Here is a 54906-nt window from a genome sequence, read left to right on the forward strand (position 1 = left end):
AGCTTCTTCGGCCCCTGCGGCCGGCGATCCCCACGGATCTCGAACACTGCAACCCCTGATCAGGTCAGGCGTTGCAACGATCCCTAGAACCCAAGCTAACGCCTGGTGTCTAGTAAGGGGCCCTTCCTTTCGCAATCGGGGGTGGCGGCGGCGGCACGGCCGCACGGGCGTCAGCCGCCGGGGCAGCCCCGGCCGCCGCTGATGGGTATGCACTGGGTGATCCGCGGGGCCGGTTCCTGGTCGGCGGGGACGTGTCCGATCAGTGCGGCACTCGCCAGGCCTCCCACCACCGCGACCGCCACGTAGATCAGCACCACCCCGGCGAACGCCCCGGCGAAGTGCCGACGCCACATCGCCTCGCCGGCCAGTCCGGCCAGGAGCAGACCGATCACCGGCAGCACCCCGTTGAGCAGGAGCCCGGTCGTCAGCAGGTCATCGGTGGTCGCGCCGAACGCCTTGGCTTCGGCGTACGTCGGCGTGTAGGGCGCGGAGACGCGTCGAATCAGGCCCACCAGCAGCAGGAACGGCACCCCGTAGAGCCAGGCGAAGAAGAGCCCTCCGAGGCCGAGCCGCTTCACACCAGCCCCGCGAGGACGGCGCCGCAGAGCGTGAGGCTGACCACCGCGGCCAGTGTCCCGGCGACCACGGCCGACGGGACGAGCCGGACGGCCAGCGCGGCCACCAGCGCCGTCACGAACATCACCCCGACGAATATCGGTGCTCCCCACACCAGCGCGACGAACGCCAGCGACTCCCCCGGCGACAGGCAACTGAACCAGGCCGCGCAGTCGTCGTCCACCGGTGTGCTCGGCACGCTCGTGGTGCCCACCGCCACGGCTGCGATGGCGGTGACGTACCAGCCGGCCGCCACCCCCATGCTCCTGCCGTAGCGCCCCCCTGCCCCGTGTCCATCCATGCGCCCGATCCTGGTGGAGGAGGGCCGACCGAGACATCCGTCGGGATACTCAATCTCGCCGTACCAGCCGGCGACGATCGCCGCAGGGGTTGCCGAACTTCTGGCATCTTCTGTGAATCGGGCCACCCGACCGAGGCGGAAATGCCGGGGCGATCCGTACGGCGTAGCCTGGGACTCGTCTGTCCGTTCTCCTTGATCGGCGTGACGGACACCGCGTGACACACAAACCCGCGTGAAAGAGGCGATTACCGGCCGTGTCGACCCAGCAGACTTCGCAGGAGAACCCACTGGCGGGTTTCGGCCCGAACGAGTGGATCGTCGAGGAGATGTACCAGCGGTACCTCGCCGACCCCACGAGCGTCGATTCAGCCTGGCACGACTTCTTCGCCGACTATCGACCAGCGCCCGGCGCCGCCACACCGCGCCCGGAGAGCGCCGGCAAGCCGGCCGCCGCCCCAGAGCCGGACGGCCAGCCGGAGGCCGCGGCCAAGGTGACCCAGCCCTCCGCCACGAAGCCGGCCACTGCCGCGCCGGCCAAGCCCGCCGCGGCCGCGCCCGCCCCGGCCAAGAGCGCCCCGGCGCCGGCCACCCAGGCCCCGGCCAAGCCGGCCGCGAAGGCGCCCGCGCCGACCGCCGACGGCCCGCAGACCACGCCGCTACGGGGTGTCGCCGCCAAGATCGTCCAGAACATGGACGCCTCGCTGAGCGTGCCGACCGCGACAAGCGTCCGCGCGGTCCCGGCGAAGCTGCTGGTCGACAACCGCATCGTGATCAACAACCACCTCGCCCGTGGGCGGGGCGGCAAGGTCAGCTTCACCCACCTCGTCGGCTACGCGATGGTCCGCGCGCTGGTCGAGCACCCCGAGATGAACAACTCGTTCGCCGAGGCCAACGGCAAGCCGGCCGTGGTCCGCCCGGCGCACGTCAACCTCGGCATCGCCATCGACCTGGCCAAGCCGGACGGCAGCCGCAACCTGGTGGTCCCCTCCATCAAGGGCTGCGAGCAGATGGACTTCCGGCAGTTCTGGCAGGCGTACGAGGACGTCGTCCGGCGAGCGCGGCGCAACGAACTGACCATGGAGGACTACGCCGGCACCACGATCTCGCTGACCAACCCGGGCGGCATCGGCACCGTGCACTCGATGCCGCGGCTCATGCAGGGGCAGAGCGCGATCATCGGCGTCGGCGCGATGGAGTACCCGGCCCCCTACCAGGGCATGTCCGAGGCCACCCTCGCCGAGCTGGCGGTCAGCAAGGTCATCACGCTGACCAGCACGTACGACCACCGGATCATCCAGGGCGCGCAGTCCGGCGAGTTCCTCAAGGTGATGCACGAGCTGATCCTCGGTGAGCGCGGCTTCTACGACCAGATCTTCACCTCGCTGCGCATCCCGTACGAGCCGGTGCGCTGGATGCGGGACGTGGCCGTCAACTCCGAGGGTCAGATCAACAAGACCGCCCGGGTGCACGAGCTGATCCACGCGTACCGCGTACGCGGCCACCTGATGGCCGACACCGACCCGCTCGAGTTCAAGATCCGCAAGCACCCCGACCTGGACGTCCTCCAGCACGGACTGACCCTGTGGGACCTGGACCGCGAGTTCCCGGTCAACGGCTTCGCCGGCCGGCAGCGGATGAAGCTGCGCGAGATCCTCGGCGTGCTGCGCGACTCGTACTGCCGCCGGGTCGGCATCGAGTACATGCACATCCAGGACCCGGAGGAGCGGCGCTGGATCCAGGAGCGGATCGAGCGCAAGTACGAGAAGCCGTCCGCCGACGAGCAGAAGCACGTGCTCAACCGGCTCAACGCGGCCGAGGCGTTCGAGACCTTCCTGCAGACCAAGTACGTGGGCCAGAAGCGCTTCTCGCTGGAGGGCGGCGAGTCGCTGATCCCGCTGCTCGGCGAGGTGCTGGAGTCCTCCGCCGAGAACGGCCTGGACGAGGTCGTCATCGGCATGGCCCACCGTGGCCGCCTCAACGTGCTGGCCAACATCGTCGGCAAGCCGTACGAGAAGATCTTCTCGGAGTTCGAGGGTCACCTGGACCCGCGCTCCACGCAGGGCTCCGGCGACGTGAAGTACCACCTGGGCCAGAACGGCAAGTTCACCACCCCGGACGGCGAGCACGCGGTCAAGGTGTCGGTGGTGGCGAACCCGTCGCACCTGGAGGCCGTCGACCCGGTGCTGGAGGGCATCGTCCGGGCCAAGCAGGACCGGATCGACCTCAAGCTGGAGGGCTACACCGTGCTGCCGCTGGCGGTGCACGGTGACGCCGCGTTCGCCGGGCAGGGCGTGGTCGCCGAGACGCTCAACCTGTCGCAGCTGCGCGGCTACCGCACGGGCGGCACCGTGCACGTGGTGGTCAACAACCAGGTCGGCTTCACCACCGCGCCGGAGTACAGCCGGTCCAGCCTCTACAGCACCGATGTGGCCCGGATGATCCAGGCGCCGATCTTCCACGTCAACGGCGACGACCCGGAGGCCGTGGTCCGGGTGGCCCGGCTGGCCTTCGAGTACCGGCAGACGTTCAACAAGGACGTCGTGATCGACATGGTCTGCTACCGCCGGCGCGGCCACAACGAGGGCGACGACCCGTCGATGTCCAACCCTCAGATGTACAAGATCATCGACTCGAAGCGCTCGGTGCGCAAGCTCTACACCGAGGAGCTGATCGGTCGCGGCGACATCACCGTGGAGGACGCGGAGGAGCTGCTGCGCGACTACCAGGCGCAACTGGAGAAGGTCTTCAAGGCCACCCGGGACGCCGCCGCCGCGCCGCGCCAGCTCAACCGGCCGCGCCGCGAGGAGGAGCCGGAGCCGGCTGTCGACACCGCCACCGACGCCGCCGTCGTCAAGGCGATCGGCGAGGCGCACGTCAACCTGCCGGAGGGCTTCACCCCGCACAAGCGCATCCAGCAGCTGCTCGACCGGCGGGCCAAGATGTCCGTCGAGGGCAACATCGACTGGGGGTACGGCGAGATCATCGCGTTCGGGGCGCTGCTGCACGACGGGGTGACCGTCCGCCTCGCCGGTCAGGACTCGCGTCGCGGCACCTTCGTCCAGCGGCACGCGTCGGTCGTCGACTCCCGCACCGGGGACGACTACCTGCCGCTCAAGTCGCTCACCGGCGACGGCGAGCGCTCCCGGTTCTTCGTGCACGACTCGCTGCTCAGCGAGTACGCGGCGATGGGCTTCGAGTACGGCTACTCGGTGGAGAACATCAACGCGCTGGTCGCCTGGGAGGCCCAGTTCGGTGACTTCGTCAACGGCGCCCAGTCGGTGATCGACGAGTTCATCTCGTCCGGCGAGGTGAAGTGGGGTCAGCGCTCCGCGGTGACCCTGCTGCTGCCGCACGGCCACGAGGGCCAGGGCCCGGACCACACCTCCGGTCGCCCGGAGCGGTTCCTGCAGATGTGCGCCGAGGACAACATGCGGGTCGCCATCCCGACGACCCCGGCGAACTACTTCCACCTGCTGCGCCGCCAGGCCCTGTCGCCCAAGCGCAAGCCGCTGGTGGTGTTCACGCCCAAGTCGCTGCTGCGGCACAAGCTCTGCGTCTCCTCCGTGGAGGACTTCACCACCGGCACCTTCCAGCCGGTGCTGCGCGACACGGCCGCCCCGGCGCCGGAGGCGGTGAAGCGGGTGCTGCTCTGCTCCGGCAAGGTCTACTACGACCTGTTCCAGGCCCGGCAGGAGCGCGGCGTCACCGACACCGCGATCATCCGGATCGAGCAGCTCTACCCGCTGCCGGTCGAGGAGATCCGCGCCGCCCTGGCGCAGTACCCGAACGCGGAGGACTTCGCCTGGGTGCAGGAGGAGCCGGCCAACCAGGGCGCCTGGTCGTTCGTGGCGCTCAACCTGCTGGAGCACCTCACCGACGTCCGGCTGCGGCGGATCTCCCGCCCGGCCGCGGCGGCCCCGGCGGTCGGCTCGGCCAAGACCCACGAGGTCGAGCAGACCGCGCTCATCGAGGCGGCACTCCCCCGCCCGTGATCTGACCGTATCCGCGAGCCGGGGCAGGGCCGTTTCTCGACGGTCCCTGCCCCGGCTCGTGTCGGCCCAGCCCGGCCCGCGCCGGGTCGAGCGGCCGGAACAACCCGATCCAGCCGCCCGGCCCGCGCCGGGCTGGGCCGAGCAGAGGACGTACGCCGTGTACTTCACCGACCGTGGCATCGAGGAACTGGTCGAACGCCGGGGCGACGAGCAGGTGACCCTGGAGTGGCTGGGCGAGCGCCTGCGCGACTTCGTCGACCTCAACCCGGAGTTCGAAACCCCCATTGAGCGCCTGGCAACCTACCTGGCCCGCCTGGACGACCCCGACGACGAAGACGCCTGACAGTACGAAGACCCCGCGGCCCTCGGCGGGCGGGGACGGGCTCGACGCCGCCGGAGGGGGGAACCTGCGACTTTCCTCCTTTGCTCTGCTTCAGCGGAGGCAACAGCGAGCGTCCGATATCCGGACACCGGGTGTTGCGCGGGTTGAAGCAGAGCAAAGGGCGACCTCAACACCCTCACCGCCCGGCCGACCAAACGCGCGATCCCGGGTTCCCTTCTCGGCCCACGAGGCTCGACCCGCTCGCGATCTTCTAGGGTGGGGCTGTGGCTCGCAGCGTGTACCTGACCAGCGTGGGTTCGGGCGGGGGTAAGTCGACCATCGCTCTCGGGCTGGCCGAACTGCTGTCGCGGCAGGTGGGGCGGATCGGCGTGTTCCGGCCGCTGGTCGCCGACACCGGCCCCGATTCGATCCTCGCCCTGCTCAGCGAGCGGTACCGGGTCGAGGTGCCGGTCGCCGAGCTGGCCGGGGCAACCTACGCCGAGGCGGCCGCGCTGGTGGCCGACGGCCGGCGTGAAGAGCTGATCTCCGCGATCGTGGAGCGCTACCGGGCGGTCGAGCGGCAGTGCCCGGCGGTGGTCGTGGTGGGCAGTGACTTCGACGAGCCGGGTGACCCGGCGCACCCCCGCGAGCTGGCCTTCAACGCCCGGCTGGCCACCGAGTTCGGCAGCGTGGTGGTGCCGGTGGTGGACGGCTACGAGCAGGAGCCGGCGGCCGTCGCGGCGGCCATGCGCGGGGCGTACCACGACTTGGCCGACCTCGGCGCGACAGTGCTCGCGGTGATCGCCAACCGGGTGCCCGGGCCGATGACGCTGCCCGAGCTGCCGGTGCCCGCGTACGCCATCCCGGAGGTGCCGAGCGTGTCGGCGCCGACGGTGGCCGAGGTGGCGGCGGCGCTCGGCGCCACCCTGCTGGCCGGAGACGACGCCGCGCTCGGGCGGGACGTGCTGGACTTCGTGGTCGGCGCGGCGCACGTGCCGACCCTGTTGGGCCACCTCACCGAGGGGGCTCTGGTGATCACCCCCGGCGACCGGGCCGATCTGCTCGTCGCCGCCAGCGCGGCCCACGTGGCCGGGCAGGTTTCGGTGGCCGGGTTGGTGCTCACCCTGGGCGAGCAGCCCGATCCCCGGGTCATGCGGCTGGTGGAGGGGTTGAACACCGGCCTGGCGGTGCTGTCCGTGAGCAGCGACAGCTACGACACCGTCGAGGCGTCCAGCCGGATCGAGGGGCGGCCCAGCGTGGCCAACCCGCGCAAGGTGGAGGCCGCGCTGGGCGCGTTCGAGCGCTGCGTGGACACCGACGACCTGGCCCGCCGGCTCCGGGTGAGCCGCTCGACGCGGGTCACCCCGCTGATGTTCGAGAACGAACTGATCGACCGGGCCCGCTCGCAGCGCCGCCACCTGGTGCTTCCCGAGGGCACCGACGACCGGATCCTGCGGGCGGCGGAGATCCTGCTGCGCCGGGGCGTGGCCGACCTGACACTGCTCGGCCGTCCCGACGACATCGCCCGGCGCACCCGCGAGCTGGGCATCGACCTCGGCGACGCGCGGCTCGTCGACCCGACGAGCAGTGGTTGGCACGACGAGTTCGCCGCCGAGTACGCGCGCCTGCGCGCCCACCGGGGCGTCACCGCCGAGCTGGCGTACGACATCGTGGCCCAGCCCAACTACTTCGGCACGCTCATGGTGGCCACCGGGCACGCCGACGGCATGGTCTCCGGCGCCACGCACACGACCGCCGCCACCATCCGACCCGCGTTCGAGATCATCCGTACCGTGCCGGACGTCTCGGTGGCCTCCAGCGTCTTCTTCATGCTGCTGCGGGACCGGGTGCTGGTCTACGGCGACTGCGCGGTGAACCGCGACCCGGACGCCGCCCAACTCGCCGACATCGCGATCTCGTCGGCCGACACCGCCGCCCGGTTCGGCATCGAGCCCCGGGTGGCCATGCTGTCGTACTCCACCGGCAGCTCCGGCGCGGGCGCCGACGTGGAGAAGGTCGCCGCGGCCACCGCGCTCGTCCGGGAACGCCGGCCCGACCTGCTGGTCGAGGGGCCGATCCAGTACGACGCGGCGATCGACCCGGCGGTGGCGGCGACCAAACTGCCGGAGAGCAAGGTCGCCGGCCACGCCACGGTCTTCATCTTCCCGGACCTCAACACGGGCAACAACACGTACAAGGCGGTGCAGCGCTCGGCCGGGGCGGTCGCCGTCGGGCCGGTGATGCAGGGCCTGCGCCGGCCGGTGAACGACCTGTCCCGGGGCGCGCTGGTACCGGACATCGTGAACACGGTGGCGATCACCGCCATCCAGGCGGCCGCCGGGGAGGCGTCATGAGTCGGGTCCTGGTGCTCAACTGCGGGTCGTCGTCGGTGAAGTGGCGGCTCTACGACGGGGACCGCACGCTCGGGCAGGGCACCGTCGAGCGGGTCGGCGAGGCCGGCGGCGGCCCGGCGGACCACGCCAGCGCGGTCCGGCAGATCCTGGACGGGCTGGACCTGAACGGGCTGACGGCCGTCGGGCACCGCGTGGTGCACGGCGGCCGGACGTTCAGCGCCCCGACGGTCGTCGACGACGCGGTGCTGGCCGCGATCCGCGACCTGGTCCCGCTCGCCCCGCTGCACAATCCGGCCAACCTGGCCGGCATCGAGATGGCCCGGACGGCCCTGCCGGACGTGCCGCAGGTCGCCGTCTTCGACACGGCGTTCCACCACACCCTGCCCGAGGCCGCCGCGACCTACGCGATCGACCGGGACACCGCCGAGCGGTACGACATCCGCCGGTACGGCTTCCACGGCACCTCACACGCGTACGTCTCCCGGCGTACCGCCGAGCTGCTGGACCGCCCGTACGAGCAGCTCAACACGATCACCCTGCACCTGGGCAACGGGGCCAGCGCCTGCGCGGTGGCCGGTGGCCGCAGCGTCGCCACCTCGATGGGGATGTCGCCCCTTCAGGGGCTGGTGATGGGCACCCGCAGCGGCGACCTCGACCCGACGGTGATCTTCCACCTGCGGCGCGAGGGCGGACTGTCGGTCGACGAGATCGACGACCTGCTCAACCACCGCAGCGGCCTGCTCGGCCTGACCGGCGCGAACGACATGCGCGAGGTGCTGCACCGCCGGGCCGACGGCGACCCGGCCGCCGTCCTGGCGTTCGACGTCTACTGCCGGCGGATCACCGGGTACGTCGGGGCGTACTACGCGCTGCTCGGCCGCGTCGACGCGATCGCGTTCACGGCAGGGGTGGGCGAGCACGCCGCCGACGTTCGGGCTGCCGCGCTGGCCGGCCTGGACCGGCTCGGCATCAGCGTGGACGACACCCGCAACCACGGCCAGGGTGACCGGGTGATCTCACCCGACGGCGCCGAGGTAAGCGTCTGCGTCATCCGCACCGACGAGGAACGGGAGATCGCCCGGCAGACCCGGGACGTGGTGGGGAAGGCCTAGGCGAGCCAGACGACCAGGGCCACCAGCAGCACCACGACCACCGCCGCGCCGACGATGAGGGGGAGCCGGGACGGCGCGTCGGCCGGGCCGGTGGCCTCCGGCGTCTGGGTGAAGGCACGGAACGCCTCGGTGTTGCCGCTGGGGTCGGTGTAGTTCTCAGCCATGCCGGTGACCCTAGCGAAGCGCCGGCCGACGCACCGCCCCCACCTCCCGTGGTCGCGTCGGGTCGGGCCGGGCGGCGGAGGCGACCCGGCCGGGTGGCGGGCAGAGGCAGGCCGGACGGCGGGGTCGTCGCGCGGGTCCCGACGCCTACGGTGAGACAGTGGGGGCGGGACGGCTGGTCGCCGTACTGGTGACAGCGCTGCTGGCGGGGTGCGCGCCGGCCTCCGCCGTGGCTGGCGGGTCGACCGGGCCACCGGCCGCGCGCCGAGCGCCCGAGGGGTCGTACACCGTCGGCGTGCGTACGCTCACCCTCGATCCGCGCTCGGCGCGCCCCCTGCCGGTGACCGTCTGGTATCCGGCGGGCACCGACGGTGTGGCCGCCGGGCGATTCCCGGTTGTCATCTACAGCCATGGGCTGCACAGCCGGCCCGAACTGCACGCCGGGTTGACCACCCGCTGGGCGGCGGCCGGGTTCGTGGTGGCCGCGCCGGCGTACCCGCACACCCGCTCGGACGCCGCGCGCTTCACCCGGGCGGACGTCCGTAACCAGCCCGCCGACGGTTGGCGGCTGATCCGGCACCTGGGACGCCTCGACCGCGACCCGGGTGATCCGCTCGCCGGCCACCTGGATCTCGCGTCGATCGCCGCCGCCGGTCACTCGGCGGGCGGCTTCACCACCGCCGGCATGTTCACCGAGGGCCACCCGACCCGGCTGCGCGCCGGCATCGTGATCGCCGGCGGCGGACTGCCCGGTAGCTTCGCCGGACCGAACGCCCCGGTGCTGTTCGTGCACGGCACGGCCGATCCGGTGGTGCCGGTGACGGTCGGGCGGGCGGCGTACGGGCGCACCCGGGGTCCGGCTGCCTTCCTCGGCGTCGTCGGGCAGGGGCACGGCGAGTACCTCACGCCGGACCGTCCCGGGTTCGCACCGGTGCTGGCCACGACGACCGACTTCCTGCGCTGGACCCTCTACGGCGACAGCGCGGCCGGCGCGCGCCTCCCCCTCGACGCCCGCACGGCGCTGACCCGCTACGAGTCACGCCCGGCCCGCTAGCAACTTCCCACCCGGCACCCGGCCGAGCCGTCCGGTCACACCTTGAGGACGTCCACGTCGTACAGGGCTATCGACGCGTCGCGCGAAGCGAGGGTCAACCCCTCGGTGATCGCCTGCGCCACCAGCATGCGGTCGAAGGGGTCGCGGTGATGTGGTGGCAGGCGGCCAGCGGCGATGGCGTGGGCAGGGGTCACCGGAAGGTCCCGGAAGCCCATGTCTCGTACCCGCTCCGCAAGGTCAGGCGGTCCGGCGAGTTTCCCGGTGCTCTGCTTGATGGTGATCTCCCACAGGGTGACCGGGGAGAGGAAGATGTCTGGCTCGTGGCGTAGTTGGTCGAGCAACTCGGGGCCGAGGGCCGGGTCGCCGGCGATGGCCCAGAGGGCGACGTGAGTGTCCAGCAGCAGGTTCATGCGCCGATGCCGAAGTCCTCGGCGATCTCGGCGTTGGTCCGTGGTGAGTCCCAGTCACCCGAGAGGTCCAGTTCGCCGGCGAGCGAGCCGATCGCGGTGCGGTTGGCCCGCCGGACCAGGGGTACGACCTTCGCCACCGGGGTACCCGCCCGGTCGATGATGATCTCCTCGCCGCGTTCCACCCGTTCGATGATGCGCGACAGATGGGTCTTGGCATCATGCATGTTGTAGTGCACGGCGTCAGCCGACATGGCGCAGCCCTCTCGCTTAGCTAGGGGGTTAGTCTAGCCTGCTTGAACGCCGACGTCAGCGGCCTTGTCGGCTCGGGGCGGGGGTCGGACGCGCACGCCTCCCGCCGGTACCGTGGCCCGATGGACGACCTCGCGCGTCGCCAGTTGGCGAGCATCGCCGAGCTGGTCGAGGTGAGCACGTCGGCTGGTCTCGCGGTGTGGCTGCGCGGCGGCTGGGCGATGGACTTCCACCTCGGCGCGGTGACCCGCCCGCACGTCGACGTCGACTGGTACTGCTGGCACGAGGACGAGCCGCGACTCGCCGCACTGCTGCTGGCCCGGGGCTGGCGTCCCGACCCGAGGATCCCGGCGGAGCTACAGCTCGAACTGTTCACCGGTGACGTCGAGGTCAGCGTCGCGTACCTGGGCCGGGACGACAGCGGTCGGCCGACCGTGGGCGCCGGCCCCTGGGCGGGCACCCCACTGCCGGCCGGGATGCTGGACGCGCCGCCCGGCCGGATCGGCGCGTTGGTCGTACCGGCGATCTCGGTGGCGGCCCAGATCGAGTTCAAGCAGATGTACCCGGTGTGGATGCCGGAGCGTCCCCGCCGTCCGAAGGACGCGGCCGACCTGGCTCGATTGCGCGCTGGGCCTCGTCGAGCAGATCCTCGTACAACCCGACCTTGAAGCCGATCAGGTCCAGGCACTGCGTGAGCCTGCCGATCTGGCTGGTGACGTGCTCGCGGTGCTCGCGCAGAAGCGCGAGCCGTTCCTCCTCGTTGCCGACGCCCGCCCGGACGAGGTCGGCGTACCGGCGGAGCGCGGGCAACGGCATGCCCGAGGCACGGAGAATGATGCAGACGGTCAGCCAGTCGACGTCGTTCTCGCTGTACACGCGACGCCCACCGGGCCCTCGGCGTACCGGATCGACGAAGACGCCCTCCTGCTCGTAGAAGCGGAGGGCGTGCACGCTCAGGCCGGTGCGTTCGGCGACCTGCCCGATGCTCAGACTCGCGATGTCCTCGGCCATGTCGAGCAGGGTAGCGAGGCTTGACCTAGAGCCGACTCGAGCTCCTAGGGTCCCCCTGATCGTTACGACACCGCCAGGGGAGCATCGGCATGCGCTACCGCACGCTCGGCGGCACCGGCATCGAGGTGAGCACCCACTGCCTCGGAACCATGATGTTCGGTGCCGTCGGAAACCCGGACCACGACGAGTGCGTCCGCATCATCCACACCGCGATCGACAGCGGCGTCAACGCCGTCGACACCGCCGACATGTACGGCCGGGGTGAGTCCGAGCAGATCGTGGGGAAGGCACTGCGGGGGCGTCGCGACGACGTCGTCCTCGCCACCAAGGTCCACTTTCCGATGGGTGAGGGGCCCAACCAGGGCGGCAACTCGCGGCGGTGGATCCTCAAGGCGGTCGAGGGGAGCCTCCGGCGTCTGGGTACCGACTGGATCGATCTCTACCAGGTGCACCGCCCCGACCCCTCGACGGACATCGAGGAGACACTTTCGGTGCTCACCGACCTGGTGGGCCAGGGAAAGATTCGCGCCTTCGGGTGTTCGACGTTTCCCGCCGAGGAGATCGTCGAGGCACATCAGGTGTCCGAGCGTCGCGGCCTCGGCCGGCTGCGCACCGAGCAGCCGCCGTACTCGATCCTCGCCCGTGGGGTGGAGACGTCGGTCCTTCCGGTCTGCCAGCGCTACGGCATGGGGGTGCTGGTCTGGAGTCCGCTCGCCTTCGGTTTCCTCAGCGGCAGGTACCGCAAGGGCCGGGACGTCGACCTGTCGACCGGGCGGGCGGTTCTCCGGCCCGCGCAGTTCGATCCCACGATCGCGGAGAACGCGGCCAAGCTCGACATCGTCGAGCAACTCGTCGACCTCGCGGCGGACATCGGGTGCACACTGCCACAACTCGCCATCGCCTTCACCGTGGCCCATCCGGCGGTCACCTCGGCGATCATCGGACCACGGACCATGCAGCACCTGGACGACCTGCTCAAGGGCGCGAGCCTCGCCCTGGACGACGCGACCCTCGACCGGATCGACGAGATCGTGCCGCCCGGGACCAACCGGTACGAGCCCAACGCCGCCTTCCGCCCGCGCTCCCTGACCGACCCGGCGCGACGGCGGCGTCCGCTCTCCGAACGCGCGGCGGCCTGAGACGACCGGTGACAGCGTGGGCCGGACCGCCCCGAGCCACCGGCGCGGCACGGCACAATTGAGGCCATGTCGCGTCGTGTCACCCCCACGCTGCTGGCCAGCGCCCTGCTCCTGGCCGGTCTGGTCGGCTGCTCCACGGACGCCCCGAAGAAGGAGACCGCGCCGGTCGCCGTCGAACCGCCGCCGGCCGCCACGCCGACACCGCGGGTACCCGCCGGGTCCGCGCCCGAGAAGGCCTTCGGTGTCGGCGTACGGCAGCTCAAGCTGAACCGGGACGGCCGCGCGCTGCCGGTGACCCTCTGGTATCCGGCGGCCGGGAAGGCCGGCGGCGCGGCCAGGCGGTCCGTGGCGGCGGCGGACGGCCGGTTTCCGGTGGTGATGTTCAGCCACGGCCTCGGCGGGCGGCCGGAGGACTACGGCGCGCTGCTGACCCGCTGGGCGGCGGCGGGCTTCGTGGTGGCCGCGCCGGCCTTTCCGCACACCTCCAAGGGCGGCGACGGCAACGTCCTCGATGTGCTCAACCAACCGGCCGACGTGTCGTACGCGCTGACCCAGGTGCTGGCGCTCGACGGCAAGGCCGGCGACGGGCTGCGCGGCCGGTTGGCGACCGACCGGGTGGCCGCGGCGGGGCACTCGGCCGGCGGGGTGACCACCATCGGCCTGTTCACCGCGAGCCGGGACGAACGGCTGGACGCCGGCGTGGTGTTCGCCGGTACCGCCGTCGGCGTGGGTACGGCGTTCGCGGGCGCGACCGCGCCGCAGTTGTTCGTGCACGGCGAGTTGGACGAGGTGGTCGACTACGCGGCGGGCAAGGCGGCGTACGACAAGGTGCCGTGGCCGAAGGCGCTGCTGAGCCTGCCCAAGGGCGACCACGGCCGGGCGCTGCTCGGCGACGCCGCGTCACTGCGGGTCGTCTCGGACACGACGGTGGAGTTCCTCCGCTGGTCGCTCTACGGCGACCCGAAGGCCAAGAAGCGCATCGCCACGGACGCGACCCGCAACGACATCGCCACCTTCGACGACCACCTCTGAGCGTCGCCCCCTCCCCTGCGCGATCTTGCACTTACTGTCGCGGCATAGCGGGACATTTTTCGCGAGACGACAACAGAAAGTGCAAGATCGCGGGGCGGCGGGCGCGGGGCGCGGGGCAGGGTCAGGCCGTGTGGTCGATGACGACCTTGCCGAAGGCCTCGCCGGAGTGGAGGCGAGTGAAGGCTTCCTCGACGCGGCTGAACGGGACCACGCTGTCCACCACCGGGCGGACCTCGTTCTCGGCGCAGAACGCCAACAGCTCGTACAGCTCCCCGGGGGCGCCCATCGACGTGCCCAGGATCTCCAACTGCATGGCGAAGACCCGGCGGAGGTTGACCGTCGGCTGGTGGCCGGCGGTGGCGCCGGAGACCACGATCCGGGCCATCGGGGCGGCCGACTTCATCGAGTGCTCGAAGGTCGCCGCGCCGACCGTCTCGATCACCACGTCGACCCGCTCCGGCAGCCGGGCGCCGGGCTCCACGGCGGTGGCCCCGAGAGCCGCTATCCGCTCGCGCTTGGCGGCGTCGCGGCTGGTCGCGTACACCCGCTTGCCCATCGCGACGGCGAGCGCGACGGCCGCCGTCGCGACGCCGCCGCCCGCGCCCTGCACCAGCACGCTGTCGGCGTCCGCGACGCGGCCCTTGGTGGTCAGCATCCGCCACGCGGTCAGCCAGGCCGTGGGCAGGCACGCGGCGTCGGTCGCCGCCATGCCGTCGGGCAGCGGGACCAGGTTCGACCGGGGTACGGCGACCCGCTCGGCGAGGGTTCCGGCGAAGTGTTCGGAGAGGATGGAGACACCGCGCGGGTCACCGGGAGTGACGACGACCGGGTAGACGACCACGTCGTTGCCCTCGGGGTCCACACCCACCGCGTCGCAGCCGAGGATCATCGGCAGCTGCGCCTCGGTGAGCCCCACCCCGCGCAGCGACCACAGGTCGTGGTGGTTGAGCGAGGTGGCGCGCACCCGCACGGTCACCCAGTCGTCCTCCGGGTGGGTCGGCTCGGGTCGCTCACCGACGGTGAGGGCGGCGAGCGGATCGGCGTCGTCGAAGCGGGAGACGAAGGCAGCACGCATGATCGGCACCGTAACAAGCTGAGCGCTCGTTAAGAAGGGCCCCTTCCACACCCAGCGTTAGGAAGGGGCCCCTCCTATGCACCAGGCGTTAATAAGGGGCCCTTCCTTACCGCCGGGCCACCCCGTCACGGCGGGCGGCCTCGGCCACCGCCTCGGCGACGGCCGGAGCGACACGCGGGTCCAGCGGCGACGGGACGATCGCCTCGGGAGTCAACGACTCGGCCACCACCCCGGCGATGGCGTCCGCCGCGGCGACCTTCATCGCCTCGGTGATCCGGGTGGCGCCGGCGTCCAGCGCGCCCCGGAACACCCCGGGGAACGCCAGCACGTTGTTGATCTGGTTGGGGTAGTCGCTGCGGCCCGTGGCGACCACTGCCACGTGCCGGGCGGCCACCTCCGGGTGCACCTCCGGGGTGGGATTGGCCAGCGCGAACACGATCCCACCGGGCGCCATACCGGCGATGGCGGCCTCCGGGATCTCGCCTCCGGAGACGCCGATCAGCACGTCCGCGTCGCGCAGCGCCTCGGTGATGTCGCCGTGGCGGCCGTCCGCGTTGGTGCTCGCCGCCAGCTCGGCCTTGCCACCGGTCAGCTCGGTGCGGTGCGCGCCGATGATCCCCTTCGAGTCGCAGACGACGACCTGGTCGGGGTTGACGCCACCGGCGATGAGCATCTTCGTCACGGCCACGCCCGCCGCGCCCGCGCCGCTCACCGCGACCCGCAAGTCGCCGAGCTTGCGGTTGAGCAGGGTGGCGGCGTTACGCAGCGCCGCGAGCACCACGATGGCGGTGCCGTGCTGGTCGTCGTGGAAGACCGGGATGTCCAGCGCCTCGTCGAGTCGCCGCTCGATCTCGAAGCAGCGCGGCGCGCTGATGTCCTCCAGGTTGATCCCGCCGAACGAGGGGGCCAGCGCCCGCACCACCGCGACGATCTCGTCCACGTCCTGGGTGTCCAGGCAGATCGGCACCGCGTCCACCCCCGCGAACTGCTTGAACAGCACCGCCTTGCCCTCCATCACCGGCAGGGCGGCCCGCGGGCCGATGTTGCCGAGACCCAGCACGGCCGAGCCGTCGGTCACCACCGCGACAGCGTGCGACGCCCAGGTGTACTCGTCGGCCAGGGCGGGGTCGGCGGCGATCGCCTCGCACACCCGGGCCACCCCCGGGGTGTACGCGAGGGAGAGGTCCTCGCGGCTGGTGAGCGGCACCGTCGAGGCGACGGCCATCTTGCCGCCGACGTGCAGTTGGAAGACGGGATCAGCGGGGTCCACGGTGGATGAAGACATGGCGGTGACTCCAGGATCTGTCGAGCAGATGTGAGGCGGCGGGCCCGGCCGCGAGGTGGGCGGCGAGCGATGGCACGCGGCGCGGGGGGTCACCCGGCACTTTCCGAGCATAGTGTCGACCCTGCCCCTCGGATGTGAGCAGGGTCATATAACCCGACGAGGCACCCGTCCGGGGCGCGGCCAGTAGCGAGCCACCACCCGGCCGCGTACGTCGGCCACGCCGTACGCCCGGGAGTCGTCGGTGATCAACTCGTTGTCACCGCGCAGCCACCAGCCGCCATCCTGCGGCCGGACCGCCCGCTTGACGACCAGCAGTTCCGGCCGTGTCCGGAAGACCGCGACCACCACGTCGCCGGGTCGGATGGGACGCCCGCCCGAGCGGACCAGCACCGCGTCGCCGTGCCGCAGCGTCGGCGCCATGGACGGGCCGGCCACCGCGACCGCCGTCAGCGGGCCGCGCAGACGAGGCGGCTCACTCGGGTGATCGGCGCGCACCGGTTTCACCTCCACCCGGTTCGGGGAGCATTCCCAGGAGTAATGTCGCCTTTGATCATCGCAAACTTCCCATGGAGGATCCCGATGCGACTTCCACGCATCCTTGCGCCCCGCGTCACCGCGAGCGCTCACTGCGACCTGCCGTGCGGCGTCTACGACCCGGCCCAGGCCCGGATCGAGGCCGAGTCGGTCAAAATGATCTGCGAGAAGTACCAGGCGAACACCGACCCGGAGTTCCGCACCCGGGCGGTCATCATCAAGGAGCAGCGCGCCGAGCTGGTCAAGCACCACCTGTGGGTGCTCTGGACCGACTACTTCAAGGCGCCGCACTTCGAGAAGTACCCGAACCTGCACACCCTGTTCAACGAGGCCACCAAGCTCGCCGGCGCCAGCGGCGTCAAGGGCAGCCTCGACCCGGCCACGGCCGACCAGCTCCTCGCGAAGATCGACGAGATCGCGAAGATCTTCTGGGAGACCAAGAAGGCGTGACCGACCCGGTCACCCCGACGATCCGGCCGGTACGTCCCGCGGACGTACCGGCCGTCGTCGCCATGGTGCACGAACTGGCGGCGTACGAACGCGCCCCCGAACAGTGCCACCTCACCGCCGACCAACTCTCCTCGGCGCTGTTCGCGACCGCCCCGGCGCTCTTCGGTCACGTCGCGGTCGACGAGCACGACGCGCCGGTCGGCTTCGCCCTGTGGTTCCTCAACTTCTCCACCTGGTCCGGCGTACACGGCATCTACCTGGAGGACCTCTACGTCTCCCCGGCGGCCCGGGGCACCGGCGCGGGTCGACTACTGCTCGCCACGCTGGCCGGCATCTGCGTACGTCGGGGTTACCGCCGGCTGGAGTGGTGGATGCTCGAGTGGAATCCGGCCGCCGGCTTCTACGCCTCGATCGGTGCCGAGCAGCTGAACGAGTGGGTCCCGTACCGGCTCAGCGGTGACGCCCTACGGGATCTGGCCGCTCAGGCGGAGGCCGCCGACACGCGCTCGGGCGACTGACCGGGTAGAGTCCCCGACCGGGGGGATGAGCGTGACTCAACTGACCGGCCAGCCAACGACCGACGACGACGTGGTGCACCTCACGGTGCCCGCCGACGGCGGTTACCTCGGCGTGCTCCGTACCGCCACCGCAGGTCTCGCGGCCCGGCTGCAGTTCGCGCTCGACGAGATCGAGGATCTGCGGATCGCGGTCGACGAGGCGTGCGCCATGCTGCTCGCCATCGCCACCCGGGACGCCGAGTTGGAGTGTCGGTTCGCTGTCACCAACGACGCGCTGACCGTCGAAGTGACCGTGCCGACCGTCCGCGGTGCCACGCTGCCCGCCGAGTCGTCCTTCGCCTGGAAGGTGCTCACCGCGCTGACCACGTCGGCATCCGCCACGGCCAGCGACGGCCGGGCGACCATCTCGTTGCTGACCCGCCGCTCCGGCGGTTACTGACCGGCAACGCCCGCCGGGCCGCGGGGCGGCGAGGCACGGCGTCGCGGGCGGGGCCGCCCTTCACAACAACGTGCCGCGACGGGCTGAACCGCGCCCGCCGGTCGACGTCACTCGAAGCCGAGGGCCTTCGTCGTGGGCGGGCTGACGAGCAGCCAGCCGACGCCCAGGCCGAGCGCCATCAGCGGAATGCCCAGCCAGCCCATCCCGCCCTGGATCATGAACCAGCCGATCGGCAGCAGCATCAGCTGAAGGACGATCGCGGGGGCCCGTGCGCCGGCCTGGCGGCGCAGCAGCGCGCGGCCCAGAGCCCACAGCGCGACGGCCGCCCCGACGGCGAACGCGGTCACCAGCAACGCCGACGCGAGATCGGTGGTGTCGGCGGTCAGGTCGGCCCAGACCAACCAGACCGCGATCAGCCCGACGGCGACCGCCTCCGCCCACAGCAGCCGCACCGCCCAGCAAAGCGTGCCGGGAATCCGGGCCGAGTCGATGGTCACGCGCGCCACGATACCCGTGCTACCGGGAGGTACAGTGCCGCCCATGCGGGCCGTCCTGGTGGTCAATCCGAAGGCCACCACCACCAGCGAACGCAGCCGAGACGTGCTTGTCCGTGCGCTGCGCAGCGAAGTCGACCTCAGTGTGCGCTACACCCGCCGCCGGGGGCACGCCATGGCGTTGGCTCGGGAGGCCGCCGCCGAGGGCGTCGATCTCGTCGTCACCCTGGGTGGTGACGGCACCGTGAACGAGGTGGTGAACGGCCTGATGACGGCCGAGCCACCGGCCGGCGTCGGTGACGCGTCGATGGCGCAGCGGCTGCCCGCGTTGGCCACCGTTCCGGGCGGTTCGACGAACGTGTTCGCCCGCGCGTTGGGTCTGCCCCGGGAGTGGCCGGACGCCACCAGCATGATCCTGGAAGGGCTGCGGCTGGGCCGTCAGCGCACGGTCGGGCTGGGCCGCGCGGACGACCGCTACTTCACCTTCTGCGCCGGGTTCGGGCTGGACGCCGCCGTGATCCACCGGGTGGAGCAGGCCCGGCGCAAGGGGCGGGTCTCGACGCCCGGGCTCTACTTCCGTTCGATCATGAGCCAGTACTTCTTCGCCTCGGACCGGCGGCATCCGGCGATCAGTCTGGAGCGACCGGGTGAGGAGCCGGAGGGCGAGCTCGCCACCGTCATCATCCAGAACACCGCCCCGTGGACGTACCTGGGTGATCGGGAGGTCAACCCGAATCCGGAGGCGTCGTTCGACCTGGGCCTCGACGTGCTGGCGCTGCGTCAGCTCCGGGTGGCTAGCACAACACGGACAGTCACTCAATTCATAGGTCGGCGGCCGGATCCGAACGGACGTCAGGTGTTACGCCTCCATGACACTGCGGAGTTCACCCTGGTCTCAAGCCGACCGCAGGCGTTCCAGCTCGACGGCGACTATCTTGGCGAGCGGGAGAAGGTCAGATTCACCTCCATTCCGGCCGCACTGAGAGTAATCTGCTAGGTCTCGGGTACTGCCCTTGGTCGACGCGGCGCCGCAACCGCTTCGGCAGGCGCCGCCACACCGAGGGGCAGGTGCCGGAAATGTCAGCAATGTCACGCGGACTGTACTATATTGATCCTCGACTGTGGCACGGCGGGTAACCAGGAAGGCACTGGAACCCGGACAAATGGGTTGTGGGCTTGCTCACCGCGCGGAGTTTTTCCGAGCGTCACCCTTGACATCGCGAGCGTTCGTGAAAGTATTCACAAGCGAACTTGAGTTACCGGGACATTGCCTGGATATGCTCGTCAGGTTGAGCTGTTCCAGCAGGTCCCCGGGCTGACTGCCTGCTCACGCACTGCCGAATGGTCAGACGCGAACGGTCACCATAGGCACTGCGGATGCATATAGGAAAAGCACTACCCGCAATAAATTGCCACCCATCCAGAATGAGGAGTGTTGCCGCCATGGACTGGCGTCACCATGCTGTCTGCCGCGACGAGGACCCGGAGCTGTTCTTCCCGATTGGGACGTCCGGACCGGCTCTCCTTCAGGTCGAGCAGGCCAAGGCCGTCTGCCGGCGCTGCTCCGTCACCGACCAGTGCCTCCAGTGGGCGCTCGAGTCGGGTCAGGACGCCGGCGTCTGGGGCGGGATGAGCGAGGAGGAGCGGCGCGCTGTCAAGCGGCGCGGCGGCCTCCGGGTGCTGCGCGCTCACTCCGCCTGATCCCCCAACGACACACCAGTACGCCCCGGCGGGTCCGCCTGCCGGGGCGTACTGCTGTCCAGCAACGACCGGGCCGGACGAGCGGTCAGGCCGGCTCGTCGACCCGGTTGAGCACCAGCTCGGCCAGCTCGGGCGCATCCGTCAACGGGGCCGCCACCGCCACCGCGCCGGCCGCCCGCGCCGAGGCGGTCACCGCGTCGTGGAACAGGCCCGGCGCGAGGAAGTACGCGGACACCGCGACCCGACGCGCGCCCGCCGACCTCAGCCGCGTCACCGCCACACCCGTCGCCGGTGGAGCCGCCGAGGCGTACGACACTCGGCAGGGCACCCCGAACTCGACGCCGAGCGCGTCGGCCACCCGACCCACGGAACCGCGCGCACGCGCGTCCCGGGTGCCTGCGGCGGCCAGCACCAGGGCGTCGAAGCGGCCCGGAGCGACCTCCGCGAGCCGACGACGCAGCCCCGCCAGCAGGGTTGGCGCCACCGTCCCGTCCGCCGGGCCGAGCACGTCGGTCACCCGTACCGTCAACGCTGCTCCCGCCGTCTTCGCGGCGGTCACCGCCGCCGGAATGTCCACCCGACGGTGGTACGCGGCGGTCAGCAGCAGCGGCACCACCACCGCACGCCGGTGCCCCGCCTGGGCCAGCGTGCGCAGCACCTCGGTCGGCCCCGGCTCGGTGTGGTCCAGCCAACTCGCCCACACCGACAGGCCGGGCCGGGCCGCCGACACCGCCCGGGCCAGTGCCCGGGTGGCCTCGGCGGCCCGTGGATCCCGGCTGCCGTGCGCCACCAGCACCACCGGGGCCGCCCCGCCGGCCGTACCGGGGCCGGTCGGGGTCGTCGACGACGAGGTCAGACGTGCAGCCCGCACTCGGTCTTCTCGAACATGGCCCAGCGGCCGGCGCGCGGATCCTCGCCGGCCTTCGTCCGGCGGGTGCACGGCCAGCAGCCAATCGAGCCGTACCCCTGCTTGAACAGCTCGTTGACCGGCACGTTCCAGCGGGCGATGTAGGCGTCCACGTCCCCCTGCGACCAGGCCGCGATCGGGTTGACCTTGACCTTGCCGCGCCGCGCGTCGAACGTCACCACCGGCGTGTTGGCCCTGGTGGGCGACTCGTCCCGACGCAGACCGGCGGCCCAGGCGTCGTACCCGGACAGGGCCCGCTCCAAGGGCTCCACCTTGCGCAACTGGCAGCAGTCGTCCGGCGACTTGTTGAACAGTCGCGGACCGTACTGGCCGTCCTGCTGCCCCACGGTGAGCCGGGGTCGGATCGACCGGACGTTCACCGGCAACGTCCGGGCAACCTCGTCGCGTACGCGGAGCGTCTCGGGGAAGTGCAGACCGGTGTCGAGGAAGACCACGTCCACGCCGGGGGCGACCCGGGACACCAGGTGGGCCAGGACGGCGTCGGCCATCGAGCTGGTGACGCAAAACCGGTCGCCGAAGGTCTGCGCCGCCCAGCGGGCGATCTCCAGCGCGGGAGCGCCCTCCAGATCCCGGCCGGCGTCCTCGGCCAGCGCGCGCAGCTCGTCCGGGCTACGCAGGGATGCGTCAGCGGGCTTCGGACCACCCGGGCCGACCAGGCGCAGGCTTGCGGCCCAGGCGAGGCTCATCGGGTCACCGTCCGGGAGAGCAGCCCGGTGAACTTCACCGAGAAGACCCGGGCGCAGGCGTGGCACTCCCAGGCGCCGTGCCCCGCCTCGTGCGGCCGCAGGTCCTCCTCGCCGCAGTACGGGCAGTACAGGGGTGCCGCTCGGTTCTCGCTGCTCACCGCAGTTCCTCCTCGTCGACTCTGATCACCCAGTTGGCGAACGTCTCGCCCTCGCCCCGCCCGGCCAGGTAGCGGCGGGCCAGCCGTTCCACGTACTCCGGAAGCTCGTCGGCGGTGGTCTTCAGACCCCGCAGCTTGCGGCCGAAACCGGCGGTCTGGCCCTGCGCCATGCCGAGGCCGCCGCCCAGGTGCACCTGGAAGCCCTCGACCTGCCGACCGTCCGGGCCGACCACCAGCTGACCCTTGAGACCGATGTCGGCCACCTGGGTGCGGGCGCAGGCGTTCGGGCAGCCGTTGATGTGGATCGAGATGTCCGCGTCGAAGTCGCGCAGCCGCTGCTCCAGCCGGGCCACCAGCTCCTCGCCCCGGGCCTTGGTCTCGACGATGGCCAGCTTGCAGTACTCGATGCCGGTGCACGCCATGGTGCCGCGCCGCCAGGCCGACGGCCGGGCCTCCAGGCCGATGCCGCGCAGCGCGTCGACGAGTGACTCCGTCCGCTCCGACGGCACGTCGAGCACCAGCAGCTTCTGGTACGGGGTGAGCCGCACCCGGTCGCTGCCGTGCGCCTCGACCACGTCGGCCAGTTGGCTGAGCTGCGCGCCGGAGACCCGCCCGACAACCGGGGCGGCACCCACGTAGTGCCGCCCGTCGGCCTGCTCGTGCACGCCCACGTGGTCGACCGGCTTCGACGGCAGGGTCGGCGCGGGACCGTCGAGCAGCGTACGACCGAGGTAGTCCTTCTCCAGGACCTCGCGGAAGCGCTCGACGCCCCAGTCCGCGACCAGGAACTTCAGCCGGGCCCGGTTACGCAGCCGGCGGTAGCCGTAGTCACGGAAGATGCCGACCACCCCGGCCCACACATCCGGTACCTCTGCCAGCGGCACCCAGACGCCGAGCCGCTTGGCGAGCATCGGGTTGGTGGAGAGACCCCCGCCCACCCAGACGTCGAAGCCAGGCCCGTGCTCGGGGTGGTCGACACCGAGGAACGCGATGTCGTTCGACTCGTACGGCGTGTCGACCAGCCAGGAGATCGACGTCTTGAACTTGCGGGGCAGGTTGGAGAACTGCTTGTCACCCACGTACCGGGCGACGATCTCGTCGACCGCCGGGGTCGGGTCGAGCAGCTCGTCGCGGGCCACCCCGGCGACCGGGCTGCCGAGCACGATGCGCGGGCAGTCGCCGCACGCCTCGGTGGTCTGCAGGCCGACCGACTCAAGCCGACGCCAGATCTCCGGCATGTCCTCGACGCGGATCCAGTGGTACTGGATGTTCTGCCGGTCGGTGATGTCGGCGGTGTCCCGGGCGAACTCCCGGGAGATGTCCGCGATGACCCGCAACTGGGCCAGGCTGAGCTGGCCGCCGTCGATGCGGACGCGGAGCATGAAGAACTCGTCCTCCAGCTCGTGCGGCTCCAGCACGGCGGTGCGCCCGCCGTCGATGCCCGCCTTGCGCTGGGTGTAGAGGCCCCACCAGCGGAACCGGCCGCGCAGGTCCTGCGGGTCGATGGAGGCGAAGCCACGGTGCGCGTAGATGTTCTCGATCCGGGCCCGAACGTTGAGCGGGTCGTCGTCCTTCTTGATCCGCTCGTTGGGGTTGAGCGGCTCACGGTGCCCGAGCGCCCACTGGCCCTCGCCCCGGGGCCGGCGCGGCGGCCGGGCGGGCCGGGCCGTCGGGTCCTCGGGCCGGGCCGGGATGCTGCTGACCGCCATCGCGGCGTCCTCCGTTGTCTGCTGTGCCTCGGGGCACGCGCGGGGCGCGACGGCCGGCCCGGCGAGCGGGCGGGACAACGGTGTCTTCAGACAGCCGGCGCGGAGCGCGCCCGAGACAGAATGGTCGGGCGTCGTCAGTGAGCCGGACAGATGGCGCTGCGCACGCGGCCGTAGTCGACGTGGCGACGAGCCACGAAGCGGCGGACGACAGCGGCGGTCATGCGCCCATGCTGCCACACCGCGTAGGGCCCGGCCAATGTCCACGTGCGGCATCCCACATCACGGGCCAACCCTCTCCCCTCCCCGCGATCTTGCACTTTCTGTTGCGACACAAGGGGCACCGCGCCCATATCGGCGACCGAAACTGCAAGATCGACGCGGGTTGGCGTGGCCAGGTCAGCGCGGCACTTCGCGGGGTAGGCCCGGAGGCCTTGGCGGCGTGGCAGGCTCGGGGCTGTGGGCGGATTGTCCGGGAAGGCGATCGGGGTCGCGCGGGGCGTGCCCGTCTGGCTGCTTCCGGCGCTGCTGACCCTGGCGATCACGCTGACCGGGATCGGCTCGGCCCAGCTCTGGCGCGACGAGCTGGCGACCTGGAGCGCCGCCACCCGGTCGCCGGGCGAACTCGCTCGACTGGCCGGGACCATCGACGCCGCCACCGGCCCGTACTACCTGTTCATGCACGTCTGGGTCCTGGCCGTCGGCGACTCCACGGTCGCCCTGCGGGTGCCTGCCGCGCTGGCCATGACCGTCGCCGCGGGGCTGCTGTCCGTGCTCGGGGCGCACCTCGTCGACCGGCGCGCGGGTCTCCTCGCCGGGTTGCTGTTCGCGGTGCTGCCCAGCACCTCCCGGTACGGGCAGGAGGCCCGCCCGTACGCCCTGGCCACTGCCCTCGCGGTACTCGCCACGCTGTTGCTGGTGGCCGCGCTGCGCCGGCCGGGTTGGGCCCGCTGGACTGGGTACGGCGTCGCCGTGGTCGCGCTCGGGCTCACCCACCTGATCGCGCTCACCCTGTTGGCCGCGCACGCGTTGGTCGTGCTGATCTGCTGGTGGAGAGGTCCCGCCGTGGCGGGCATCGCCGAGCCCGGCGGTCGGGATCGGCGGGTGTGGCGCTGGGCGGTCGCGCTGGTGCCGACGGTGCTGGTGGTGACCCCGCTGCTGCTACGTGCCCGCGCGCAACGCTCCGAGCAGTTGAACTGGGTCGGCCTGGCACGGCCGGACGACCTGAGCGCGCTGCCGGGCGGCGTGGCCCAGAGCAGCGTGGTGGGCGGCCTGCTGGTCGGGGTGGCGGCGCTCGGCGCGGCCCGACTCCGACGGCGCGCCCTGCTACCGCTGAGCGCGGTGCTGCTGCCGGTCCTGCTGCTCTTCGTGGCCGGGGCGGTCGTACCCCTGTGGGTGCCCCGCTACCTGGTGTTCGTGGTGCCGTTCGCCTGTCTGCTGGCCGGCGCGGCGCTGGGATCGGTGCCCGCGCCGGCCGCGCTCGCCGTGGTGGTCCTGGCCGGGCTTCTCGGTCTCCCCGACCAGGCCGCGTTGCGGCGGACCCACGAGTGGCCGCGCAGCGCGCCGGTGGACTACGCGGGCGTGACCCGGGTGATCGCCGACGGCCAGCGCCCCGGGGACGCCGTGGTCTACTCCCCCCGGCACAGTTGGCTCTTCCTCGATCTGGGCATCGAGTACCACCTCGACGACCCGCCACGGGACGTGCTCGTCACCGAGGACGAGGTCGCCCGGGGCGATCTGTGGGCCGCCGAATGCCCGCGACCAGCGCAGTGCCTGGCCGGCACGGCACGGGTCTGGCTCGTGGTGGCCGGCCGGCACGCCGAGCCGCTGGCCTCCGTGCCGGACGCCAAGGGCGACGCGCTGCGCGCGCAGTTCACCGTCGCCCAGGTCTGGCAGCGCCCCGGCCTGACCGTCGCCCTGCTGACCCGCCGCTGACCGACCGGCCACCGCGCGGAGCCGCGCGTCGAACGTCGGCCTGATCGCTCCCAGCGAGGCCGGCCACGCGAGGTCGACCGCGGGCCCTACCGTGCAGCAGGCGAGCGGACCCACGGGCGTCGGCTGACGACCTCATCGCCCAAGAGGCGTGGCCGGCCCACTGCGATGAGCGTGATGCCGGTGAGTCATCAAGATGACTCACCGGCATCACGCTCATTCACATATCCGCTCCCCGCAGGGCCCGCGGGCAGCGGACGGCTCAGCCCTGGGAGCGGCCGTCCGAGGCGCTACGGCCGAGTGGGACGACCAGCAACGCCTCGGTGCCTCCGTTGCCGCCCGCGCGCAGCTCGATGGTGCCGCGCAACTCCCCCGTGACCAGTGCCCGGACGATCTGGAGGCCGAGTCGGCTGCCGCGTTCGGCGTCGAACTCGGGCGGCAGCCCGCGTCCGTTGTCGGTCACCGAGACGTGCAGCATCTTGCGGAACCGGTGCGCCGAGACGACCACCTCGGGTCGCAGCGACGGATCGACCTCGGGTGCGGCCACCGGCACCAGGCCCGAGGCGCCCGCGCCCGCGGCTGGCTCCTCCGCCTCGTCCGCCGGTGGGAAGCCGTGCTCGACGGCATTGAGCAGCAGTTCGTTGAGCACCATCACCAGCGACGTGGCGATCTCGGCCGGCAGTACCCCGAAGCTGCCCTGGCGGCGCATCCCGACACTCACCTCGGTCGCCGCGACCTCGGTCGCCGCGCTGGCGACCCGGTCGACGATGCCGTCGAACTCGACCGCCTCGTCACTGGACATCGACAGCGTCTCGTGCACGAGGGCGATCGAGGCGACCCGGCGGACGGACTCCTCCAGGGCCACCCGGGCCTCCGGCATGGCCACCCGGCGGGCCTGCAAGCGCAGCAACGCGGCCACCGTCTGAAGGTTGTTCTTGACCCGGTGGTGGATCTCCCGAATGGTGGCGTCCTTGGTGATCAGCGCCCGATCCCGGCGGCGGACCTCGGTGATGTCCCGCACCAGCACCAGCGCGCCGATCGGTACGCCGGCGGGCATCAACGGCAGCGCCCGGGTGAGCATCGTGGCCCCCCGCGCGTCGATCTCCCGGCGGGGCGGGGCCTCGCCACGCAGCGCGGCCAGGATCCCGGTCGCCGCCTCGGTGCCGTCGAGCGGGTCGCCGGCCAGTCGGCGGTGCAACGCCGCCAGGTCCTCACCCACCAGGTGCGAGGCGTAACCCAACCGCCGGTACGCCGACTGGGCGTTCGGGCTCGCGTAGGTGACCTTGCCCCCGGCGTCGAGGCGTACCAGGCCGTCACCGACGCGGGGCGCGGACGTTGTCTCGCCCGGGTGCCGGGGCGGTGGGAAGGTGCCGTCCGCGATCATCTGGGCGAGGTCGTCGGCCGTGGTCAGGTAGTTGAGTTCGAGCTGGCTGGGCGTTCGCGCGGTGGAGAGGTTGGTGTCCCGGCCGACCACGGCGATCACCTCGCCGGCCTCACCGTCGGCGGTGCGCAGCCGGACCGGGATCGCCTCGTGCCGGGCGGGCACGTCGCCGTACCAGACCGGGTCGCCCTCGCGCCAGATCCGCCCCTGGGAGTAGGCGACCGCCAGGTGGGCCACCTCCGAGCCGCCGATGATCCGGCCCACCTGGTCGTCCTGGTACGCGGTCGGCGCGGTGGTGGGGCGCACCTGGGCGACGCAGAGGAACGTGCCCTCGGCGTCGACGGGCACCCAGAGCAGCAGGTCGGCGAAGGACAGGTCGGAGAGCAACTGCCAGTCACCGGCGATCCGGTGCAGGTGGTCGATGTCGGCCGGACGGAGGTGGGTGTGCTCCTCGGCGAGGTCGCGCAGCGTGGACACGGTGACCAGGGTGCCACGCCGCGCCGCGCCTCACATCGTCGCGGTGACCTTCTTCAGGCCGCGCGGCGCGTCCGGGTCCTCGCCGCGGGTCAGCGCCAACGCCAGCGCCAGGCGCTGCAACGGCAGGATGTCCAGCAGCGGGGCGTACCGCTCGTCGACCTCGGGGACGGCGAGCCGCGCGGTGCCCGGCACGTCGGCGGAGCCGACCACCACCACGTCGGCGCGGCGCTCGCCGAGCCGGGGAAGCACCTCGCCCATCGACCGGCCGCCGGGGCCGGATCCGACCACGGCGAGGACCGGGACCTCCGGGTCGGTCATCGCGAGCGGGCCGTGCAGCAGGTCGGCGCCGGAGAAGGCGAGCGCCGGCAGGTACGAGGTCTCCATCAACTTCAGCGCCGCCTCGCGGGCGGTCGGGTAGGCGTACCCCCGGCCGGTGGTGACGAGTTGGCGGGCGAAGCGGTAACGCGGTGCGAGCTGGGCCGGGGTGTCGTCGGCGAGGGTGCGGGCGGCCAGGTCGGGCAGCGCGGCGAGCGCCTCGCGCTCGGCCGTGGGGAGTACGCCGTCGCCGGCCCGGATGCCCTCCACCAGCATCAGCAGGGCGAGCAGCTCGGCGGTGTACGTCTTCGTCGCCGCCACCGCGCGCTCGTGCCCGGCGGCGATGTCGATGCTCAGCTCGGCCGTCTCGACGAGCGGGGAGTCGGGGGCGTTGGTCACCGCGAGGGTGAGCGCGCCGGAGGCCCGCGCGGCGCGCAGCACCTCGGCCAGGTCGGGCGAGCCACCGCTCTGGCTGACCCCGACGACGAGGGCGTCGGACAGGTCGGGGCGTGCGCCGAAGAGGGTGACCACGCTCGGCGAGGCGAGCCCGGCGGGCAGGCCGAGCCGGATCTCGGTCAGGTACGCCCCGTAGAGGGCGGCGTGGTCGGAGGTGCCCCGGGCGGTGAAGACGACGTGCCGAGGTCGACGCTCGGCGACGGCGGCGGCCACCCGGGCGATCGCCGCCGCGTTGGCGGTGTCGAGCAGACGCGCGTAACCGGCCGGCTGCTCGTCGATGTCGGCGGCCATTCCGGACCCTGCACGTGACACGGACACTCCCCTCCTGCGCGATTGCCGCGCGCTTCCTGCTCAGTCTTGCACTCTTCTGCTGACCCGAGCAATTATTCGAGCACGAGTGCGCAGTTGATCACTTGATCATCTCAATATCAACTACGCTGGCCCCGCCGAGAAACTGCGACGAGAGGACACCGTGCCCGAGGGAAGGGACAACCCCGCGCTCTCCGCGACGGAGGAGCTGGCCCTGGCCCGGCTGGCACTTGACGAGGGTGACCTTCACCACGCCGCCCGCCACCTCGCTGGCGCGTTGGCCCGAGCGCCCACCCTGCCCGAGGTGCACGAGACGCTTGCCCGCCTCGCCACGGCCGACGGAGGAGGCCTCGACCTCTTTCCGATCAACCACCACACCTTCGTGGGCGCGGTCGTCGCCCGTGCCCACCTCCTGGCCGCCGCCGGCCGCCCCGCCGAAGGGCTGGAACTACTCGCCGCCGCGACCAGCCACGCGCCCGGCGCCGAGTGGGCGGGCGTGCCGTGGGTGACCGCTCCCGAACTGGCCGAACGGCTGGACCCGGACCGCCTGGCCCGCGTCCTCATGCAGGTCTGCGCGGCGCTCGGCGACCCCGTGCCGCGCGCCGGCCGGGCCGCCCTCACGCCGTACCTCACGCTGGCCCGCAACGCCGTCACCGTCCATCCGGAGAACGGGACGCTGCTGGGCGCGGCGTCCGCGCTGGCCCGGCGTCTCGGCGAGGTCGCGCTCGCGATCCGCTGGGCCAACCGAGGGGTACGGAGCCAGCCGTCGAAGATGGGCGAGGTCTGGCTCGGGTACGCGTACCGCAGCGCGGGCCGGACCCGCGACGCCCTCGCGGCCCTGTACCGGGCGGTCGACCTGGACCCCGACGACCTGGCCGTCTATGCCGACATCGCCGGCACCCTGGCCGACATCGGCCGGCTCGACGACGCGCTGGAGTGGACCGAGCGGGCGCTGGCCCGGGACCCGACGTTCGACTGCGCGGTGCACACGACGCACCGCCTGCGGCACCTGCGCGACGGCGACGTGTCCCACCTGGTCGCGCTCGCCGACTTCATCCGTGACCACCCGGACGACAGTCACGAGCACGGCGACCTGGCCCAGTGCTGTCGTGCGCGGCCCTGGCTCGGGCAACTGACGCCGGCCGGCGGGCCCCTGCTGGACGCGCTGCGCCAGGCGGTCGCCGACGACGACAACGGCATCGGCGGCGTCGTACACCTCACGGCGGCAGCCCCACCGAGCGCCCTGCGGACGGTGACGTCCGTGGCGCCCGGGCTGCGCGTCGAGGTGGAGGGCGCGGTCGAGCCGGACCCACGCGAGCCCCGGCGCGCGTCCGCGCGGCGGCTCTGGACCTTCACGGGTCACCTGCCGACGCCGGCGCTTCCCGGGCCCTCGGCGGTGGCGGTCGAGCGGATCGGTCAGGTGGCCCAACCGGCGTGGCCGCACCCACCGGCCGCTTACGACGCGGCGGTCGGCCTGGCCGGTCTCGACGTGGAAGACCTACTCGGGCTGCTGGTGCGTCCGCCCGCCGCGCCGGCCAACGCGCTGGGCCGGTTGCTGGCCGCGCAGGATCCGTCGATCTGGGTACGCGCCGTTCAGGTGTGGGCCTGCCTGGGGCTGCTGCACCAGCGCACCGACGAGCCGTGGGACTCATCGACGAGACGACAGGTGCTGCTCGACCTGGTCTGGGGCGTGGAGGACTGGGTCACCGAGGCGGCGCTGTTCGCCCTGGTCACCGCCGCCTGGGTGGACCCGGCGGCACGGCCGGACGTGGCCCGGGTGGTGGCGGAGCGGTTGGCCGACGTGGCGACGGTGGCCCAGACGCGGCCGGTGCCGATCGCGACCTCGCTGGCCCATCTCGCGCTGGCCGCCCCCGCCGTCGATCCGGCCACCACGGCCCTGGCCACCCGGATGCTCGGCGAGCGGGCCCCCCGCCTTCCCCGCCCCCGCAACCCGCTACGCCGTCTCTGGCAGCGCCTGACCCACCGACGCTGAGTTTCCCGTGCCAACGCGAGAAGCGCCCCGCCGAGGATCGGCGGGGCGCTTCTTCGGGGGAGGGTCAGGCCACCGGGGCCTTGCCGAGGGCGATCTCGGCCTCTTCCTCCGGTGTCGCCTGCGCCGGCGCCTCGTTGGCGGTGCGCAGCGGAATCTCCTTGATGAACCAGGCGAGCACCGGGATCGCCACGGTGAACAGCACGGCCCAGAGGAACACGTGCGAGATCGCGTCGGCCAGGCCACCGAGGACCAGCTCCTGCGCCTGGGCGGGGAGCTGCTTGAGCTTCTCCAGGTCCATCCCACCGCCGCTGGACTCGCCGCCGAAGGCCGCGCCGGCGGCGGAGTCGGCCAGCCGGTTGGCGAAGATCGCGCCGAACAGCGAGATGCCGAACGAGCCGCCGATCGACCGGAAGAACGTGGCCGCGCCACTCGCCGCGCCCAGGTCCTTCTGCTCCACGCTGTTCTGCGCGATCAGCATCGAGGTCTGCATGAGGAAGCCCATGCCGACGCCGAGCACGACCATGTAGAGCGAGGACGTCAGCTTGCTGGTGTTGGTGTCGAGCATGGACAGCAGCGCCATGCCACCGGCCATCACCACACCACCGACGATCGGGTACGCGCGGTACTTGCCGTTCTTGGTGATCGCCCGGCCGACGGCGAGCGAGACGACGAGCATGCCGAACATCAGCGGCAGCAGCAGCAGACCGCTGTTGGTGGCCGAGGCCCCCTGGACGGTCTGCTGGTACAGCGGCAGGAAGTTCATGGCACCGAACATCGCGAAGCCGAGCAGGAAACCGACCACCGAGATCAGCGCGAAGTTGCGGTTGGCGAAGAGCGTCAACGGCAGGATCGGCTCCGGGACCCGACGCTCCACCAGGCCGAACGCCACAAGCGCCACCAGCGCCAACGCGGCGAGGCCGAAGATCTGCGGCGAGGTCCAGTCGTACTCGTTGCCGCCCCACGTGGTGATCAGGACGATCGCGGTGATGCCCACCGAGAGCAGCCCGGCGCCGAGCCAGTCGATCCGGTGCTCGGTCCGGTACTTCGGCAGGTGCATGGTGGTGATGAGCACGAGCAGCGCGATGCCACCCAGCGGCAGGTTGACGTAGAACGCCCACCGCCAGGAGAGGTTGTCGGTGATGAAGCCGCCGACCAGCGGGCCGGCCACCATGGCGATGGCCATGATGCCGGCGATCATGCCCTGGTAGCGCCCGCGCTCGCGGGGCGGGACCAGGTCGCCGATGATCGCCATGACGCCGACCATCAGGCCGCCCGCGCCCAGGCCCTGCACGGCCCGGAAGGCGATGAGCTGCACCATGCCGTCCCCGGGCCCGCCGAAAATCCCGGAGCCGGCCATGCCGCAGAGCGCCGAGCCGACGAGGAAGATGACGACCGAGGTCAGGAAGACCGACTTGCGGCCGTAGAGGTCACCGAGCTTGCCCCAGATCGGGGTGGAGACGGTGGTACCCAGGACGTACGCGGTGACCACCCAGGTGAAGTGGTTGAGCCCGCCGAACTCGCCGACGATCCGCGGCAGCGCGGTGCTGACGATCATGTTGTCGAGCATCGCGAGCATCATCGCGATCATCAGCCCGAACAGGACGACCCGTACATTGGGTCGCACGTCGGCCTGGGTTGCCTGAGTCATGGGTAAGCTCCCCCCGAGGTTTGTCGTACTTACTTGCCGCCCGGCTAGTCACCTTACTAGCCGCACGGTAAGTTGGATACCAGCACGCGGTCAAACGAATTGGAGGGCGTGGGTGAGGGAGAGCACAGGCGGCACCCGGGAGCGGATCAAGGCCGTCGCGTTGGAGCTCTTCACCGAGCAGGGGTACGAGAAGACCTCGCTGCGGGAGATCGCCGAACGCCTCAACGTCACGAAGGCCGCGCTCTACTACCACTTCAAGAGCAAGGACGACATCGTCGCCAGCTTCGTGGAGGATCGGCTCGACCAGATGGACGCGCTGACCACCTGGGGCGAGTCACAGCCGGCGACCCTGGAGACTCGGCGCGCGCTGATCTCCCGCTACGCCGACACGATGTTCGGGGGCGACATGCCCTCGGTGATGCGCTTCTTCGAGCAGAACCAGACCGTGCTCAAGAGCCTCTCCTCCGGCCAGCAGATGCGCGGCCGGATGATGCAGCTCGCCAACGCGCTCTGCCGCGGCGACGACTCCCCCGCCGCCCAACTCCGCGCCGCGTTGTCCCTCTTCGCCGTGCACACGAGCTGGTTCGCCGTACGGGCGCCGGGCATCACCGACGAGGAACGCCGCCGGCTCGCGCTGGAGGTCGCCGACGAGTTGCTGGCTGCGATCGGCACTCCGCGAGACGGGGACGCCACCCCGACCAGCCCGGCCACCGCTCGCGGCTGACGGGCCGACGGTCAGCCGCGGGGCAGCTCCAACCGCAGGCCGAGCAGGGCCACCCCGGCCGCCGGCGACCAGTCCTTCTCCGGCGTCCGCACGAAGCCGAGACGCTCGTAGAGCCGATGGGCCGACACGGCCATCCCCGCGCGGACGCAGATCACGACGGCTGTGCAACCCAGCTCGGCGGCCCGGTCGACGCACGCGCGCGCCAGCGCCGCGCCGACACCCCGCCCCTGGGCGGCCGGGTCGACGGCCAGCATGCGGAACTCCGCCTCGCCCGGCCCGGACAGCTCGGCGAACGGGGTGCCCGGCAGCACGAAGGTCACCGAGCCGAGCACCGCGCCGGTCGCCTCGTCCACCGCGACCAGCACCTCGCCGGCGGCGGCCCGGGTCGAAACGTCGGCCAGCACCGCCGCGTACCCGTGCTCGCCCTTGAGCTGACCATCCGCCTCGTACGAGGCCACGGTCAGGCGGGCGATCGCCGAGAAGTCGGCCGGGTCGGCGAGCCGGACCAGCGGGCCGGTCAACCGATCACCGCGATCAGGTCGCCGTCCTGCACGACGTCGCCCTCGTGCACGGCGAGCTGCTGGACCACGCCGTCGGCCTCCGCGACGACCGGGATCTCCATCTTCATCGACTCGAGGATCACCAGGGTGTCGCCCTCGGACACGGTGTCGCCCGCGGACGCGACGACCTTCCAGACGTTCGCCACCATCTCGGCGCGGATCTCCTCGGCCATGTCCACGGCCCTCCCTTTTCGCGATGTGCCTGCCGACGTATCCAATCACGCGAGGCTGGGGCATGGGTGCACAGCGGCGCGGATCGGCCCCGGCGGCAGGGACGGGGGGTCGGTCGCACTACCATCAGCGGGTCGGACCCGACGCCGGGCCGCGGCGTGGGTGCAACCGGCGCGAGGCCGCGCGCGAGACGGATCCGACCCATCACGAGGAGGTCAGCATGGCGAAGAAGGCCCGGAAGAAGAAGGCCCGGAAGAAGAGCAGCGCGAACCACGGTAAGCGCCCCAACTCCTGAACGTGCCGACGGGCCGACAGCCCGTCGACGGTCAGCTCACCCCGGCCGAGGCCGGGTACACCGGTGGCCCGGGTCGGTATCGACCCGGGCCACCGGCGTGTGTGCTTCGGTACGCCGACGCTCAGTCGGCCAGCTCGCGGGAATCGCTCGTCTCGAAGACCACCAGCTCGGTGAGCTTCACCCGCAGCCGCTCGCGTAACTGGTCCGGCGCGGTCTCGTTGCCGCAGCAACGCGCGACCAGCGCCCGCACCTCCTGCTCGAGCCCGTACTCGCGCAGGCACGGCCCGCACTCGTCGAGGTGGTGCCGGATCAGCGCGCGCCGCTCGTCGGCGCACTCGAGATCCAGGTAGAGGTAGACCTCCGCGAGCACCTCGCGGCAGTCCGTCTCGTGCGGCTCTCCACAGCTCACGTCACACCTCCCGGCTGGCAGCGGCAGCGGTCGAGCCCTTCGCGGACCGGGCCGGGCTGAAGCCCCGCTCCGCGGCGTACTGCTCGAGCAGCTTGCGCAGATTACGACGGCCGCGGTGCAGACGCGACATCACGGTGCCGATCGGCGTGCCCATGATGTCGGCGACCTCCTTGTAGGAGAAGCCCTCGACGTCGGTGAGGTAGACAGCCAGGCGGAACTCCTCCGGCAACTGCTGGAGGGCCTCCTTGACGTCGCTGTCCGGCAGTCGGTCCAGAGCCTCGGTCTCGGCCGAACGCAGACCGCTGGAGGTGTGCGACTCGGCCTCGGCGAGCTGCCAGTCGGTGATCTCCTCGGTCGGCGCCTGGATCGGCTGGCGCTGCCGCTTGCGGTAGGAGTTGATGTAGGTGTTGGTCAGGATCCGGTAGAGCCAGGCCTTCAGGTTCGTGCCCTGCTCGAACTGGTGGAAGGCGGCGTACGCCTTCAGGTACGTCTCCTGGACCAGGTCTTCGGCATCCGCCGGGTTACGCGTCATGCGCAGCCCAGCAGCGTAGAGCTGATCGACGAATGGCATCGCGTCCCGTTCGAACCGGGCCCTGCGCTCGTCCGTCTTCTCGGTGGTCAACCGCACATCCCCTCGCGTCGGATGCTTTCCCGCCGAGGATACGCGCACGGACCTGCCCACAGATTCACTTCCGGCCGGTGTGCTCGTGCTCACCGCACCCACCCCGCCCGGTCCCGCTGTCACGGGCCAGTCCGGGCCATCCAGCAGCCGCCGTAGCTGCCGGGCGTCCCGCTCGTCCCGTTCCAGGCTTCGTGTCTCGGTCGGCACCGGTCACCCCCCTCGCAGAAAAGTCGTCCGGGGTTAGTAACGCGAGATGACCACTGGGGCATTCCGTCCGGCTCTCCCGTTCCTGGTCCCGGCGCCGGTGACGCCGGCGCTGGGACCAGGAAGGGCCTGGGAGGACTGGTGACACCTGTCCGGTTCGGGCGGGCGGCACCATCGGATGCAACGACCCGCGCCCAGCAGCGGAAACGGTCCCCGAGGTCAGTCGGTCGTCCAACCGTGGGAGCGCAGCCAGTCCCGGACGACCACGGCCGTCCCGGCCGGGTCGCGTCGCAGGTCGTGCGTCTCCCCCGGCCGGGTCACGACCTGTACGCCCGGCCCGGACCCGGGCACGCCGAATGGATCCCGGTCGCCGTTGACGACGAGCGTCGGCAGGCCGGTGGTGAGTTCGGCGGCCCGGGACCGCTCCGGCTTGCCGGGCGGGTGCAGCGGAAAGGCCAGCGCGAGGACGCCGGCCGCGCCGACCGCGCCGGCCGTCCGGCAGGCGACCCGCGCGCCACTGGAACGGCCACCGACCAGGATGGTGGGTACGTCGGTGTGCCGCTCGCGCAGCGCGGCCAGCACCGCCGTCCACGCCTCGTCGAGGTGCCCGGCGGGGGCCGGTGCGCGACGGCCGGCGACGCGGTAGGGCTGCGTCACCCGGATCACCGTCAGGCCGGCGGTGACCGCCGCGTCCCGAACCGCGAGCAGGTCGGGGGCGTCCACGCTGCCGCCCGCCCCGTGGCCGAGCACCAACAGGGCGGCCGGGGCGCGGGCCGGCGCGACGCCGGCCTCCCGGCCGGGCGCAACGGTCGGACCGGCCGGTGGGTCGGTGTCGATCCGCGCCGGACCGCGCGGGGTGTCGATCTCTTCGCTGGGCAGCACCGGCCCATTCTGCGCCGACCGGGCCGGTCACCGGGATCGGTTCGCCGCGCTGGTCGGCTCAGCTCAGCGGCACGCCATGGTCAGCTCAGCGGCACCAGCGTGAGTAGGCGGTCGCGGACCGGAGGGCCGGCGTCGTCGACCGCGTCCGGGTCGGGTTCGACCTCGCCGCGCCACGCGACGAGCATCGCCCGCCGCTCGCGCGGTGTGGTCGCCCCCCAGACGCCGTGACAGTCGCCGACCTCTAACGCCCACGCCAGGCAGGAGCCCTGCACGTCGCAACTGCGGCAGAGTGCGACAGCGGCGTCCGCCGGTTCGTTAGGTGCCGGAAAGAACGTCTCCGGATCGACGCTCTGGCACGTTCCTCTGGTGCGCCACGCTTCGTCCTGTCGACGTTCTCGTAGGGCCCTGAGCAGCCGCGGATCTCTACGTGCCGCAGCCACCTCGTGCGGGCGGGGCATACGCGCCCGTGTCATTTCACCCACCTCCCCCGTGGGACCGGCAGGATCGGTGAAGTCGTCCGCCCCGTGCGAACCGACAGCCACTACCGGCGCTGTGTTGTATCGCACTTTCGGACACCGGGACAAGGGGCTTTCGAGAACATGGCTGAACGGCCAGGCGACGAATCGATCAGAACCTGGCAAATCGGCGCTCGACGATGCCTCTCATTCTCAGAACAGGGTCAACTCCGGTGGGGACGAGATTGACGGAACAGACACGCGAGCGGTCAACTCCGGGCCGTCGTTGCGCACGTCGCCCACCGCCGGCCCGACCGGACGGATCTCCAAGCCGGCGAGGAGGTCGGACGACGCGGGCGCGAGCAGACGCTCCGGCTCGTCGCACGGCGCCAGCCACGACGACCACCGCTCGGGGGCCAGCAGCACCGGCATCCGGTCGTGCACCTCGGCCAGATCGCCGAGCGCCGCGGTGGTGAGCACGCTGAAGGTGAGCCGGCTTTCCGCCCCGGACTCCCAGAACGACCAGATCCCGGCCAGGGCGAGCACCGACCCGTCGGCCGGGGTCATGAAGTACGCCTGCCGGCCGCCATCGGGCCGACGGACCCACTCGTACCAGCCGTCCGCCGGGACGAGGCACCGGCGGCGGGCGAACGAGCCGGCGTACGCCCGGCTGGTCGCCACCGTCTCGGCCCGTGCGTTGATCATGCGGGCGGCGCCGGCGGCGGACCGCGACCAGTGCGGCAGCAGACCCCAGCGGGCGACGCAGAGACTGCGGTGCTCCTCGGGGCTGAGCCGGACCAGCGGGACGCGATCGGTGGGCGCGACGTTGTGATCCGGCCGGAGCACCCCGTCGGTGTCGTCGGACGACTCGAACAGGGCGCTCAGCTCACCGGCGCCCCGGGTCGTCGCGTACCTGCCGCACATGCGCTCACGCTAACCCGCCGAGGGCCCCGCCTGCTGTCCCGCCAACCGGGAGTACGCAAGCCGGCGGACGTCAGCCAGCCGCCGACAGGGCAGAATGTGACCGTGGGGAATCTGACCGCGACCCGGCCGCCACAGCCGTGGGCCGCACCGACCGCGTCCGATCCGGTAGTGGCGACGCTGCGCCTACCCGGCTCCAAGTCGATGACCGCACGCGCCCTGGTGCTCAGCGCCCTGGCCGCCGGGCCGTCGACCCTGGCCGAGCCACTGCGCGCCCGGGACACCGAGCTGATGTCCGCCGGTCTGCGCGCGATGGGCGCGCACGTCTCGATCAGTGACGACGAGCGCTGGCTGGTCCGGCCGCACCCGCTGGTCGGCCCCGCCCACGTGGACGTGGGGCTGGCCGGCACCGTGATGCGGTTCCTGCCGCCGGTGGCCGGCCTGACCGACGGGCAGGTCACCTTCGACGGTGACCCGTACGTCCGGACCCGGCCGCTCGGCCGGCTGGTCGACGCGCTGCGCTCGCTGGGCGTTCGGATCGACGTCACCGGCACCGGCAGCCTGCCGCTGACCGTGCTCGGCACCGGTCGGGTCACCGGCGGCGAGGTGACGATCGACGCGTCCGTGTCCAGCCAGTTCGTCTCCGCGCTGTTGCTGGCCGCCCCTCGCTTCGACCGGGGGGTAGTGGTACGCCATGTCGGCCCGCCGGTGCCCTCCGCGCCGCACCTGCGGATGACCGTGCAGATGCTGCGGGCCGCCGGCGCCGCCGTCGACGACAGCACCCCCGACGTGTGGACCGTCGAACCCGGCCCCCTCACCGGGCGCGGCTGGGACATCGAGCCGGACCTCTCCGGAGCGATGCCGTTCTTCGCCGCCGCCCTGGTCACCGGCGGTGAGGTGACGCTCCAGGGCTGGCCGCACCGCAGCGCGCAGCCGGTCGAGCAACTCCGCTCGCTGTTGCAGCGGATGGGCGGCGAGGTCACCCTCTCCACCGACGGGCTGACCGTCCGGGGCACCGGGGTGGTGCACGGCCTGACCGCCGACCTCTCCGACGTCAGCGAGCTGACCCCGGTGCTGACCGCGCTGGCCATGCTCGCCGACTCGCCCTCGGTCTTCACCGGCGTCGAGCACATCCGCGGCCACGAGACCGACCGGCTCGCCGCCCTCGCGCAGGAGTTCACCGCGCTCGGGGCCGACGTCACCGAGACGCCGGACGGCCTGGCGATCCGGCCCCGGCCGCTGCGCGGCGGGGTCTTCCGCACCTACCACGACCACCGCATGGCGCACGCCGCGGCGGTGGCCGGGCTCGCCGTGCCGGGCATCGAGGTGGACGATGTCGGCTGTACCTCCAAGACCATGCCGGAGTTCCCGGCACTATGGTCTGCGATGGTGACCGGCAAGTGAGCGTCCCCGACGCTCACTGAGAGCTGACGCGAGAAGGGGACGGGTCCTGGCGACCAAGCGGCGGGAGTACGACGAGGACGACGTACGGGTACGGCCCGGGAAGTCGTCGCGTCCGCGTACGCGCACCCGGCCCCGGCACTCCGACGCGGTGGACGGCTTCGTCATCGCCGTCGACCGGGGGCGCTACCAGTGTGTGCTGTCCGGCGCCGAACGGGGGGCGGTCGGCGCCGAGCTGCCGACGGTGACCGCGATGCGGGCCCGGGAGCTGGGCCGCAAGTCGGTGGTCGTGGGTGACCGGGTCAGCCTCGTCGGCGACACCTCCGGCGCGCAGGGCGCTCTCGCCCGCATCGTCCGGATCGCCGAGCGCCGCTCGGTGCTGCGCCGCACGGCCGACGACGACGAGACCACCGCCGAGGGCCGGTTGGAACGTGTCGTCGTGGCCAACGCCGACCAGTTGGTGATCGTCAGCGCGTTGGCCGACCCGCCGCCGCGCACCGGGTTCATCGACCGCTGCCTGGTGGCCGCGTACGACGCGGACGTCGACCCGCTGCTCTGCCTCACCAAGGCCGACCTGGCCGGGCCGGAGGAGGTGCTGGGCTACTACACGGAGCTGGAGCTGCCGTACGTGCTCAACCGTCCCGACTCCGACCTCGCCGCGCTGCGCGCGCTGCTGAGCGGCAAGGTGTCGGTGCTGGTCGGGCACTCCGGGGTGGGCAAGTCGACGTTGGTGAACCGCCTCGTCCCGGACGCCGCGCGCGCGGTCGGGGTGGTCAGCGCCATCGGTCGCGGCCGGCACACCTCCACCAGCGCGGTGGCGCTGCGGCTGCCACCGGTGCCCGGCGTCGACACCGATCCGGGCTGGATCATCGACACCCCGGGCATCCGTAGTTTCGGGCTGGCGCACGTCTCCGCCGACAGCCTGCTGCACGGGTTCCCCGACCTGGTGGAGGGCACCGTCGACTGCCCGCCCAACTGCCCGCACACCGCCGACGAGGCCGACTGCGGGCTGGACGCCTGGGTGGCCGCCGGCAAGGCCGACCCACGCCGGCTGGCGTCGTACCGCCGGTTGCTCGCCTCCCGGGCCGGCGACGGCGACGCCCGCGGCGACAGCGACCAACGCGGACCCGGCGAGGGTGACTGGCGCGGGCCCGACGAGTGACGCGGCGGGCGTCGGCTAGGTTGCCGGCATGACCGGGTACGCCGACGACCTCGCCCTCGCCCACCTGCTCGCCGACCGCGCCGACGCCATCGCCACGGCCCGGTTCCGGGCGCTCGACCTGCGGGTGGACACGAAGCCGGACCTGACACCGGTCTCCGACGCGGACACCGCCGTCGAGCGGGAGATCCGCGCGCTGCTAACCGAGCACCGGCCCGCCGACGGGCTGCTCGGTGAGGAGTACGGCGCGCAGCCGGCCGCCGAGCCGGGTGGCCGCCGGTGGATCGTCGACCCGATCGACGGCACCAAGAACTTCGTCCGTGGGGTGCCGGTGTGGGCCAGCCTCATCGCGCTGTACGACGGTGACCGGCCGGCGGTCGGCGTGGTGTCCGCGCCCGCGCTGGGACGGCGCTGGTGGGCGAGCGCGGGCGCGGGCGCGTACGCCGGTCCCGGTCCCGACGCGGGCGAGCGGATCGGCGTCTCGGCGGTACGCGACGTCGGCGACGCGAGCGTCTGCTACTCGTCGCTGACCGGCTGGGAGGACGCCGGGCGGCTCGACGCGCTGCTCGACCTGCTGCGAGCCGGCTGGCGCAGCCGGGCGTACGGCGACTTCTACGGCTACATGCTGTTGGCCGAGGGCGCGTTGGAGGTGATGGTCGAGCCGGAACTGTCCCTGTGGGACGTGGCGGCGCTGGTGCCGATCGTCACCGAGGCGGGCGGCACGATCACCGATCTGACCGGTCGACCCGCGCCGACGGGCGAGCCCGGCACCGAGAGCAGCGTGGTGGCCACCAACGGTGTGCTGCACGCCGACATCCTCGCCCGTCTGGATCGACCAGCCGAGCGCTGACTGCCGACAACCTCTATCCTCGCCAGGTGGTCTCCTCCGGCTGGTGCTTCCTCGCGGCGATGATCGTCGCGTACGGCTTCGCCAACCTTCTCCAGTCGGTGGCCGCGGCGCGCACCACGGTGCATCACACCTTCGATCCGGGTCTGCTGCTGAGACTGGCCGGGCACCGGACGTACCTGGTCGGGCTGATCTGTCAGATCGGCGGTTTCGTGCTCGCCTTCCTGGCCCGGCGCGATCTGCCCCTGTTCCTGGTGCAGGCGAGCGTGGCGGCCGGGCTCGGGGTGACCGCGATCATCGGTGTGCTGGTGTTGAAGTGGCGGCTGCCGATGGCCGAGGTGGCCCTGCTGGCCCTGCTCTTCGCCGGGATCACCGCGCTGGTGCTGGCCGCGCGGCCGGCGCCGTCGAAGCAACTCGGCACCGCCGGCTCGATAGCCCTGCTGGTGGCGCTCGGGGTCATCGCCGTGCTCGGCTTCTTCGCCGTCCGACTGCACGGCGCCCCCGGTTCGGTGGCGCTGGGCTCGCTGGCCGGTCTGGCGTTCTCGTCGGCTGCCGTCGCGGCCCGACCGCTGGCCTCCGCGCCGTCGGCGGAGGCGTTCCTCGCCGACCCGCTGTTCTACCTGCTGATCGGCCACTCGATCGTCGGCCAACTGCTGCTCGGCCTGGCCATGCAGCGTGGTTCGACGACCGCGGCGGTCGCCGCCATGGACGCCGCCGGAGCGGTGCCCGCGGCGATCGTCGGCCTGCTGCTGCTCAACGACAAGATCTGGCCGGGGCGCGAGTGGCTGGCCGCCGCCGGTTTCCTGGTCACCCTGGCGGCCGTGATCGGTCTGACCCGGTACGCCCAGCCGCAGCAGCAGCGCGCGGCGGCCCGCCGCAGTAACCGGGACATGGTCGCCGCCGGCCGAGCCGCCTGAGACGAGAGCCCACGCCGCGTCCCGCGGACGCGGCGTGGGCTCTGCCGTCTCTCAGGCCTCGACGGGCTTGCGGCGGCTCGCGACCCGCTCGTAGAGGCGTTCCAGCGCGGCGGCGGTCCGTTCCCAGGTGTAGCTGCTACGGACCCGGTCCACGGCGGCATGACCGTAGGCGAACCGGCCGGCGTTGTCGGCGAGCAGCCGGCGCAGGGTCAGCCCCAGCGTCCGGACGTCACCGGGTGGCACGAGGCGGCCGGTGACCTCGTCGACGACGGCGTCCGCCAGGCCGCCCATCGCGTAGCCGACCACCGGTACCCCGCACGCCATCGCCTCCAGGGAGACGCGTCCGGCCGACGAGTAGTGCGGAGTGCAGGCCACCACGTCGGCCGAGCGGTACCAGGTCGCCATCTGGTCGTGCGGTACCGCTCCGACGAGGCGTACCTGCTCGGCGACCCCGGCGCGCTCGGCCAGTTCGCGCAGGCGGCGTGCCTCGGTGTGGTGGGACAGTTGGTCGGCCGGTGGGCCACCGGCGATCACCAACTCGGCGTCGCCGACCAGCCGCATCGCCCGGATCAGGTCGTCCTGGCCGTGGCCCGGGGACAGCCCGCCGACGGAGAGGATCCGGGACCGCTGTTCGCGCGGAGCCGCCTCGCCGTCCGGGTGGAACTGCGCGGTGTCCACCCCGGCCGGCACCATCGCCACGGATGTCCGTTGCAGACCCATCCGGGTCAACTCGTCGACCTCGTCGTTGGACTGGGCCACGGCGATGTCCACCGCCCGGGTCAATGCCCGTTCCAGCGGGATGCGCTCCCCCGGGCCGTCGTACCCGCCGCCGAGGTGGCGCAGTTGCTCCACACCGAGCGAGTGGAAGGTCTGTACGACCGGGATGTCGGTCTCCCGAACGGCGTGCGCGGCAGCCAGCCCACCGATCCAGTAGTGCCCGTGCACCACCTCGGGGCGCCAGGCGCCGCCCCACTCGTCGGTCAGCCAGCGTCCGAACTCGGTGACGTGCGGGACGAGTCCGGCCGTGGGCAGGGCGGTCGGCGGACCGACGGGCACCCGGTGCACCCGGTAGCCGTCGACGTCCAGCGTCGCCGGCAGTTCCGGGTCGTCCCGGCGCTCGTAGATCCGGACATCATGGCCTCTACCAGCCAACTCGGCGGCGACCCGTGCAATGTGTTGTCGAGTGCCGACCGGCGGGCCGTCGGCGTGCCGGTACGAACTGCTGTGCGCGCAGACGAGGCCGACGCGCATGGGTCACCTCCCTGCGATCTTTTCCTCGGCGGTCCCGGTCAGAGCGTCCCATTAACCTGCGGGTGCCGAGTCGAAACCTGGCAGATCGGGAACAGTCACCGCGAGTGCCACCGACACTTGCGCCACGGCAATCACAGCGGCCCCGAATCGGAACCTCGCCGGCCGTTGGTATGACCTGCCCCGACCCGGGGTACCGCTGGGAGATGCCGCTGACCCGGAGCCTCGACGACTCGACCGTGGTGATCACCGGCGCGTCCAGCGGGATCGGCACGGCCACCGCGTACGCGTTGGCGCGGCGTGGTGCCGCCGTGGTCCTCGCCGCGCGCAGCGAGCAGGCGCTACAGCAGGTCGCGCAGCGCTGCCGGCAACTGGGCGGCCGCGCGCTGGCCGTACCCACCGACGTGACCGACCTCGACTCCGTGCAGCGCCTGGCCGAGCGCGCGGTGGTCGAATTCGGCCGCGTCGACGCCTGGGTGAACAACGCCGCGGTGAGCGCGGTGGGTCTGTTCGACGAGATCCCGGTCGCCGAGTTCCGGCGGGTGCTGGAGGTCAACCTGCTGGGCACGGTGCACGGCATCAAGGCCGCGCTGCCGCATCTGGAGGCGGCCGGCGGGGGCGTCCTCGTCAACAACGCCTCGGTGCTGGCCGAGGTGGCGATGCCGTACCAGTCGGCGTACAACGCCGCCAAACACGGCATCCGCGGCCTGGCCGACACCGTCCGGCAGGAACTGCGGGTCACCGGTCGGGGGCAGATATCCGTCTGCACCGTGCTGCCGGCCACCATCGACACCCCGTTCTTCCGGCACGCGGCCAACCACAGCGGTCGGGAGCTGGTGCCACCCCCGCCGGTCTACCCGCCGGAGGTCGTCGCCCAGACGATCGTGCGGTTGCTACGCCGGCCACGCCGGGAGGCGTACGCCGGTGGGGCCGCCCGGCTGCTCGGCCTCCAGTGGCGGCTCGCGCCGGCGTTGGTCGAGCGGACCCTCGGCTGGTACACCCACCGCACCCAGTTCGGCCCGGGCGCCCGGCTGGACAGCACGGGCAACGTGTTCCACGCCGACGGGCAGGCCAGCCGCGACGGCGGTTGGCACGGCCGACGGCGTCAGTTGGTGCGGATGACTGCCGCGTTCGGTCTCGCCGCGGCGGGCACCGCCGTCGGAACGATGGCGGCGATCAACCGCCGCTCCCGGTCGGTCCGCTGATGACGGGCCCTGCCCCGGTTACGGCGGGAGGGCAGCGGGTAGTGATCAGACATGCGCGACAACGAGTTCCCGACCCCCGTGTCCGACACCGAGGCGGAGGGTCTGCCCGACACCGCCGACGACGACTCGACCGCCTACGACGACGTCCTGACCGGGCGTGAGGCGGACGGTCCGGAGCCGGCCCAGATCCCCGGCGACCGTACGCCGGTGGCGGTGGACCGCTTCGGGACGACCGCCGAGGAGCAGCTGGACGGGGAGTCGTTGGACTACAAGCTCGACCGGGAGGTCTACGAACGCCCGGTGGACGACCCGCTCGCCGGCCCGGTCGACCCGAAGATCGCCTTCGAGGCGGAGAACGAGGCCGCCGCGGCGGAGGCCCAGCTCGACGCCGACGTGATGGACCCCGGTCCCACCTCGGACCCCAACTCGCCGGTCTCCCTCTACGACCACGGTCAACTCGGCACGGTCGCCGACGCCACCGTGGGTCGGCTGGTGGAACCGGACGAGGGGGCGCACACCGACCAGGAGACCGACTCCGTGGCGTACGACGCGGGCTCGGCCGGCGGCGGGGCTACCGCGGAGGAGCTGGCCATCCACGAGACCGAGCCGCCACGCTCGGTCTGAGGCCCGGTCAGTCGTCCAGGCCACGCTCGATGGCGTAGCGGGTCAACTCGACACGGTTGTGCAGGTGCAGCTTGCCCAACGTGTTCTGCACGTGGTTCTGCACCGTACGGTGGGACAGGCCGAGCCGCTCGGCGATCTGCTTGTACGACATCCCCTTCGCCACCAGACGCAGCACCTCCGTCTCCCGGGCGGTGAGCCGGGGCGTCCCCGGCTCACCGTCGTCGGCCGTGCCGGCCTCCGGCCCGGCGGCCAACCGGCGGTACTCCCCCAGCACCAGCCCCGCCAGGCCGGGCGTGAAGACCGGGTCGCCGTTGGCGGTACGACGTACCGCGTCGAGGAACTCACCGGGCGCCGTCGACTTCACCAGGTAGCCGGTGGCGCCCGCCTTGACCGCGTCGAGCACGCTCTGCTCCTCGCCACTGGCACTGAGCATGAGCACCCGCACGCTGGGCAGGACCGCGCGCAGCCCGACGACGACCTCGACCCCGGAGATGTCCGGTAGTTGCAGGTCGAGCACGACCACGTCGGGTCGGGCGGCGGCGCCGATCCGGATCGCCTGCCGCCCCTCGCCGCTGGTCGCCACGACCAGGAAGCCGGCCTCCGCCAGGTCCCGGGCCACGCCCTCGCGCCACATTGGATGGTCGTCGACCACCATCACCCGAACGGCGCTCACGGCCGCGTCCTCGGCACGGTCAGCTCGATCTCGGTGCCGGCGTCGGGGCTCGACATGATCCGGACCGTCCCGCCCAGGTCGGTCACCCGGCCGCGGATCGACTGGGCGACACCGAGCCGCCCCTGCGCGGCGGCCTCGGCCAGTCGGCCCTCTTCGATGCCCGGCCCCTCGTCACGGATCGACACGGTCACGGTCTCCCCCTCGTCCTCGACCAGCACCCAGGCCCGTCCCCCGGCGTGGCGGCCGACATTGTCCAGGGCCGCGCCGGTGGCGGCCGCCAACTCACCCGCCACCTGCCGGGGCAGGGTCACCGGCGTGGCGGGCGCCGAGAGCGACACCGCCGTCGAGGCGTACCGGCCGAGCAGGTCCCGCAGGTCCACCGCGTCCGTCCCGGTGACTCCGGCGGGCGTGGTGCCGGCGATCAGAGCGCGCAGCGCGGCCTCCTGCTCACCGGCGAGCCGGGCCAACTCCCCGGCCTCACCGGGCAGGTGCGCGCCGCGCCGCTGCACCAAGGCCAGCACCTGCAGGACCGAGTCGTGGATGCCGCGGGCCAACCGCTCCCGTTCCCGGGTGGCCGCCTCCAGCTCCACCGCGTGTTGCAGGCGTTCCTCGGCGCGCACGGCGAGCCGGGCGACGTGCCCGACCACCACCCCGGCGAGCAGCAGCAGGATCACCCCGGTGAAGGAGGACTGGCCGATCCGCTCCCGGGTGGCCAGGTCCGCGCCGGCCACCAGCAGCGCGGCCACCGTGCCGCGCCGCCGGCCGCCGGAGACGGCCCAGGCCAGCACCGGGCCGGCCATCCAGGCCACCCCGAGAGTGGGTACGCCGTGCCCGAGCGCCTGCCGCCCCACCGCCCACGGGCTGGACAGCACGATGGCGATCACCACGCCGAGGTCGACCAGCAGCAGTGGCCAGCGACGCCAGGCCGGTCGGGCGTACGCGACGGCGGCCACCCCGGTCCAGATGACCATCACCAGCACCAGTGCGCCGACGATGATCGGGTGGGCGTACCGGTCGGCGTCGCGTACGGCGAGCACGCCGACGTACGCGAGGGAGGCCAGCCGGAAGACGGTGAGCGCCCGCCAGAGCGGCACCTCGAAACCACCTGGCGGCGACGGCATGGCGGTCAGGATGCCACAGGCGGGTCAGTGGCGCGGGGGCCACGTGGTGCGGTCCGGGAAACCCTGACGTACGGTTGAAAAGCCGCGAAATATTCCGAGATCCGCCGCCGGGACAGGGCCATGACGAATGCAGATCCGCACGCACCGCGTACGGTTGTGCCCATCGAACCCTCCCTCCTGATCGCCGAGGCCTTCGACCAGGCCCAGGTGACCGAGATTCGACACTCGGTCATCTCCTGCGCGCACGCCTGCGGGCTCGACGGCCAACGGCTGGACGACTTCGTGCTCGCCGTCAACGAACTGATCACCAACGCGGTGCGGCACGGCGGCGGGCGCGGGTGGCTCCGGCTCTGGCAGGAGCCCGGCGAGCTGCTCTGCGAGGTGGCGGACCACGGGCACGGCATCACCCCGCAGCGCCTCGGTGACCGGAGCCGTCCCGCCGCCGAGACCGCCGGCGGATGGGGCCTCTGGCTGGCCCGCGAGCTGACCGACGCGATGGAGATCGCCACCAGCTCCGCCGGCACCACCGTCCGAATCACCACCACCCTCCGCACCCCCTAACCCCCCACCCCACCCCGCCCCTCCCCCGCCCCCCCGGCGCGCGTCGATCTTGCACTTTCGGTGGCGACGAAGCGGTCCCAAGGCGACATTTCGGCAACACAAAGTGCAAGATCGGCGAGCCGAACCGGGACGAGGGGCGGGGCGCGGGGTGGTGGGGTCAGCCGAAGAGGGCGGAGACCGACTCGCCGTTGTGGATCCGGCGCATCGCCTCGGCCAGAGCCGGGGCGACCGAGAGGACCTGGAGGTTCGCCACCCGCTTCTCGGCCGGGATGGGGACCGTGTTGGTGCAGACGATCTCCAATACGCCGTCCTGGTCGCTGAGCCGGCGCAGCGCGTCGCCGGAGAACAGGCCGTGCGTACAGGCCAGCCGAATCGAGCGGACCTTCAGGTCGCGCAGGTGCTCCATCAGCTCGATCACGGTGCTGCCCTTGGCGATCTCGTCGTCCAGCACGATGACGTCCCGGTCGGCCACCTCACCGATCACCGCGCTGATCTTGACCAGGTCGTCGCTGAACCGCTGTTTCGCGCCGGCCGCGACGGGCGTGCCGAGGAGCCGGGCGAAGGCGGCGGCCTCCTTGGCGTTGCCCAGGTCGGGCGAGACCACCACGGTGTTGCTCAGGTCGTACCGCCGGAAGTGCGTGGCCAGCTCCCGCAGGGCGTGCAGGTGGTCGACGGGGACGCTGAAGAAGCCGTGCACCTGCGGCGAGTGCAGGGTCAGCGCCAGCACGCGGTCCGCTCCCGCCGAGGTCAGCAGGTCGGCGACGAGCCGGGCGCCGATCGAGATCCGTGGCGCGTCCTTCTTGTCCGAACGAGCGTACGCGTAGTGCGGAAGCACCACCGTGATCCGGCCGGCGGACGCGCCCCGCGCCGCGTCGATCATCAACAGCAGCTCGACCAGATTTTCCTGCACGGGTGGCACCAGCGGCTGGATCAGGAAGACGTCCCGCTCCCGGCAGTTGGCCTGCAACTGCACCTCGAGACAGTCGTTGGCGAACCGGGAGACCCGTACCGGATGCAGCGGCACCCCCAGGTGGGCGCAGATCTCGGCGGCGAGGTCGGGATGGGCAGTTCCACTGAAAACGGCGATGTCGCGCACGTTCGCACATCGTAGGCGACGCCGGGCCGACGTGACGCGTGTCGCACCATGCCGCCACTGCGGGTACGGTGCTGCCGTGACCCCCCAGTACGTCGCCGCCATCGACCAGGGCACCACCTCCTCGCGGTGCATCGTGTTCGACGCCGCCGGGGACGTCGTCGCAGCGGCCCAGCGCGAGCACCGGCAGATCTTTCCCCGGCCCGGGTGGGTGGAGCACGACGCCGAGGAGATCTGGGACAACGTCCAGCAGGTGGTCACCGAGGCGCTGCGGTCCGCCGGCGTCACTCCGTCGGGACTCGCCGCCGTGGGCATCACCAACCAGCGGGAGACCACCGTCGTCTGGGACCGGGCCACCGGCCGGCCGATAGCCAACGCCGTGGTCTGGCAGGACACCCGCACCGGCCCGCTGCTGCGCGAGCTGGCCTCGGCGTACGGCGAGGACTGGTTCCGGGCCCGTACGGGTCTTCCGTTGGCCACCTACTTCGCCGGCCCGAAGCTGCGATGGCTGCTCGACGAGGTCGACGGCCTACGCGAGCGCGCGGAACGCGGCGAGGTGCTGTTCGGCACGATGGACAGTTGGCTGATCTGGAAGCTCACCGGTGAGCACGTCACCGACGTGACCAACGCCAGCCGGACCCTGTTGATGGACCTCACCACCCTCGACTGGGCTCCGGAACTGCTGGACGCGCTGGGCGTGCCGGCCGCGATGCTGCCCGAGATCCGCTGCTCGGCCGAGGTGTACGGGACGGCCCGCGGAGTGCTCGCCGGGGTGCCGGTGGCCAGCGCGCTCGGCGACCAGCAGGCCGCCCTGTTCGGGCAGACCTGCTTCCAGCCCGGCGAGGCCAAGTGCACCTACGGCACCGGCAGCTTCCTCCTGCTCAACACGGGCGCCACCCCGGTGCCGTCCACGCACGGCCTGCTCACCACGGTCGCCTACCGGATCAAGGACCAACCACCGGCGTACGCCCTGGAGGGCGCCATCGCGGTCACCGGGTCGCTGGTGCAGTGGCTGCGGGACAACCTCGGGTTGATCTCCTCCGCGGCCGAGGTGGAGGACCTGGCCCGCACCGTGGACGACAACGGCGGCTGCTACATCGTGCCGGCGTTCTCGGGTCTCTTCGCCCCGCACTGGCGCAGCGACGCGCGCGGGGTGATCGCCGGCCTGACGGGCTACATCACCAAGGGGCACCTGGCCCGGGCGGCGCTGGAGGCGTCGGCGTGGCAGACCCGCGAGGTGGTCGACGCGATGGACGCCGACTCGGACGTGGCGCTGCGCCGGCTCCGGGTGGACGGCGGGATGACCGCCAACACGTTGCTCATGCAGTTCCTCGCCGACGTGCTCGACGTCCCGGTGGTCCGCTCCCGGATCACCGAGACCACCTGCCTGGGCGCCGCGTACGCCGCGGGCCTGGCGGTGGGCTTCTGGCCCGACCTCGCCACCCTGCGCGCGCAGTGGCGCTCCGATGCGCAGTGGGAATCGACGATGGCCGCCGAACTGCGCGAGCGGGAGTTGCGTCAGTGGCGCAAGGCCGTCCAGCGCACGCTCGACTGGGAAGAGTGAGTCATGCCGCAGGTGGTCCTGGCGATCCTGGCGGGCCTCGGCCTGGCCGGAATGGCGTACGCCCTCGTGCGCTTCCGGCGCGACCTCGGTCTGCTGCGCCGGGGTGTACGGACGCCGGGTGAGGTGGTGGAGCTGCGTCCGGTCACCCGGGGGAACGGCCCCCGCACCTACTACCCCGTGGTGCGGTACCGACTGGCCGACGGGACCGAGGTGACCGCGACGCCGGGGCGCTTCCGGCAGACCCCGCTCTCGGCCGCGCCCGGGCCGGTCACCGTGGTGTACGAGCCCGAGCGTCCGAACCGGATCCTCGTCGAGTCACCGAGCATCGTCGGAAGGTCCTCGGTGCTGGTCCCGTTCGTCTCGCTGCTCACCGTCAGCGTGACCGTGCTGCTGGTCGGCGTCGGGATCTTCGTGAGCCTGGGCTGATCCGCGCTCCACAGTGGTCCGACCCCCCATGGGTGGACCGTGGTGGGTACCGTCGGCCGGTCACATCGACGACAGCGGGAGGGACACGATGAGCGGGCCGATCGGCGGCACACCGAATCCGGACGTGATGGCGCAACTGTCGGCGCGGATGCGCGAGCAGTTGAGCCGCGGCGAGGAGCTGCGCGAACGATTGACCGGGTTGACCGGTCACGCCGAGAGCGAGAACGGGTTGGTGCGCGTCACCTGCACCGCCGACGACCCGGCCCGGGAACTACACATCGACCCACGGGCCCTGCGACTGCCCGCCGCCGAGTTGTCGGAGCTGGTCGCCGGCCTCCTGCGCGAGGCGCGGGCCGACCTGGCGCGGGCGACCGACGAGGTGATGCGTGAGTTGGGTGGTCCGGCCGGCCCCGCGGCGGTGCTCCACGACCCGGCGGCAGCGCAGGCGAAGCTGGCGCAGCTCAACGACATGGTCAGCGGGCCGCTCCGGGAGAGCACGGAAATGCTGGAACGGCTGCGGCGCCAACTGGGGGTCTGAGGGCGCCAGCCCGGGAGCGGGTCAGCGGCCGCGCCGCACCCGCTGCACGCCCGCCCGCAGGAAGACGACGGCGAGCGCCACCGTCACCGCCAACAGGACCGCGCCCACCATCAGCGGGGCGATGAGCCAGGCCATCAGGCTGGCGGTGGCCCGGTCGCCGTTGGCCCAGCCGTCGACCCGGTCGCCGGTGTGAAACGAGCCGCCGCCCACCGGGCCGCTGACCACCCTGCCGTCGGACATGTTCCAGGTGCCCCGGCACCGCTGGGTCCCCTTGGGACCACCGTTGTCACAGGACTCGACCTGGATGCTCACCCGCTCGGCGCCGATCAGGTTGCGGCCGAGGCCGATGGGCAGCACCAGGAGGACCAGGAGCATGAGGATCGGCACCATAACCCGCTGCCAGCGCGGTCGGCGGGCCATCCGGGTCAGGTAGTCCTCGGGGGGCGTCGACGCGGAACGTCCGGCTGCCATGGTTCGCAGGCTACCAGCGACGGGCACTCACGCCCATCCATGATCCTGTTAGGCTGTCCGCGCTCCGGCACCATGAACATCGATCACGTACACGGGGAGAGTCGATGATCGAGGTTGACCCGCCGGCGATCCGTGCGCTCGGCGAGACGATCGAGCGCGAGGTCGGCCCGCCCCTCGACGCCTGCGCCGAGCTGCTGGAGTCCGCCCGCGCCATCGAACACAGCAACTTCACGTCGGTGGTGCCGCAGCTCGCGGTCGCCTACGTGGGCGCCGTCGAGTTCGTCGAGGAGCAGTTGCGCGCCAAGCGCGAGCACCTCGCTGAGGTCCGGTCCCGGTTGGGCCGTACGGCGGACAACTGGGAGGCCGCCGAGACCGCCAGCACCATCGCTCCCCGCTGAGGACGTCGGAGACCGACATGGCAGACCCCACCTACCCCGCAGCCGCCGCGAAGCTCGCGATGACGGAGATCAGCCTGGCCGCCGCAGTCATCCCCGCCGCCTGGCCGATCGCCCAGATCGTCTACTTCAACCAGTGCGACCCCGAGACGATCATGCGCAAGGGCGGCGACTGGTTGGCCATGTACGACCAACTCGGCACCGCCCACGGCAACCTCGACGACGCCCTCGCGACCCTGACCGCGGCCCAGTGGAGCGGCAAGGACCGCGAAGCGTTCGGGGTGCACATCAACGCGTACGGAACGCAGATCGTCGGCACCCAGGTCCTCACGGTCACCGTAGGCGTCACCATGCTCTGCGTCGGAGCCGCCCTACTCTGCCTCGTCGTGGCGTACGCGGTGGTGTCCACCATCCTGGCGGTCTTCGCCGCCTTCATCGCGGCGGCCGGGGCAACCGTGGTCGGCGCACCGGCTGCGGCGTCCGCCCTGGCGACGGCGAACTCGTTCGCCGCCTCGGCGCTCAGCTTCCTCAAGGGGATCGAGACGATGGCCGAGGCGGTCGCCACCGGCGGTGCGGCGGCCATCGCGGGCGCGGCCGCGTTCGACGTCGGCGCCCACCTGGGCAGCGGTGATGTCGGAGTGCTGAAGGACCTGGTCCAGGCCAGCGTCGACGGGCTCGACAACGTGGCCGCCGGGTTCCTGTCCAAGTGGGAGCGCGACTTCGTGGGGTACGGCATCCACAGCGGCGCCCGGCACGCGGTCGGTTCCCCGACCGGTCCGGGCTACCTGGTCTACGGAGGTGGCACCCAGGTCGCGCCGGCCGGCACGGACGGCGACGGGGACACCGTCTACGGCACTTCGGGCGTGGTCGACAACCTGTGGTCGCGGTTGTTCGGGAACGACGCCTGGAACCACTGAGGGCCCCAGGCCGAGCGGTCACTCCCAGCGGTTGCCGGTGAGCTTCTCGTACACCTCGACGTAGCGGGCCCGGGTCGCCTCGACGACCTCGGCGGGTACGTCCGGTGCGGGCGGCAGCTTGTTCCAGCCGCTACCGGTGGCCCAGTCCCGCACGTACTGCTTGTCGTAGGAGAACTGCACGCGGCCCGGCTGGTACGACTCGGCGGGCCAGAACCGCGACGAGTCGGAGGTCAGCAGCTCGTCGGCGAGCACCAGGGTGCCGTCCGGCGCCCAGCCCAGTTCGATCTTGGTGTCGGCGATCAGGATGCCCCGGTCGGCGGCCAGTTCGGCCCCGCGCCGGTAGATGTCGAGGGTGATCTGCCGCAGCCGCTCGGCGGTCTCCTGGCCCACCTTGGCCACCACGTCGTCGTACGTGATCGGCTCGTCGTGCTCGCCGGCCGGCGCCTTGCTCGACGGGGTGAAGATCGGCTCGGGCAGGATCGACGCCTCGACGAGCCCTCGGGGCAGCGGTACGCCGGAGACCGTTCCGGTGCGCTCGTACTCGCGCAGGCCGCCGCCGGTGAGGTAGCCGCGGGCGACACACTCGACGGGGACCATGTCGAGCCGCTGGCAGCGGATCGCCCGGCCGGCGAACTCGGCCGGCACGTCGGTGGCCGAGATGACGTGGTTCGGCACCAGGTCGGCGAGCTGCTCGAACCACCACAACGAGAGCGCGGTGAGCAGTCGACCCTTGTCCGGGATCGGTGTCGGCAACGGCACGTCGTAGATCGAGATGCGGTCCGACGCGACCAGGATCAGGTCGTCGCCGTCGGCGTACACGTCCCGGACCTTGCCGGAGTGCAGAAGTTCCACGTGCCCTAGTACACCACGTGACACCGGCGGGTCCGTCCGGCCACCCCTGGGCCCACGGGCCGACCGGGGTGACCGGACGGACGTTGACACCCTCCTGCGCCGCCTGCGTGAATGGTCCGACCCCCGTCCGTCGGTGCCAGGAGACCCCGTGCCCGCTGTTCGTCCCCCGATCGACCGATTTGGCGCCGACCCGGGCCGACGCCGGGTGCTCGCCGCTCTGTTCGGCGCTCCCCTGCTGGCCACCGGTGGACTGGCCGGGTGCAGCGACGGCGCCGACACCTCGACCGGGAACGGCCCGGTCGAGCTGTCGGTCTTCTGGTGGGGCGGGACCAAGCGGGCCGAGCTGACGGAGAAGGTCCTCCGGCTGTACTCCGAGCGCAACCCGGGGGTCACCTTCCGGGTGACCTGGCAGGGCGCCGACGGCTACTACGAGCGGCTGGCCACCCAGGCGGCCGGCGGGAACGTCCCGGACCTGATCCAGCTCGACGACTCGATGCTGGCCGAGTACACCCAACGCCAGATCACGCTCGACCTGAGCCAGCCGATCGCGGATCACCGACTGGACCTGCGTGGCCTGCCGGAGGGTCTGGTCCGGTACGGCACGGTGGACGGGCGGACGACGGGGGTCGCGGCCGGGCAGACCCTCGCCGCCGTGGTCTTCAACCGGGACCTGCTGCGCGAGCTACAGGTGCCCGAACCGCGCGGCGGAATGTCCTGGGCGGACTACATCGCGTGGGCACAGCTGGTCACCGAGGCCAGCGACGGCCAGGTGGCCGGCACGATGGACGCGTCCGGCGACTACCGCGCCCTCTGGCTCTGGCTCCGGTCCCAGGGTGGCGAGTTCTACCGGGGTCGGGAACTGGGCTTCGGCGCCGACGAGCTGATCGCCTGGTTCGAGCTGTGGCAGCGGGCCCGCGCCGGCCGCGCGACGCCGGGCGCGGCCCTCGTCGAGCAGGCCGACAGCGGGGAGCCGTCCCGGCAGCCGGTGGTCACCGGGTTGACGGCCGCGTCTTTCGCCTGGTCCCACCAACTGCCGGAGCTGCAACGACTCACCGACTCCGAGCTGGGCGTGGTGGGCTTCCCGGGGCCGCCGGGGGCACAGTGGGCCCGCGCGTCGATGTACTGGGCCGGCTTCCGGGGCACCCGTCACGCGGACACCGTGGCCGACGTGATCAACTTTTTGACCACCAACGGCGAGGCCGGCACGGTCCTCGGTCACGAGCGGGGCCTCAACCCCAGCCTCGCCGTTCGCCGGTACACCCAGGGCAGCATCACCGACCCGGCCCAGCAGCGCGCCGCCGCTCTCGGCGAGAGCCTGGCCGACCAGCTCGGACCGGCGCCGTCACCGCCGCCGAAGGGCCACGCCAAGGTACGCACCCTGCTGGTCACCGCCGCCGAGCGGGTCCGGGTGAA

The 54906-nt window shown here is 72.1% G+C and carries 59 protein-coding genes (1 of these 59 only partly in view); 29 read left to right on the forward strand and 30 right to left on the reverse strand.

The window, feature by feature from the left end; genetic code table 11:
- Window positions 1-170 precede the first annotated feature (170 nt).
- Complete coding sequence (locus tag ABZ272_RS14920; protein ID WP_355050508.1) at window positions 171-578, reverse strand: hypothetical protein; 408 nt, start codon at window positions 576-578, stop codon at window positions 171-173.
- Complete coding sequence (locus tag ABZ272_RS14925) at window positions 575-916, reverse strand: hypothetical protein (RefSeq protein ID WP_355050509.1); 342 nt, start codon at window positions 914-916, stop codon at window positions 575-577. Before ABZ272_RS14925 ends, ABZ272_RS14920 begins: the two co-directional genes overlap by 4 nt.
- A gap of 254 nt (window positions 917-1170) precedes the next feature.
- Between ABZ272_RS14925 and ABZ272_RS14930 the strand changes: the two genes are divergently transcribed.
- From ABZ272_RS14930 to ABZ272_RS14945, 4 genes are all read left to right on the forward strand, one after another.
- Window positions 1171-4908: a multifunctional oxoglutarate decarboxylase/oxoglutarate dehydrogenase thiamine pyrophosphate-binding subunit/dihydrolipoyllysine-residue succinyltransferase subunit gene (locus ABZ272_RS14930; protein WP_355050510.1), complete on the forward strand. Its 3738-nt coding sequence runs from the start codon at window positions 1171-1173 to the stop codon at window positions 4906-4908.
- A gap of 157 nt (window positions 4909-5065) precedes the next feature.
- Complete coding sequence (locus ABZ272_RS14935) at window positions 5066-5251, forward strand: DUF6104 family protein (RefSeq protein ID WP_139582193.1); 186 nt, start codon at window positions 5066-5068, stop codon at window positions 5249-5251.
- A 263-nt stretch (window positions 5252-5514) separates the two neighbouring features.
- On the forward strand, window positions 5515-7584 hold the full coding sequence (pta, locus tag ABZ272_RS14940; RefSeq protein ID WP_355050511.1) for a phosphate acetyltransferase: 2070 nt from the start codon (window positions 5515-5517) through the stop codon (window positions 7582-7584).
- Complete coding sequence (locus ABZ272_RS14945) at window positions 7581-8696, forward strand: acetate kinase (protein ID WP_355050512.1); 1116 nt, start codon at window positions 7581-7583, stop codon at window positions 8694-8696. Before pta ends, ABZ272_RS14945 begins: the two co-directional genes overlap by 4 nt.
- On the opposite strand, the gene ABZ272_RS14950 is transcribed toward ABZ272_RS14945, so the two are convergent.
- Entirely contained in the window at window positions 8693-8860 is a 168-nt protein-coding gene (locus ABZ272_RS14950) for a hypothetical protein (RefSeq protein ID WP_355050513.1), read from the reverse strand. The genes ABZ272_RS14945 and ABZ272_RS14950 overlap by 4 nt on opposite strands.
- Window positions 8861-9018: 158 nt before the next feature.
- Here ABZ272_RS14950 and ABZ272_RS14955 point away from each other — a divergent pair, with 158 nt between their 5' ends.
- Window positions 9019-9912 carry an alpha/beta hydrolase gene (locus ABZ272_RS14955; protein ID WP_355050514.1) on the forward strand — a complete coding sequence of 298 codons (894 nt, stop codon included), beginning with the start codon at window positions 9019-9021 and terminating at the stop codon, window positions 9910-9912.
- Window positions 9913-9947: 35 nt separating this feature from the next.
- Here the strand turns inward: ABZ272_RS14955 and ABZ272_RS14960 are convergent, their stop codons facing one another.
- Together ABZ272_RS14960 and ABZ272_RS14965 are read right to left on the reverse strand one after the other, a co-directional pair.
- The gene (locus ABZ272_RS14960) at window positions 9948-10322 is read right to left on the reverse strand and encodes a type II toxin-antitoxin system VapC family toxin (protein WP_355050515.1); all 375 of its coding nucleotides are present in this window, start codon (window positions 10320-10322) and stop codon (window positions 9948-9950) included.
- The gene (locus ABZ272_RS14965; RefSeq protein WP_355050516.1) at window positions 10319-10573 is read right to left on the reverse strand and encodes a type II toxin-antitoxin system prevent-host-death family antitoxin; all 255 of its coding nucleotides are present in this window, start codon (window positions 10571-10573) and stop codon (window positions 10319-10321) included. The genes ABZ272_RS14960 and ABZ272_RS14965 overlap by 4 nt, the downstream gene beginning before the upstream one ends.
- A gap of 120 nt (window positions 10574-10693) precedes the next feature.
- Here ABZ272_RS14965 and ABZ272_RS14970 point away from each other — a divergent pair, with 120 nt between their 5' ends.
- Window positions 10694-11239 carry an aminoglycoside adenylyltransferase gene (locus tag ABZ272_RS14970; RefSeq protein WP_355050517.1) on the forward strand — a complete coding sequence of 182 codons (546 nt, stop codon included), beginning with the start codon at window positions 10694-10696 and terminating at the stop codon, window positions 11237-11239.
- Here ABZ272_RS14970 and ABZ272_RS14975 read toward each other — a convergent pair.
- Entirely contained in the window at window positions 11121-11582 is a 462-nt protein-coding gene (locus tag ABZ272_RS14975) for a MerR family transcriptional regulator (RefSeq protein WP_355050518.1), read from the reverse strand. The genes ABZ272_RS14970 and ABZ272_RS14975 overlap by 119 nt on opposite strands.
- An 89-nt stretch (window positions 11583-11671) precedes the next feature.
- Here ABZ272_RS14975 and ABZ272_RS14980 point away from each other — a divergent pair, with 89 nt between their 5' ends.
- Entirely contained in the window at window positions 11672-12721 is a 1050-nt protein-coding gene (locus ABZ272_RS14980) for an aldo/keto reductase (RefSeq protein WP_355050519.1), read from the forward strand.
- A 66-nt stretch (window positions 12722-12787) separates the two neighbouring features.
- On the forward strand, window positions 12788-13753 hold the full coding sequence (locus ABZ272_RS14985) for a chlorophyllase (RefSeq protein ID WP_355050520.1): 966 nt from the start codon (window positions 12788-12790) through the stop codon (window positions 13751-13753).
- Window positions 13754-13874: 121 nt separating this feature from the next.
- Here ABZ272_RS14985 and ABZ272_RS14990 read toward each other — a convergent pair whose 3' ends face one another.
- From ABZ272_RS14990 to ABZ272_RS15000, 3 genes are all read right to left on the reverse strand, one after another.
- On the reverse strand, window positions 13875-14837 hold the full coding sequence (locus ABZ272_RS14990; protein ID WP_355050521.1) for a zinc-binding dehydrogenase: 963 nt from the start codon (window positions 14835-14837) through the stop codon (window positions 13875-13877).
- Window positions 14838-14934: 97 nt separating this feature from the next.
- A complete protein-coding gene (locus ABZ272_RS14995) occupies window positions 14935-16113 on the reverse strand; it encodes an NADP-dependent malic enzyme (protein ID WP_355050522.1) in 1179 nt (392 codons plus the stop codon).
- A 144-nt stretch (window positions 16114-16257) separates the two neighbouring features.
- Window positions 16258-16608: a S24/S26 family peptidase gene (locus tag ABZ272_RS15000; protein WP_355050523.1), complete on the reverse strand. Its 351-nt coding sequence runs from the start codon at window positions 16606-16608 to the stop codon at window positions 16258-16260.
- A gap of 84 nt (window positions 16609-16692) precedes the next feature.
- Between ABZ272_RS15000 and sodN the strand changes: the two genes are divergently transcribed.
- From sodN to ABZ272_RS15015, 3 genes are read left to right on the forward strand one after another with little or no spacing between them, the layout of a single operon-like run.
- The gene (sodN, locus tag ABZ272_RS15005; protein WP_355050524.1) at window positions 16693-17097 is read left to right on the forward strand and encodes a superoxide dismutase, Ni; all 405 of its coding nucleotides are present in this window, start codon (window positions 16693-16695) and stop codon (window positions 17095-17097) included.
- A complete protein-coding gene (locus ABZ272_RS15010) occupies window positions 17094-17615 on the forward strand; it encodes a GNAT family N-acetyltransferase (RefSeq protein ID WP_355050525.1) in 522 nt (173 codons plus the stop codon). Before sodN ends, ABZ272_RS15010 begins: the two co-directional genes overlap by 4 nt.
- Window positions 17616-17646: 31 nt before the next feature.
- A complete protein-coding gene (locus ABZ272_RS15015) occupies window positions 17647-18054 on the forward strand; it encodes an ATP-binding protein (RefSeq protein WP_355050772.1) in 408 nt (135 codons plus the stop codon).
- Between the two features lie 107 nt (window positions 18055-18161).
- On the opposite strand, the gene ABZ272_RS15020 is transcribed toward ABZ272_RS15015, so the two are convergent.
- Window positions 18162-18551 carry a hypothetical protein gene (locus tag ABZ272_RS15020; protein ID WP_355050526.1) on the reverse strand — a complete coding sequence of 130 codons (390 nt, stop codon included), beginning with the start codon at window positions 18549-18551 and terminating at the stop codon, window positions 18162-18164.
- 43 nt (window positions 18552-18594) lie between these two features.
- On the opposite strand from ABZ272_RS15020, the gene ABZ272_RS15025 reads away from it, so the two are divergent.
- Together ABZ272_RS15025 and ABZ272_RS15030 are read left to right on the forward strand one after the other, a co-directional pair.
- Window positions 18595-19545: a diacylglycerol kinase family protein gene (locus tag ABZ272_RS15025; protein WP_355050527.1), complete on the forward strand. Its 951-nt coding sequence runs from the start codon at window positions 18595-18597 to the stop codon at window positions 19543-19545.
- Between the two features lie 446 nt (window positions 19546-19991).
- The gene (locus tag ABZ272_RS15030; protein ID WP_007072794.1) at window positions 19992-20249 is read left to right on the forward strand and encodes a WhiB family transcriptional regulator; all 258 of its coding nucleotides are present in this window, start codon (window positions 19992-19994) and stop codon (window positions 20247-20249) included.
- Between the two features lie 85 nt (window positions 20250-20334).
- Here ABZ272_RS15030 and ABZ272_RS15035 read toward each other — a convergent pair whose 3' ends face one another.
- From ABZ272_RS15035 to ABZ272_RS15050, 4 genes are read right to left on the reverse strand one after another with little or no spacing between them, the layout of a single operon-like run.
- Window positions 20335-21105 carry a CbiX/SirB N-terminal domain-containing protein gene (locus ABZ272_RS15035; protein WP_355050773.1) on the reverse strand — a complete coding sequence of 257 codons (771 nt, stop codon included), beginning with the start codon at window positions 21103-21105 and terminating at the stop codon, window positions 20335-20337.
- A complete protein-coding gene (locus tag ABZ272_RS15040) occupies window positions 21102-21863 on the reverse strand; it encodes a phosphoadenylyl-sulfate reductase (protein ID WP_355050528.1) in 762 nt (253 codons plus the stop codon). The genes ABZ272_RS15035 and ABZ272_RS15040 overlap by 4 nt, the downstream gene beginning before the upstream one ends.
- Window positions 21860-22021, reverse strand: a complete 162-nt coding sequence (locus tag ABZ272_RS15045; protein ID WP_355050529.1) for a hypothetical protein — start codon at window positions 22019-22021, stop codon at window positions 21860-21862. Before ABZ272_RS15045 ends, ABZ272_RS15040 begins: the two co-directional genes overlap by 4 nt.
- Window positions 22018-23730 carry a nitrite/sulfite reductase gene (locus tag ABZ272_RS15050; RefSeq protein ID WP_355050530.1) on the reverse strand — a complete coding sequence of 571 codons (1713 nt, stop codon included), beginning with the start codon at window positions 23728-23730 and terminating at the stop codon, window positions 22018-22020. The genes ABZ272_RS15045 and ABZ272_RS15050 overlap by 4 nt, the downstream gene beginning before the upstream one ends.
- 480 nt (window positions 23731-24210) lie before the next feature.
- Here ABZ272_RS15050 and ABZ272_RS15055 point away from each other — a divergent pair, with 480 nt between their 5' ends.
- Window positions 24211-25662 (forward strand): glycosyltransferase family 39 protein, encoded by a 1452-nt coding sequence (locus tag ABZ272_RS15055; protein ID WP_355050774.1) that lies wholly within the window; start codon window positions 24211-24213, stop codon window positions 25660-25662.
- Window positions 25663-25921: 259 nt separating this feature from the next.
- On the opposite strand, the gene ABZ272_RS15060 is transcribed toward ABZ272_RS15055, so the two are convergent.
- Together ABZ272_RS15060 and ABZ272_RS15065 are read right to left on the reverse strand one after the other, a co-directional pair.
- Complete coding sequence (locus tag ABZ272_RS15060) at window positions 25922-27517, reverse strand: histidine kinase N-terminal domain-containing protein (protein WP_355050531.1); 1596 nt, start codon at window positions 27515-27517, stop codon at window positions 25922-25924.
- A gap of 30 nt (window positions 27518-27547) precedes the next feature.
- Window positions 27548-28579, reverse strand: coding sequence for an SIS domain-containing protein (locus ABZ272_RS15065; protein WP_355050775.1), 1032 nt, complete (start codon window positions 28577-28579; stop codon window positions 27548-27550).
- Between the two features lie 181 nt (window positions 28580-28760).
- Between ABZ272_RS15065 and ABZ272_RS15070 the strand changes: the two genes are divergently transcribed.
- Window positions 28761-30590: a tetratricopeptide repeat protein gene (locus ABZ272_RS15070; RefSeq protein WP_355050532.1), complete on the forward strand. Its 1830-nt coding sequence runs from the start codon at window positions 28761-28763 to the stop codon at window positions 30588-30590.
- A gap of 64 nt (window positions 30591-30654) precedes the next feature.
- On the opposite strand, the gene ABZ272_RS15075 is transcribed toward ABZ272_RS15070, so the two are convergent.
- Window positions 30655-32238 carry an MDR family MFS transporter gene (locus ABZ272_RS15075; RefSeq protein WP_355050533.1) on the reverse strand — a complete coding sequence of 528 codons (1584 nt, stop codon included), beginning with the start codon at window positions 32236-32238 and terminating at the stop codon, window positions 30655-30657.
- 112 nt (window positions 32239-32350) lie between these two features.
- Between ABZ272_RS15075 and ABZ272_RS15080 the strand changes: the two genes are divergently transcribed.
- Window positions 32351-32962 carry a helix-turn-helix domain-containing protein gene (locus ABZ272_RS15080; protein WP_355050534.1) on the forward strand — a complete coding sequence of 204 codons (612 nt, stop codon included), beginning with the start codon at window positions 32351-32353 and terminating at the stop codon, window positions 32960-32962.
- An 11-nt stretch (window positions 32963-32973) separates the two neighbouring features.
- On the opposite strand, the gene ABZ272_RS15085 is transcribed toward ABZ272_RS15080, so the two are convergent.
- The 7 genes from ABZ272_RS15085 to ABZ272_RS15115 form a co-directional block, all read right to left on the reverse strand.
- The gene (locus ABZ272_RS15085; RefSeq protein ID WP_355050535.1) at window positions 32974-33483 is read right to left on the reverse strand and encodes a GNAT family N-acetyltransferase; all 510 of its coding nucleotides are present in this window, start codon (window positions 33481-33483) and stop codon (window positions 32974-32976) included.
- On the reverse strand, window positions 33480-33701 hold the full coding sequence (locus tag ABZ272_RS15090; protein ID WP_007464729.1) for a biotin/lipoyl-binding carrier protein: 222 nt from the start codon (window positions 33699-33701) through the stop codon (window positions 33480-33482). Before ABZ272_RS15090 ends, ABZ272_RS15085 begins: the two co-directional genes overlap by 4 nt.
- A 408-nt stretch (window positions 33702-34109) precedes the next feature.
- Window positions 34110-34397 carry a mycothiol system anti-sigma-R factor gene (rsrA, locus tag ABZ272_RS15095; protein ID WP_355050536.1) on the reverse strand — a complete coding sequence of 96 codons (288 nt, stop codon included), beginning with the start codon at window positions 34395-34397 and terminating at the stop codon, window positions 34110-34112.
- Between the two features lies 1 nt (window position 34398).
- Window positions 34399-35226 carry a sigma-70 family RNA polymerase sigma factor gene (locus ABZ272_RS15100; RefSeq protein WP_355050537.1) on the reverse strand — a complete coding sequence of 276 codons (828 nt, stop codon included), beginning with the start codon at window positions 35224-35226 and terminating at the stop codon, window positions 34399-34401.
- Between the two features lie 216 nt (window positions 35227-35442).
- Window positions 35443-36105 (reverse strand): alpha/beta family hydrolase, encoded by a 663-nt coding sequence (locus ABZ272_RS15105; RefSeq protein ID WP_355050538.1) that lies wholly within the window; start codon window positions 36103-36105, stop codon window positions 35443-35445.
- 80 nt (window positions 36106-36185) lie between these two features.
- On the reverse strand, window positions 36186-36578 hold the full coding sequence (locus tag ABZ272_RS15110) for a WhiB family transcriptional regulator (protein ID WP_355050539.1): 393 nt from the start codon (window positions 36576-36578) through the stop codon (window positions 36186-36188).
- 195 nt (window positions 36579-36773) lie between these two features.
- On the reverse strand, window positions 36774-37484 hold the full coding sequence (locus ABZ272_RS15115; protein ID WP_355050540.1) for an SOS response-associated peptidase: 711 nt from the start codon (window positions 37482-37484) through the stop codon (window positions 36774-36776).
- A gap of 102 nt (window positions 37485-37586) precedes the next feature.
- Between ABZ272_RS15115 and aroA the strand changes: the two genes are divergently transcribed.
- From aroA to ABZ272_RS15135, 4 genes are all read left to right on the forward strand, one after another.
- Complete coding sequence (gene aroA / locus ABZ272_RS15120; protein WP_355050541.1) at window positions 37587-38885, forward strand: 3-phosphoshikimate 1-carboxyvinyltransferase; 1299 nt, start codon at window positions 37587-37589, stop codon at window positions 38883-38885.
- 148 nt (window positions 38886-39033) lie between these two features.
- Window positions 39034-40044 (forward strand): ribosome small subunit-dependent GTPase A, encoded by a 1011-nt coding sequence (gene rsgA, locus ABZ272_RS15125; protein ID WP_355050542.1) that lies wholly within the window; start codon window positions 39034-39036, stop codon window positions 40042-40044.
- Window positions 40045-40072: 28 nt separating this feature from the next.
- Window positions 40073-40891 carry a histidinol-phosphatase gene (gene hisN, locus ABZ272_RS15130; RefSeq protein ID WP_355050543.1) on the forward strand — a complete coding sequence of 273 codons (819 nt, stop codon included), beginning with the start codon at window positions 40073-40075 and terminating at the stop codon, window positions 40889-40891.
- Window positions 40892-40950: 59 nt separating this feature from the next.
- Window positions 40951-41805, forward strand: coding sequence for a hypothetical protein (locus ABZ272_RS15135; RefSeq protein ID WP_355050776.1), 855 nt, complete (start codon window positions 40951-40953; stop codon window positions 41803-41805).
- Window positions 41806-41856: 51 nt separating this feature from the next.
- Here ABZ272_RS15135 and ABZ272_RS15140 read toward each other — a convergent pair whose 3' ends face one another.
- Complete coding sequence (locus ABZ272_RS15140) at window positions 41857-43056, reverse strand: glycosyltransferase (RefSeq protein ID WP_355050544.1); 1200 nt, start codon at window positions 43054-43056, stop codon at window positions 41857-41859.
- Window positions 43057-43259: 203 nt separating this feature from the next.
- On the opposite strand from ABZ272_RS15140, the gene ABZ272_RS15145 reads away from it, so the two are divergent.
- Both ABZ272_RS15145 and ABZ272_RS15150 read left to right on the forward strand, forming a co-directional pair.
- Window positions 43260-44258 carry an SDR family oxidoreductase gene (locus tag ABZ272_RS15145; protein ID WP_355050545.1) on the forward strand — a complete coding sequence of 333 codons (999 nt, stop codon included), beginning with the start codon at window positions 43260-43262 and terminating at the stop codon, window positions 44256-44258.
- A 51-nt stretch (window positions 44259-44309) separates the two neighbouring features.
- On the forward strand, window positions 44310-44882 hold the full coding sequence (locus ABZ272_RS15150) for a DUF5709 domain-containing protein (RefSeq protein WP_355050546.1): 573 nt from the start codon (window positions 44310-44312) through the stop codon (window positions 44880-44882).
- A 7-nt stretch (window positions 44883-44889) separates the two neighbouring features.
- Here the strand turns inward: ABZ272_RS15150 and ABZ272_RS15155 are convergent, their stop codons facing one another.
- Both ABZ272_RS15155 and ABZ272_RS15160 read right to left on the reverse strand, forming a co-directional pair.
- Window positions 44890-45537, reverse strand: a complete 648-nt coding sequence (locus ABZ272_RS15155) for a response regulator transcription factor (protein ID WP_355050777.1) — start codon at window positions 45535-45537, stop codon at window positions 44890-44892.
- A gap of 14 nt (window positions 45538-45551) precedes the next feature.
- Window positions 45552-46676, reverse strand: coding sequence for a DUF5931 domain-containing protein (locus ABZ272_RS15160; protein WP_355050547.1), 1125 nt, complete (start codon window positions 46674-46676; stop codon window positions 45552-45554).
- Window positions 46677-46796: 120 nt separating this feature from the next.
- Between ABZ272_RS15160 and ABZ272_RS15165 the strand changes: the two genes are divergently transcribed.
- Entirely contained in the window at window positions 46797-47237 is a 441-nt protein-coding gene (locus ABZ272_RS15165) for an ATP-binding protein (RefSeq protein ID WP_355050548.1), read from the forward strand.
- Between the two features lie 157 nt (window positions 47238-47394).
- On the opposite strand, the gene ABZ272_RS15170 is transcribed toward ABZ272_RS15165, so the two are convergent.
- Window positions 47395-48333 (reverse strand): ribose-phosphate pyrophosphokinase, encoded by a 939-nt coding sequence (locus ABZ272_RS15170; protein ID WP_355050549.1) that lies wholly within the window; start codon window positions 48331-48333, stop codon window positions 47395-47397.
- Between the two features lie 76 nt (window positions 48334-48409).
- On the opposite strand from ABZ272_RS15170, the gene glpK reads away from it, so the two are divergent.
- The 3 genes from glpK (at window position 48410) to ABZ272_RS15185 (ending at window position 50858) form a co-directional block, all read left to right on the forward strand.
- Window positions 48410-49894 (forward strand): glycerol kinase GlpK, encoded by a 1485-nt coding sequence (gene glpK / locus ABZ272_RS15175; RefSeq protein WP_355050550.1) that lies wholly within the window; start codon window positions 48410-48412, stop codon window positions 49892-49894.
- A gap of 3 nt (window positions 49895-49897) precedes the next feature.
- Complete coding sequence (locus ABZ272_RS15180) at window positions 49898-50320, forward strand: DUF3592 domain-containing protein (protein ID WP_355050551.1); 423 nt, start codon at window positions 49898-49900, stop codon at window positions 50318-50320.
- 88 nt (window positions 50321-50408) lie between these two features.
- On the forward strand, window positions 50409-50858 hold the full coding sequence (locus ABZ272_RS15185; RefSeq protein ID WP_355050552.1) for a YbaB/EbfC family nucleoid-associated protein: 450 nt from the start codon (window positions 50409-50411) through the stop codon (window positions 50856-50858).
- Window positions 50859-50879: 21 nt separating this feature from the next.
- Here ABZ272_RS15185 and ABZ272_RS15190 read toward each other — a convergent pair whose 3' ends face one another.
- Window positions 50880-51329, reverse strand: a complete 450-nt coding sequence (locus ABZ272_RS15190) for a hypothetical protein (RefSeq protein WP_355050553.1) — start codon at window positions 51327-51329, stop codon at window positions 50880-50882.
- Window positions 51330-51433: 104 nt separating this feature from the next.
- Here ABZ272_RS15190 and ABZ272_RS15195 point away from each other — a divergent pair, with 104 nt between their 5' ends.
- Entirely contained in the window at window positions 51434-51727 is a 294-nt protein-coding gene (locus ABZ272_RS15195; RefSeq protein WP_355050554.1) for a hypothetical protein, read from the forward strand.
- 17 nt (window positions 51728-51744) lie between these two features.
- A complete protein-coding gene (locus tag ABZ272_RS15200; RefSeq protein WP_355050555.1) occupies window positions 51745-52641 on the forward strand; it encodes a hypothetical protein in 897 nt (298 codons plus the stop codon).
- Window positions 52642-52659: 18 nt separating this feature from the next.
- On the opposite strand, the gene ABZ272_RS15205 is transcribed toward ABZ272_RS15200, so the two are convergent.
- Window positions 52660-53493 (reverse strand): phosphoribosylaminoimidazolesuccinocarboxamide synthase, encoded by an 834-nt coding sequence (locus tag ABZ272_RS15205; RefSeq protein WP_355050556.1) that lies wholly within the window; start codon window positions 53491-53493, stop codon window positions 52660-52662.
- A 148-nt stretch (window positions 53494-53641) separates the two neighbouring features.
- Here ABZ272_RS15205 and ABZ272_RS15210 point away from each other — a divergent pair, with 148 nt between their 5' ends.
- A protein-coding gene (locus tag ABZ272_RS15210; protein WP_355050557.1) for an extracellular solute-binding protein crosses the window boundary here: on the forward strand, window positions 53642-54906 show its 5' portion. It continues 67 nt past the right edge of the window; the window shows 1265 of its 1332 coding nt (coding positions 1-1265); it begins with the start codon at window positions 53642-53644; the stop codon falls past the right edge of the window.

The sequence above is a fragment of the Micromonospora sp. NPDC005979 genome (assembly GCF_040614415.1).
Classification (GTDB): domain Bacteria; phylum Actinomycetota; class Actinomycetes; order Mycobacteriales; family Micromonosporaceae; genus Micromonospora.

Coding starts and splice junctions, on each gene's coding strand:
- ABZ272_RS14925 (WP_355050509.1), bottom strand. CDS start 916: ATGGATGGACACGGGGCAGGGGGGCGCTACGGCAGGAGCATGGGGGTG.
- ABZ272_RS14945 (WP_355050512.1), top strand. CDS start 7,581: ATGAGTCGGGTCCTGGTGCTCAACTGCGGGTCGTCGTCGGTGAAGTGG.
- ABZ272_RS14950 (WP_355050513.1), bottom strand. CDS start 8,860: ATGGCTGAGAACTACACCGACCCCAGCGGCAACACCGAGGCGTTCCGT.
- ABZ272_RS14960 (WP_355050515.1), bottom strand. CDS start 10,322: ATGAACCTGCTGCTGGACACTCACGTCGCCCTCTGGGCCATCGCCGGC.
- ABZ272_RS14965 (WP_355050516.1), bottom strand. CDS start 10,573: ATGTCGGCTGACGCCGTGCACTACAACATGCATGATGCCAAGACCCAT.
- ABZ272_RS14970 (WP_355050517.1), top strand. CDS start 10,694: ATGGACGACCTCGCGCGTCGCCAGTTGGCGAGCATCGCCGAGCTGGTC.
- ABZ272_RS14975 (WP_355050518.1), bottom strand. CDS start 11,582: ATGGCCGAGGACATCGCGAGTCTGAGCATCGGGCAGGTCGCCGAACGC.
- ABZ272_RS14980 (WP_355050519.1), top strand. CDS start 11,672: ATGCGCTACCGCACGCTCGGCGGCACCGGCATCGAGGTGAGCACCCAC.
- ABZ272_RS14985 (WP_355050520.1), top strand. CDS start 12,788: ATGTCGCGTCGTGTCACCCCCACGCTGCTGGCCAGCGCCCTGCTCCTG.
- ABZ272_RS14995 (WP_355050522.1), bottom strand. CDS start 16,113: ATGTCTTCATCCACCGTGGACCCCGCTGATCCCGTCTTCCAACTGCAC.
- sodN (WP_355050524.1), top strand. CDS start 16,693: ATGCGACTTCCACGCATCCTTGCGCCCCGCGTCACCGCGAGCGCTCAC.
- ABZ272_RS15025 (WP_355050527.1), top strand. CDS start 18,595: ATGCGGGCCGTCCTGGTGGTCAATCCGAAGGCCACCACCACCAGCGAA.
- ABZ272_RS15030 (WP_007072794.1), top strand. CDS start 19,992: ATGGACTGGCGTCACCATGCTGTCTGCCGCGACGAGGACCCGGAGCTG.
- ABZ272_RS15040 (WP_355050528.1), bottom strand. CDS start 21,863: ATGAGCCTCGCCTGGGCCGCAAGCCTGCGCCTGGTCGGCCCGGGTGGT.
- ABZ272_RS15050 (WP_355050530.1), bottom strand. CDS start 23,730: ATGGCGGTCAGCAGCATCCCGGCCCGGCCCGAGGACCCGACGGCCCGG.
- ABZ272_RS15065 (WP_355050775.1), bottom strand. CDS start 28,579: ATGGCCGCCGACATCGACGAGCAGCCGGCCGGTTACGCGCGTCTGCTC.
- ABZ272_RS15075 (WP_355050533.1), bottom strand. CDS start 32,238: ATGACTCAGGCAACCCAGGCCGACGTGCGACCCAATGTACGGGTCGTC.
- ABZ272_RS15110 (WP_355050539.1), bottom strand. CDS start 36,578: ATGACACGGGCGCGTATGCCCCGCCCGCACGAGGTGGCTGCGGCACGT.
- ABZ272_RS15115 (WP_355050540.1), bottom strand. CDS start 37,484: ATGTGCGGCAGGTACGCGACGACCCGGGGCGCCGGTGAGCTGAGCGCC.
- hisN (WP_355050543.1), top strand. CDS start 40,073: ATGACCGGGTACGCCGACGACCTCGCCCTCGCCCACCTGCTCGCCGAC.
- ABZ272_RS15135 (WP_355050776.1), top strand. CDS start 40,951: ATGATCGTCGCGTACGGCTTCGCCAACCTTCTCCAGTCGGTGGCCGCG.
- ABZ272_RS15140 (WP_355050544.1), bottom strand. CDS start 43,056: ATGCGCGTCGGCCTCGTCTGCGCGCACAGCAGTTCGTACCGGCACGCC.
- ABZ272_RS15145 (WP_355050545.1), top strand. CDS start 43,260: ATGCCGCTGACCCGGAGCCTCGACGACTCGACCGTGGTGATCACCGGC.
- ABZ272_RS15150 (WP_355050546.1), top strand. CDS start 44,310: ATGCGCGACAACGAGTTCCCGACCCCCGTGTCCGACACCGAGGCGGAG.
- ABZ272_RS15155 (WP_355050777.1), bottom strand. CDS start 45,537: ATGGTGGTCGACGACCATCCAATGTGGCGCGAGGGCGTGGCCCGGGAC.
- ABZ272_RS15160 (WP_355050547.1), bottom strand. CDS start 46,676: ATGCCGTCGCCGCCAGGTGGTTTCGAGGTGCCGCTCTGGCGGGCGCTC.
- ABZ272_RS15165 (WP_355050548.1), top strand. CDS start 46,797: ATGACGAATGCAGATCCGCACGCACCGCGTACGGTTGTGCCCATCGAA.
- ABZ272_RS15180 (WP_355050551.1), top strand. CDS start 49,898: ATGCCGCAGGTGGTCCTGGCGATCCTGGCGGGCCTCGGCCTGGCCGGA.
- ABZ272_RS15185 (WP_355050552.1), top strand. CDS start 50,409: ATGAGCGGGCCGATCGGCGGCACACCGAATCCGGACGTGATGGCGCAA.
- ABZ272_RS15190 (WP_355050553.1), bottom strand. CDS start 51,329: ATGGCAGCCGGACGTTCCGCGTCGACGCCCCCCGAGGACTACCTGACC.
- ABZ272_RS15195 (WP_355050554.1), top strand. CDS start 51,434: ATGATCGAGGTTGACCCGCCGGCGATCCGTGCGCTCGGCGAGACGATC.
- ABZ272_RS15200 (WP_355050555.1), top strand. CDS start 51,745: ATGGCAGACCCCACCTACCCCGCAGCCGCCGCGAAGCTCGCGATGACG.